Annotated in this window: 61 protein-coding genes and 2 pseudogenes (2 of these 63 only partly in view); 22 read left to right on the forward strand and 41 right to left on the reverse strand. The window is 69.9% G+C overall.

Features of this window, described 5'->3' with window-relative positions; genetic code table 11:
• Both ABGB11_RS21840 and ABGB11_RS21845 read left to right on the forward strand, forming a co-directional pair.
• Positions 1-1275 carry the 3' portion of an AMP-binding protein gene (locus tag ABGB11_RS21840; RefSeq protein ID WP_347635623.1) on the forward strand. 297 nt of this gene lie to the left of the window's left edge, so 1275 of the gene's 1572 nt are visible here — the last part of the coding sequence; its start codon lies off the left edge, out of view; it ends in the stop codon at positions 1273-1275.
• Positions 1276-1364: 89 nt separating this feature from the next.
• Positions 1365-2825 (forward strand): amidase, encoded by a 1461-nt coding sequence (locus ABGB11_RS21845; protein WP_347635625.1) that lies wholly within the window; start codon positions 1365-1367, stop codon positions 2823-2825.
• A gap of 62 nt (positions 2826-2887) precedes the next feature.
• Here the strand turns inward: ABGB11_RS21845 and ABGB11_RS21850 are convergent, their stop codons facing one another.
• The 18 genes from ABGB11_RS21850 to ABGB11_RS21935 all read right to left on the reverse strand — a co-directional run bounded on the left by ABGB11_RS21850 (position 2888) and on the right by ABGB11_RS21935 (position 19961).
• Entirely contained in the window at positions 2888-3346 is a 459-nt protein-coding gene (locus ABGB11_RS21850; protein ID WP_347635627.1) for a nuclear transport factor 2 family protein, read from the reverse strand.
• Between the two features lie 119 nt (positions 3347-3465).
• On the reverse strand, positions 3466-4341 hold the full coding sequence (locus ABGB11_RS21855; RefSeq protein WP_347635629.1) for a fumarylacetoacetate hydrolase family protein: 876 nt from the start codon (positions 4339-4341) through the stop codon (positions 3466-3468).
• Between the two features lie 141 nt (positions 4342-4482).
• Complete coding sequence (locus ABGB11_RS21860) at positions 4483-5205, reverse strand: GntR family transcriptional regulator (protein WP_347635631.1); 723 nt, start codon at positions 5203-5205, stop codon at positions 4483-4485.
• Between the two features lie 83 nt (positions 5206-5288).
• Complete coding sequence (locus ABGB11_RS21865; RefSeq protein ID WP_347635633.1) at positions 5289-6368, reverse strand: cupin domain-containing protein; 1080 nt, start codon at positions 6366-6368, stop codon at positions 5289-5291.
• Positions 6365-7573, reverse strand: coding sequence for an FAD-dependent monooxygenase (locus tag ABGB11_RS21870; RefSeq protein ID WP_347635635.1), 1209 nt, complete (start codon positions 7571-7573; stop codon positions 6365-6367). The genes ABGB11_RS21865 and ABGB11_RS21870 overlap by 4 nt, the downstream gene beginning before the upstream one ends.
• Before the next feature lie 37 nt (positions 7574-7610).
• Positions 7611-8393, reverse strand: coding sequence for a class II aldolase/adducin family protein (locus tag ABGB11_RS21875; protein ID WP_347635637.1), 783 nt, complete (start codon positions 8391-8393; stop codon positions 7611-7613).
• A 68-nt stretch (positions 8394-8461) separates the two neighbouring features.
• Positions 8462-9184 carry a DUF6081 family protein gene (locus ABGB11_RS21880; RefSeq protein WP_347635639.1) on the reverse strand — a complete coding sequence of 241 codons (723 nt, stop codon included), beginning with the start codon at positions 9182-9184 and terminating at the stop codon, positions 8462-8464.
• Positions 9184-10209 (reverse strand): hypothetical protein, encoded by a 1026-nt coding sequence (locus ABGB11_RS21885; RefSeq protein ID WP_347635641.1) that lies wholly within the window; start codon positions 10207-10209, stop codon positions 9184-9186. Before ABGB11_RS21885 ends, ABGB11_RS21880 begins: the two co-directional genes overlap by 1 nt.
• A 23-nt stretch (positions 10210-10232) precedes the next feature.
• Positions 10233-11264: a 3-keto-5-aminohexanoate cleavage protein gene (locus ABGB11_RS21890; RefSeq protein ID WP_347635643.1), complete on the reverse strand. Its 1032-nt coding sequence runs from the start codon at positions 11262-11264 to the stop codon at positions 10233-10235.
• Positions 11265-11463: 199 nt separating this feature from the next.
• Entirely contained in the window at positions 11464-12384 is a 921-nt protein-coding gene (locus tag ABGB11_RS21895) for a hydroxymethylglutaryl-CoA lyase (RefSeq protein ID WP_347635645.1), read from the reverse strand.
• Positions 12385-12386: 2 nt separating this feature from the next.
• Entirely contained in the window at positions 12387-13619 is a 1233-nt protein-coding gene (locus tag ABGB11_RS21900; protein ID WP_347635646.1) for a CaiB/BaiF CoA-transferase family protein, read from the reverse strand.
• Positions 13620-13698: 79 nt separating this feature from the next.
• Entirely contained in the window at positions 13699-14121 is a 423-nt protein-coding gene (locus ABGB11_RS21905) for a PPOX class F420-dependent oxidoreductase (protein ID WP_347635648.1), read from the reverse strand.
• A gap of 768 nt (positions 14122-14889) precedes the next feature.
• Positions 14890-15057: a hypothetical protein gene (locus tag ABGB11_RS21910; RefSeq protein WP_347635763.1), complete on the reverse strand. Its 168-nt coding sequence runs from the start codon at positions 15055-15057 to the stop codon at positions 14890-14892.
• A gap of 15 nt (positions 15058-15072) precedes the next feature.
• Positions 15073-16413 carry a cytochrome b N-terminal domain-containing protein gene (locus ABGB11_RS21915; protein ID WP_347635650.1) on the reverse strand — a complete coding sequence of 447 codons (1341 nt, stop codon included), beginning with the start codon at positions 16411-16413 and terminating at the stop codon, positions 15073-15075.
• Positions 16414-16984: 571 nt separating this feature from the next.
• A complete protein-coding gene (locus ABGB11_RS21920; protein ID WP_347635651.1) occupies positions 16985-17554 on the reverse strand; it encodes a hypothetical protein in 570 nt (189 codons plus the stop codon).
• 268 nt (positions 17555-17822) lie between these two features.
• Positions 17823-18074: a hypothetical protein gene (locus tag ABGB11_RS21925; RefSeq protein WP_347635653.1), complete on the reverse strand. Its 252-nt coding sequence runs from the start codon at positions 18072-18074 to the stop codon at positions 17823-17825.
• 15 nt (positions 18075-18089) lie between these two features.
• Positions 18090-19757 (reverse strand): FAD-dependent oxidoreductase, encoded by a 1668-nt coding sequence (locus ABGB11_RS21930; RefSeq protein WP_347635654.1) that lies wholly within the window; start codon positions 19755-19757, stop codon positions 18090-18092.
• A gap of 51 nt (positions 19758-19808) precedes the next feature.
• Complete coding sequence (locus ABGB11_RS21935; protein ID WP_347635655.1) at positions 19809-19961, reverse strand: hypothetical protein; 153 nt, start codon at positions 19959-19961, stop codon at positions 19809-19811.
• An 89-nt stretch (positions 19962-20050) separates the two neighbouring features.
• Between ABGB11_RS21935 and ABGB11_RS21940 the strand changes: the two genes are divergently transcribed.
• From ABGB11_RS21940 to ABGB11_RS21960, 5 genes are all read left to right on the forward strand, one after another.
• On the forward strand, positions 20051-20407 hold the full coding sequence (locus tag ABGB11_RS21940) for a metalloregulator ArsR/SmtB family transcription factor (protein WP_347635657.1): 357 nt from the start codon (positions 20051-20053) through the stop codon (positions 20405-20407).
• 158 nt (positions 20408-20565) lie between these two features.
• Entirely contained in the window at positions 20566-20862 is a 297-nt protein-coding gene (locus ABGB11_RS21945) for a hypothetical protein (RefSeq protein WP_347635658.1), read from the forward strand.
• A gap of 148 nt (positions 20863-21010) precedes the next feature.
• Positions 21011-21211, forward strand: a complete 201-nt coding sequence (locus ABGB11_RS21950; RefSeq protein ID WP_347635660.1) for a hypothetical protein — start codon at positions 21011-21013, stop codon at positions 21209-21211.
• 152 nt (positions 21212-21363) lie between these two features.
• Positions 21364-21759 (forward strand): STAS domain-containing protein, encoded by a 396-nt coding sequence (locus tag ABGB11_RS21955; RefSeq protein ID WP_347635661.1) that lies wholly within the window; start codon positions 21364-21366, stop codon positions 21757-21759.
• Positions 21760-21858: 99 nt separating this feature from the next.
• On the forward strand, positions 21859-22464 hold the full coding sequence (locus ABGB11_RS21960) for a GAF domain-containing protein (RefSeq protein WP_347635662.1): 606 nt from the start codon (positions 21859-21861) through the stop codon (positions 22462-22464).
• 68 nt (positions 22465-22532) lie between these two features.
• Here the strand turns inward: ABGB11_RS21960 and ABGB11_RS21965 are convergent, their stop codons facing one another.
• The 4 genes from ABGB11_RS21965 to ABGB11_RS21980 all read right to left on the reverse strand — a co-directional run bounded on the left by ABGB11_RS21965 (position 22533) and on the right by ABGB11_RS21980 (position 26410).
• The gene (locus tag ABGB11_RS21965; protein ID WP_347635664.1) at positions 22533-22730 is read right to left on the reverse strand and encodes a hypothetical protein; all 198 of its coding nucleotides are present in this window, start codon (positions 22728-22730) and stop codon (positions 22533-22535) included.
• 340 nt (positions 22731-23070) lie between these two features.
• The gene (locus tag ABGB11_RS21970) at positions 23071-24723 is read right to left on the reverse strand and encodes a hypothetical protein (protein ID WP_347635665.1); all 1653 of its coding nucleotides are present in this window, start codon (positions 24721-24723) and stop codon (positions 23071-23073) included.
• The gene (locus ABGB11_RS21975) at positions 24720-25646 is read right to left on the reverse strand and encodes an ABC transporter ATP-binding protein (RefSeq protein WP_347635667.1); all 927 of its coding nucleotides are present in this window, start codon (positions 25644-25646) and stop codon (positions 24720-24722) included. The genes ABGB11_RS21970 and ABGB11_RS21975 overlap by 4 nt, the downstream gene beginning before the upstream one ends.
• Positions 25647-25732: 86 nt before the next feature.
• Positions 25733-26410 carry a TetR family transcriptional regulator gene (locus ABGB11_RS21980; RefSeq protein ID WP_347635668.1) on the reverse strand — a complete coding sequence of 226 codons (678 nt, stop codon included), beginning with the start codon at positions 26408-26410 and terminating at the stop codon, positions 25733-25735.
• 163 nt (positions 26411-26573) lie between these two features.
• On the opposite strand from ABGB11_RS21980, the gene ABGB11_RS21985 reads away from it, so the two are divergent.
• The 5 genes from ABGB11_RS21985 (at position 26574) to ABGB11_RS22005 (ending at position 31296) form a co-directional block, all read left to right on the forward strand.
• Positions 26574-26897 (forward strand): hypothetical protein, encoded by a 324-nt coding sequence (locus tag ABGB11_RS21985; protein ID WP_347635669.1) that lies wholly within the window; start codon positions 26574-26576, stop codon positions 26895-26897.
• A complete protein-coding gene (locus tag ABGB11_RS21990) occupies positions 26894-27613 on the forward strand; it encodes an ABC transporter ATP-binding protein (protein ID WP_347635671.1) in 720 nt (239 codons plus the stop codon). Before ABGB11_RS21985 ends, ABGB11_RS21990 begins: the two co-directional genes overlap by 4 nt.
• Entirely contained in the window at positions 27610-28344 is a 735-nt protein-coding gene (locus ABGB11_RS21995; RefSeq protein WP_347635672.1) for an ABC transporter permease, read from the forward strand. The genes ABGB11_RS21990 and ABGB11_RS21995 overlap by 4 nt, the downstream gene beginning before the upstream one ends.
• Before the next feature lie 176 nt (positions 28345-28520).
• Positions 28521-29756 carry a Na+/H+ antiporter NhaA gene (nhaA, locus tag ABGB11_RS22000; protein WP_347635674.1) on the forward strand — a complete coding sequence of 412 codons (1236 nt, stop codon included), beginning with the start codon at positions 28521-28523 and terminating at the stop codon, positions 29754-29756.
• Between the two features lie 505 nt (positions 29757-30261).
• Positions 30262-31296 carry a hypothetical protein gene (locus ABGB11_RS22005; RefSeq protein WP_347635675.1) on the forward strand — a complete coding sequence of 345 codons (1035 nt, stop codon included), beginning with the start codon at positions 30262-30264 and terminating at the stop codon, positions 31294-31296.
• A 265-nt stretch (positions 31297-31561) separates the two neighbouring features.
• On the opposite strand, the gene ABGB11_RS22010 is transcribed toward ABGB11_RS22005, so the two are convergent.
• From ABGB11_RS22010 to ABGB11_RS22030, 5 genes are all read right to left on the reverse strand, one after another.
• Positions 31562-31915, reverse strand: a complete 354-nt coding sequence (locus ABGB11_RS22010; protein WP_347635677.1) for a hypothetical protein — start codon at positions 31913-31915, stop codon at positions 31562-31564.
• Between the two features lie 239 nt (positions 31916-32154).
• Positions 32155-32754, reverse strand: coding sequence for a hypothetical protein (locus ABGB11_RS22015; RefSeq protein ID WP_347635678.1), 600 nt, complete (start codon positions 32752-32754; stop codon positions 32155-32157).
• Complete coding sequence (locus tag ABGB11_RS22020; protein WP_347635679.1) at positions 32751-33347, reverse strand: TetR family transcriptional regulator; 597 nt, start codon at positions 33345-33347, stop codon at positions 32751-32753. Before ABGB11_RS22020 ends, ABGB11_RS22015 begins: the two co-directional genes overlap by 4 nt.
• A gap of 156 nt (positions 33348-33503) precedes the next feature.
• Positions 33504-34286 carry a molybdate ABC transporter substrate-binding protein gene (modA, locus tag ABGB11_RS22025; RefSeq protein ID WP_347635681.1) on the reverse strand — a complete coding sequence of 261 codons (783 nt, stop codon included), beginning with the start codon at positions 34284-34286 and terminating at the stop codon, positions 33504-33506.
• A 477-nt stretch (positions 34287-34763) separates the two neighbouring features.
• Positions 34764-36029 carry a LysR substrate-binding domain-containing protein gene (locus ABGB11_RS22030; RefSeq protein ID WP_347635682.1) on the reverse strand — a complete coding sequence of 422 codons (1266 nt, stop codon included), beginning with the start codon at positions 36027-36029 and terminating at the stop codon, positions 34764-34766.
• Between the two features lie 660 nt (positions 36030-36689).
• Here ABGB11_RS22030 and ABGB11_RS22035 point away from each other — a divergent pair.
• A complete protein-coding gene (locus tag ABGB11_RS22035; RefSeq protein WP_347635683.1) occupies positions 36690-37529 on the forward strand; it encodes a PP2C family protein-serine/threonine phosphatase in 840 nt (279 codons plus the stop codon).
• Positions 37526-38557 carry an MASE1 domain-containing protein gene (locus tag ABGB11_RS22040; protein ID WP_347635685.1) on the forward strand — a complete coding sequence of 344 codons (1032 nt, stop codon included), beginning with the start codon at positions 37526-37528 and terminating at the stop codon, positions 38555-38557. The genes ABGB11_RS22035 and ABGB11_RS22040 overlap by 4 nt, the downstream gene beginning before the upstream one ends.
• A gap of 20 nt (positions 38558-38577) precedes the next feature.
• On the opposite strand, the gene ABGB11_RS22045 is transcribed toward ABGB11_RS22040, so the two are convergent.
• Positions 38578-38925, reverse strand: a complete 348-nt coding sequence (locus ABGB11_RS22045) for a barstar family protein (protein ID WP_347635686.1) — start codon at positions 38923-38925, stop codon at positions 38578-38580.
• Positions 38926-38939: 14 nt separating this feature from the next.
• Positions 38940-39350 carry a ribonuclease domain-containing protein gene (locus ABGB11_RS22050; RefSeq protein WP_347635688.1) on the reverse strand — a complete coding sequence of 137 codons (411 nt, stop codon included), beginning with the start codon at positions 39348-39350 and terminating at the stop codon, positions 38940-38942.
• Positions 39351-39726: 376 nt separating this feature from the next.
• Between ABGB11_RS22050 and ABGB11_RS22055 the strand changes: the two genes are divergently transcribed.
• From ABGB11_RS22055 to ABGB11_RS22070, 4 genes and pseudogenes are all read left to right on the forward strand, one after another.
• A complete protein-coding gene (locus tag ABGB11_RS22055; protein WP_347635689.1) occupies positions 39727-39966 on the forward strand; it encodes a hypothetical protein in 240 nt (79 codons plus the stop codon).
• A pseudogene (locus ABGB11_RS22060) lies at positions 39947-40481 on the forward strand (ATP/GTP-binding protein). The gene ABGB11_RS22055 and the pseudogene ABGB11_RS22060 overlap by 20 nt, the downstream one beginning before the upstream one ends.
• Before the next feature lie 99 nt (positions 40482-40580).
• Complete coding sequence (locus tag ABGB11_RS22065; RefSeq protein WP_347635690.1) at positions 40581-41792, forward strand: cytochrome P450; 1212 nt, start codon at positions 40581-40583, stop codon at positions 41790-41792.
• A gap of 81 nt (positions 41793-41873) precedes the next feature.
• Entirely contained in the window at positions 41874-42116 is a 243-nt protein-coding gene (locus ABGB11_RS22070; protein ID WP_347635692.1) for a hypothetical protein, read from the forward strand.
• A 21-nt stretch (positions 42117-42137) separates the two neighbouring features.
• On the opposite strand, the gene ABGB11_RS22075 is transcribed toward ABGB11_RS22070, so the two are convergent.
• The 3 genes from ABGB11_RS22075 to ABGB11_RS22085 all read right to left on the reverse strand — a co-directional run bounded on the left by ABGB11_RS22075 (position 42138) and on the right by ABGB11_RS22085 (position 43701).
• Positions 42138-42413 carry a hypothetical protein gene (locus tag ABGB11_RS22075; RefSeq protein WP_347635693.1) on the reverse strand — a complete coding sequence of 92 codons (276 nt, stop codon included), beginning with the start codon at positions 42411-42413 and terminating at the stop codon, positions 42138-42140.
• A complete protein-coding gene (locus tag ABGB11_RS22080; RefSeq protein WP_347635694.1) occupies positions 42410-42715 on the reverse strand; it encodes a hypothetical protein in 306 nt (101 codons plus the stop codon). The genes ABGB11_RS22075 and ABGB11_RS22080 overlap by 4 nt, the downstream gene beginning before the upstream one ends.
• A gap of 140 nt (positions 42716-42855) precedes the next feature.
• On the reverse strand, positions 42856-43701 hold the full coding sequence (locus ABGB11_RS22085) for a helix-turn-helix transcriptional regulator (RefSeq protein ID WP_347635696.1): 846 nt from the start codon (positions 43699-43701) through the stop codon (positions 42856-42858).
• 400 nt (positions 43702-44101) lie between these two features.
• Between ABGB11_RS22085 and ABGB11_RS22090 the strand changes: the two genes are divergently transcribed.
• Positions 44102-44791, forward strand: coding sequence for a hypothetical protein (locus tag ABGB11_RS22090; RefSeq protein WP_347635698.1), 690 nt, complete (start codon positions 44102-44104; stop codon positions 44789-44791).
• 492 nt (positions 44792-45283) lie between these two features.
• Here ABGB11_RS22090 and ABGB11_RS22095 read toward each other — a convergent pair whose 3' ends face one another.
• The 7 genes and pseudogenes from ABGB11_RS22095 to ABGB11_RS22125 all read right to left on the reverse strand — a co-directional run bounded on the left by ABGB11_RS22095 (position 45284) and on the right by ABGB11_RS22125 (position 50845).
• Positions 45284-46189 (reverse strand): alpha/beta hydrolase, encoded by a 906-nt coding sequence (locus tag ABGB11_RS22095; RefSeq protein ID WP_347635700.1) that lies wholly within the window; start codon positions 46187-46189, stop codon positions 45284-45286.
• Positions 46161-46655 (reverse strand): hypothetical protein, encoded by a 495-nt coding sequence (locus tag ABGB11_RS22100; RefSeq protein WP_347635702.1) that lies wholly within the window; start codon positions 46653-46655, stop codon positions 46161-46163. Before ABGB11_RS22100 ends, ABGB11_RS22095 begins: the two co-directional genes overlap by 29 nt.
• A gap of 48 nt (positions 46656-46703) precedes the next feature.
• Entirely contained in the window at positions 46704-47525 is an 822-nt protein-coding gene (locus tag ABGB11_RS22105; RefSeq protein ID WP_347635704.1) for a carbohydrate ABC transporter permease, read from the reverse strand.
• On the reverse strand, positions 47522-47728 hold the full coding sequence (locus ABGB11_RS22110) for a hypothetical protein (RefSeq protein ID WP_347635705.1): 207 nt from the start codon (positions 47726-47728) through the stop codon (positions 47522-47524). The genes ABGB11_RS22105 and ABGB11_RS22110 overlap by 4 nt, the downstream gene beginning before the upstream one ends.
• Complete coding sequence (locus tag ABGB11_RS22115) at positions 47725-48420, reverse strand: sugar ABC transporter permease (RefSeq protein WP_347635707.1); 696 nt, start codon at positions 48418-48420, stop codon at positions 47725-47727. The genes ABGB11_RS22110 and ABGB11_RS22115 overlap by 4 nt, the downstream gene beginning before the upstream one ends.
• Before the next feature lie 44 nt (positions 48421-48464).
• A complete protein-coding gene (locus ABGB11_RS22120; RefSeq protein WP_347635709.1) occupies positions 48465-49820 on the reverse strand; it encodes an ABC transporter substrate-binding protein in 1356 nt (451 codons plus the stop codon).
• 17 nt (positions 49821-49837) lie between these two features.
• Positions 49838-50845 (reverse strand): annotated as a pseudogene (locus ABGB11_RS22125) (alpha/beta hydrolase).
• A gap of 103 nt (positions 50846-50948) precedes the next feature.
• Here ABGB11_RS22125 and ABGB11_RS22130 point away from each other — a divergent pair.
• Positions 50949-51617: a TetR/AcrR family transcriptional regulator gene (locus tag ABGB11_RS22130; protein ID WP_347635710.1), complete on the forward strand. Its 669-nt coding sequence runs from the start codon at positions 50949-50951 to the stop codon at positions 51615-51617.
• A 6-nt stretch (positions 51618-51623) separates the two neighbouring features.
• On the opposite strand, the gene ABGB11_RS22135 is transcribed toward ABGB11_RS22130, so the two are convergent.
• Complete coding sequence (locus tag ABGB11_RS22135; RefSeq protein WP_347635711.1) at positions 51624-52700, reverse strand: bifunctional NAD(P)H-dependent oxidoreductase/GNAT family N-acetyltransferase; 1077 nt, start codon at positions 52698-52700, stop codon at positions 51624-51626.
• A gap of 30 nt (positions 52701-52730) precedes the next feature.
• On the opposite strand from ABGB11_RS22135, the gene ABGB11_RS22140 reads away from it, so the two are divergent.
• Positions 52731-53210: a MarR family winged helix-turn-helix transcriptional regulator gene (locus ABGB11_RS22140; RefSeq protein WP_347635713.1), complete on the forward strand. Its 480-nt coding sequence runs from the start codon at positions 52731-52733 to the stop codon at positions 53208-53210.
• 58 nt (positions 53211-53268) lie between these two features.
• Here ABGB11_RS22140 and ABGB11_RS22145 read toward each other — a convergent pair whose 3' ends face one another.
• Positions 53269-53877 carry a TetR/AcrR family transcriptional regulator gene (locus ABGB11_RS22145; protein WP_347635714.1) on the reverse strand — a complete coding sequence of 203 codons (609 nt, stop codon included), beginning with the start codon at positions 53875-53877 and terminating at the stop codon, positions 53269-53271.
• 74 nt (positions 53878-53951) lie between these two features.
• Here ABGB11_RS22145 and ABGB11_RS22150 point away from each other — a divergent pair, with 74 nt between their 5' ends.
• Positions 53952-54459 carry the 5' portion of an SDR family oxidoreductase gene (locus ABGB11_RS22150; protein ID WP_347635715.1) on the forward strand. The gene runs 236 nt beyond the window's last position, so the window shows 508 of its 744 coding nt (coding positions 1-508); its start codon is at positions 53952-53954; its stop codon lies off the right edge, out of view.

Consider the following 54459-nt stretch of genomic DNA (forward strand, 5'->3'; position numbering starts at 1 on the left):
CTGACCGGCGAGGAACTCGCCTACATCCTGAGCGACTCCGAGGCCAAGGTCCTGCTGGCCTCGAAGGAGCGTCTGGAGACCGCCGGGGCCCTGCTGGACGGCGTCCGAAGCCTGGAACGCGTGATCACGTTCGATGGTGCGGGCGCGCGGGGCGAGTCGTTCGAGTCGCTCCTCGCCTCCGCCGACGACGCTCCTTTCGAGCCGGTGCCAGTGGATCCGAAGTCGCTGGCCTGCATCGCCTACACATCCGGAACGACCGGCCATCCCAAGGGAGCCATGCAGTCGCACCTGTCGCTGGTGCTGAACTGCGCGTACACGGCCACCATGCACGTGCGGACGATCGACGACGTCGTCGTCACCGCCCTGCCGTCCGCCCACGTGTACGGCAACGTCGTCATCAACGGCACGTGGATGGCCGGTGGTCGCGTGGTGCTCATGACCCGGTTCGACCCGGACGATGCGATCCGCCGCATCGAAGAGCACGGGGCCACGATGTTCGAGGGCGTTCCCGCCATGTACGCCACCATGCTGGCCACACCGACCCTGGCAAGGGCCGACCTCTCCACCCTCACTCGCTGCACCGTCGGCGGCCAGACGATCGCCGGGAGCGTCATCGACGCCTGGGAGGCGCGGACCGGCGCGCCCCTGATCGAGCTGTGGGGGATGACGGAGCTGTCCGGACTGGGCGCCACTCATGCGCTCTATGCCCCCAACGTCCACGGCTCCATCGGAGTGGTGCTCCCGGGGAACGAGCTCCGGGTGATCAGCACCGAGGACGGAGCCACCGAGTGCCGTCCCGGCGAGCCCGGCGAGCTCATGGCCCGCGGCCCGCTGGTCACCATGGGGTACTACCGCAACGATGCGGCGACCGCCGAGGCGATCACACCGGACGGCTGGCTGCACACGGGCGACGTCGCGACCCATGACGGCGCCGGCCGCTTCTTCGTCGTCGACCGCCTCAAAGACATGATCCTGACCGCGGGATACAACGTGTACCCGGCGGAGATCGAGCGAGTGCTCATCGGCCACGCGAGCGTCGCGCTGGTCGCCGTGGGCCGCGAGCCGGACCCGGTCAAGGGCGAGGTGGCGCACGCGTACGTCGTGCCGGCGCCCGGGAGCACCCCGGATGTGGAGGAACTGCTCGGCTACTGCCGGCAGCGCCTCGCGGCGTACAAGGTCCCCCGGGCCGTCCACTTCGTGGACCGGCTGCCGACCACGTCCAGCGGCAAGCTGATGCGTCGCAAGCTGCGCCGGTCGGCGCCCACACCGAGCTGACGGCGCCCACACCGAGCTGACGCGGACAAACCCTGCCACTCCCCCACGTTCGACACCCGAAACAACGCGCGACCAAGGAGCTTCCACCCATGCGAGATGAGATCTACGAAGCCGACGCGACAGAGCTGGCAGGCAAGGTGCGCGACGGCGAGGTCTCGCCCCGCGAGCTCGTCGAAGCGGCCATCGCCCGCATCGAGGAGACCGATCCGACCTTGAACTTCATGGTCCACCGACGTTTCGAGGAGGCGCTCGCCGAAGCCGACGGAGCGCTCCCCGACGGCCCCTTCCGCGGGGTGCCGACCGTGCTCAAGGATCTCGGGCAGGGCCTGATGAAAGGTCAGCCGAACTACGCCGGTTCCGCCGTCATCCGCGACCTGGGAGTGATCGCTGACCACGACAGCAACGCCACGCGCCGGCTGCTCGACGCCGGCCTCATCGTTCTCGGGCGGACGAACGTGCCGGAGTTCGGGCCGACGGTGACGACGGAGCCGGTCGCGTTCGGACCGACCCTGAATCCGTGGGACACATCGCGCTCGCCCGGCGGGTCCAGCGGCGGCTCCGCCGTCGCCGTCGCGTCGGGGAGCGTCCCGCTCGCCCACGGCGGCGATGCCGGCGGATCGATCCGCATCCCCGCGTCGATGACGGGGCTGGTCGGCCTGAAGGCCTCGCGCGGTCGCATGTCGATGGGGCCCGACCTGGGCGAGGAGCCCGCCGGTTTTCCCGTCGAGGGCGCCATCACCCGCACGGTGCGCGACGCGGCGGCGATCGTCGACGTCCTCGCCGGCTGGGAGCCCGGCGACCCGTACACGGCGCCGACGCCGGCGCGTCCGTTCGCGGACGAGCTCGGCGTGCCGCCCGGGCGGCTGCGCATCGGGGTGGCGGCCGAACTCGCCGACTTCGAGACCGATCCCGAATGCTCGCTCGCCGCCACGCGGGCCGGCGCGTTGCTGTCGGAGCTCGGGCATGACGTGGACGCCGCCGCGCCCGCGGCGATGCAGACCCAGCGCTCGGAGTTGATGCCGCACTTCTTCAGGACCCTCTCAGCGCTGTTCGCGGCGAACATCACGGGGCTCGAGGCGGCGATCGGCCGACCGCTGGACTTCGACCGCTTCGAGCCGCTGACGCGCGACCACATCGAGCAGGGGCGTCGCATGACCGCCGCCGAGACCGTCCAGTCGCGCCTCGTGATCAACCGCTTCACCCGCACCATGGCCGAGTGGTGGGCGGCCGACGGCTGGGACCTGCTGGTCACGCCGATGCTGCCGACTCCGCCGTTCCCGCTCGGCTACCTCGACTTCGATCCGGCCGATCGCGAGCGCTCCCACGACCGCATCTACGCGGCGACGCAGTACAGCGTCCCCTTCAACGCCACCGGCCAGCCGGCGATCTCGCTTCCGCTGCACTGGACCGCCGACGGGCTTCCGATCGGAGTGCAACTCGTCGCGGCCTACGGCCGGGAAGACCTCCTCATCCGGGTGGCCTCCCAGCTCGAACAGGCCGCGCCCTGGGCTCATCGGCGCCCCCCGGCCTTCGCCGGTTCGAGCCGCTGACGACGACGCCCTGGCAGTCGAAGATCACCCTCCTCACCCCCGGCGGGCCGCGGGCGCCCTCTTCAGCCCGAAAGCCCCGTCTCATCGTCGCCCGTCGTCCAGGTGACGTCGAGGTCCAGCCTCGAGATACGCCAGCCCTGAGCGCCGCGCTCGAACTCCCAGGTATAGGAACCGCCCTCGTCGAAGTGGCGGGTGAGGTCTGCCCGTGAATTGGTACAGGCGGCCCAGAAGTTCGAGCGCCCGGTGGCATGGTCACCGTTCACCACGATCTGGATGTTGCCGTACAGGTGCTCGGTGACCTCGTAGTGCGAGAGCCCGTTTCGCCCCCACTCCTCAAGGCCTTCCTGGCCTTCGTGGGAAGCGAAGGGCATGGTGATTCTCACGTCTTCGGTGAAGCAGGCCGCCCAGTCCGCGAACTGCTTGCGGTCGACATACTCCGCGTAACGGAACAGCAGCTCGCGAATTTCATCCTTGTCCAGGAGGTTTTGCAGGCGGTGGATATCGATGAAGGTCTGGGGCATGTCCACTCCATCTCTGAAGTCCGGGAGTTGAGGCGTATCTACGCACTCGGCCGTGGTCCTGCGGTCCATAGTGTGAGCAACTCTTACGGCGGATGATCCTCAGAAGCCGGCGCGCCGGATCACCAACCGCGCTCGGTCACGGGGATAGACATCTCGCCAAGTCCGTCGATACCGGCGCGGACGGTGTCGCCCGCCTCCACCGGGCCGACACCGTCGGGTGTTCCGGTCGCGTAGATGTCGCCAGGTTGCAGCGTGACCACCGCACTGGCGCGCTCGATGAGTTCGTCCACGCCCACGATCAGATCGGCGGTATCGGCGTCCTGGCGCAGCTCGTCGTTGACCCACAGTCGCAGGCGCAATGCGGTGGGATCGGCGATCTCATCGGCGGTCACGAGGAACGGGCCGATCGGTGTGAAGGTCTCGAACGATTTACGCATCGTCCGTTCTTCTTGGTGCTCGCCGTCGGTGCGCATGGTCATGTCGAGCAGCACCAGGTAGCCGAAGATGTGCTCCCGCGCCCGTTCTCGCGAGATACCCCGTGCGGGCTTGCCGATGACGACGCCGAGTTCGACCTCGTGGTGGAAGCTGCGCCCCGGAATCGGCGGTAGTTCTATCGCGTCGGACGGCCCGGAGACGGATCCTGGCGACTTGACGAAGAAACCGACCTCGCGCGGTGACAGCAGTGCCTGGGCGTTGGCGGGACGATGCCTGGAGCCGGTCATTTCGGAGACATGGGCGCGGTAGTTGGCGGGCGCGGCGAGAATCTGGCCGGGACGCGGGACGGGCGGCAGCAACCGCACCCCGGCGAGCTCGTGGGTATCCGCCCTGTCCATCGCCGCCGAGATCGATGGGTTGATCTGATCCCAGTGGGCGATGAATTCGTTGATCACGTACGGGGTGCCGTGCCAGCGAGTGTCCACGACCTCGGTGATATCGGCCACCCGCGAGCCGTTGACGCTACCGATTCGGTAATCGTTGAAGAGCGCAATTCGCATGAAGTATCGAGTCCTCCTACCGAGTGGAGCGTGGGCGGCAAACGAACGGCAGCGGAGATCGAGGCGCCCGGGCATGACCCCGGTTGCGCGAGTGTCCGTCCGGTATCGGGTTCGGAGGTCAGCGGATCGTGCGAGCGGCGCTCACTGCCCGCGGCTCGGAACCGCCGTTTCCCCCCACACTTGCTGCAGGTGCTCAGACGTCATCCGGTGGACCGTCCTGACAGAACGTCGGGTCATGGCCTTGTAGATGGCGCGGTGGCTTTCGAGGAGTCCTTCCCAGTCTTCCGTCTGCTCTTCCGGTGCCGTCGGCAGGCGATCCGCTATGCGCACCAGAGCGGTGAGCACGAGTTCCAGGATCGGGTTGTGCGTGGCGGCGGCGAAGATGAGGTGGAAATCGAGCAGGTGCTGCGCGATCGGCCGCCCCTCGGCGAGTGCCTGCTCACAGCTTTCCAGGTTCTCCTTCAGGGCGGCCAGGTCGTCGGCATCGGCATTGGTCGCGGCCGCCGTGCTGATCGCCGGTTCGAGGACGGCCTTGGCCGCGAGGAACTGGTCCACGGTGATGCCCTGCAGCGCGAACAGATTCTCGAAGGCGTGGAGCAGGGGGTCCATCCTCCGGCCGCTGACGAAGGCGCCGCCGCCGTTACCCTGCCGCACCGTGATCAGTCCCTGCTGCTGAAGCAGCAGCAGAGCCTGCCGGACCGCCGACCGGCTCACCTGGAACAGATCGGTGAGCTCACGTTCGCTGGGAAGCCGGTCGCCGGGCTGGTAGGAACCGTCGAGGATGGCGTTTCGCAACTGCTGCGCGACTCGCTCATGCAAGCGATCGGACGGGATGGGAGCAAACTGACCGGTCACGACGCCCATTCTAAAGGACATCCTTGAACCGTACGATCGTCATCCCTCAAACTTTCGAAGGTTGGATGCTTGATGTATGCGTTCTCATCCATCTAGTCGTCCCCGGCTCGGCTGCGATACAGGCCCAGCGTGCGGAACACCGGCTCGTCGCTGTAGGCGAAAAGGACCGCGTCGCTGCGAGACGGGTTCAGATGGCGGTAGGCCGACCAGGCCGGCACCGCGAACACGTCCTTGTCGGCCCAGTCCATGCGGACACCGTCGACTTCGGTCGTCCCTTCGCCTCGCACCACGTGGAAGATGACGTTCGCGGTGTGCTGGTGCGGCCGCCCGGAGAAGCCGGACCGAAGCCGCTGTACCCGACATGAGATCGTGGGCATGACCGGCCCGCCGTTCCAGGGGTTCGTGTACTCCAGCGCTATACCGTCGAAGGCGCTGCCCTCGGCGTCGTCCGCGATCGCGGCCAGGGCGCGCTCGGTCTCGGTCCACGGGTAGTTGCCGACGGGAGAGTGATGTCCGCGGTCGCCCCTCCATACGGGGTTGAGCCGGCCGTGGATGAACTGTTCGGTGGAGCTCCCCGCCGGGCGGGTGTGCCGTTGCAGGCGTTCGCCGTACTGTTCGAAGAACCCGGCTTCGAGAGCGTTCACCAGTGGGTAGTCCAGACCGTCCAGCCAGATCATCGGCCCGTCACCGTTGTGGGTGTGGTCGTGCCATCGCCAGCCGGGGGTGAGGAGCAGGTCGCCGGGGCGCATCGGGACCGGCTCACCGTCGACGGTGGTGGAGGCCCCCGATCCTTCGATGATGAAGCGGAACGCGTTGGCGGTGTGGCGGTGCGCCTGGGCGGACTCGCCCGGCATGATGATCTGCAGCCCGGCGAACAGGCTGTTCAGCGTCGCGGGAGGGTCCTGAAGTCCCGGGTTGACCAGCATCAGCACCCGGCGCTCGGCGTCCTCCAGCGACAGCGACTCACTGAAGTGCACCGCATGCGGCCGAAGCTGGGCGTACCGCCAGAGGTAGGGAACCGCCCGGCTCTTGGGCTCGGGCGAGAAGAGGTTTCCGTAGTGCCGCCACAGCGGTGCGGCGCTCGCCGCCGCCAGCTCGGCGTACCGCCGCTCGGCCGCTGACTCAGGCGGACCCGTATCGTCCAGTGTGCTCGGTCGGTTGGGTGCGGTCATGGCGTTCCTTCGGTCATGAGGGAGGTCACCGAGGAGTGGTGGCCGTAGAGCCAGTCGACGGGGGTGAAGTCCTGGGGATCGAGGCTGGCGAGGTAGGCGTCCCGGACCACCGCTCCCATGCCGTCAAGATGGATGATCTCGCCGAACGCGCGTGCCTCGCGCTGGACGCGGGAGGTGCGCGGCCGGCGTTCCTCCTGGTACGCGGCGAACGCGCGCGGGATGTCGCCATCCGCGTCGACGACCGATCGGGCCAGGCAGGCCGCGTCCTCGATGGCCTGGCAGGCGCCTTGTGCCACGAACTGCAGCATCGGGTGGGCTGCGTCCCCCAGCAGCGTCAGGCGATTCCTCGTCCAGTTCTCCTCCGGATCGCGGTCCACCAGCTCCCAACGGCGGTCGCGCAGCACCCGGCCCACCGCCTTGCGCACATGTGGGAAAGCGTCGACGAAGTGCTCGTCGAGTTCCTCCGGCGTGCCCCAATCCTGGTGGTCCGGCGAGTACCGCGGGCTACGGAATACCGCCACCTGGTTGTACAGCTCAGCGCGTCGCACCGGGTACTGGACGAGGTGCATCTGCGGTCCGGCCCACACCACCACCTGATCGGGATCCGCGCGCGCGGTCACGTGATCGATGGGAACGGCCCCTCGGTAGGCGACATACTGGCTGGAGACCACGTCATTGACCGCGCCGACGGCGCCGCGCACCACGGAGTGCAGCCCGTCCGCGCCTATCACCCCTTCGGCGAAGAGGACGGCGCCGTCCTCGCAGCGGACTCTCGCGGTGTCGTCCAGGTCCTCCACCTCGACGACGGTCCTGCCGCTTTCCAGCGTGATCAGCGGGTCGGCCCGGCACGCGTCCACGAGCGCGGCGAGCAGGTCGGCGCGGTGCATCACGAGGTACTCGTAGCCGTAGGCACGCCGGAACTTCTCGCCGAGATCGAGCGACCCGACCCGCGTTCCGGTCATCGCGTTCATGAAGACCATCTCGCGAGGAAGAACGGCGTCGCGCCTGAGCCGTTCCAGCACACCGAGCCGGTCGAGAACCCGCGAGGCGTTGGGCGCCACCTGCAGCCCGGCGCCGACCTCGGTGAACTCCGGTGCGCGCTCCAGGACGCGGACCCGTACGCCCGCGCCGCCCAGTGCCAGCGCGGCGGTCAGACCGCCGATACCGCCGCCCACCACCAGCAAGGGTGTGCGCTGCTCGGTCATGGTCGCCTCCTTCGGCGGTGGCTGGAGCACGGAGGGGTCATCGCTCGGTTCCCTGCGCCGACGGTGTCTCGTAGCGCCAGCGGTAGTAGTCCCAGGCGCGGTCGAATGGCGAGTGCGGTTGCTTCCAGCCTCCGGTCCGATCGGCGCGCCGGTATGCAGGGTCGTCGCGCTCCTGAACCTGCTCGGGCGTGTAGGCGGTGGGAAGAGCGGCCGCGGCCGCGTCCAGGTAGAAGCGTGCCGCCTCGGCCGCCCAGAAGGAGCGGACAACGGCCTCGGCGAGCGTGGACCCGAGCGTGACCAGGCCATTCCCGCGCAGGATCACTCCGTGCGCGCCGAGATCCGTGACCACCCGCTCCGCCTGCGCGGTGGTCGTGGTGAGCAGGTGGTCGGTATGGAGGGGAAGGTCGCCGACGAAAGCGCCCAGACCGTGCAGGACGGGAAGCGTCCGGCCGAGCGTACTGAAGGCGAGGATGGACGGCGGGTGCGTCCGGGAGATCGCGCGGACCTCGCGCCTGGCGGCGTAGGCGGCCAGGTGCAGGACGGCCTCGGCCGGAGGGTCCCCGGTGCCGTCGAGCTTCGTGCCGTCCAGCCGCAGGACGCAGCACTCGTCCGCGGTGGCCAGGACGGGCGGCTTCTGCGGTGTGATCAGGCAGGTGTCGTCGTCCAGCCGAACGCTGAGGTGGCCGAAGCCCTCGATCAGACCCGCGTGGGTCAGGACCCGGCCGGCGGCCACGAGCTCTGCCGCCGCGGCAGCCGGAGGGACCGGCGCCGGGGGGCTTGTGGGCGGCGCGGCCGGGTCGCCGGTGGTGGGCGGATGCATGCGCGCTGCACCTCCTTGGGAGTGGTGGCGCCCGCCGGAGAGTCGGCGGGCGCGGGCGTGATCCCGGGTCAGGCGGGTACGCGCAGTTCGCGCCAGCACCCGGACATCCCCTGTCCGCGCAGCGACACGCTGCGGCCGTCCCGTAGTTGGTGGAGGGTGAACAGTCCGAAACCGATCCGTACCGACTCCGGTACGTCCACGTCTCGTGCCTCATGGGCGAGACGGCCGTCCACCTGCCAGCGGACCCGGCGGGCACCGGGGTCCAGGACGACCGCGTATTCGTGGAACCGTGAGGTGTCGATCTCCCCGACCGACAGCGGCGCCTCGACGAGCCAGGTGAAGGCGTCTGCGGGGTCGACGACTCCCGGCACCAGCAACCGCTCGTGGACCACGAGTGCCCGCGTGCCGGTCACAAGGTGGTCGAAGATCGTGGCGGTCCGCATGTCGAACACGTTGAACGCGAAGAAGGCGTCGCGGTAGTCGTCCGGGTTACCGCCGATGGCGTGCCCCGCCATCTGCACGGAGAACACCGATTCGCCGGCGCGTGGCACCGGGAATTCGTCGACCGTCGCCACCAGATGCTTGGGGTTGTCGAAGATCTGCACGGTGTCATGGCTGCGCTGGTACCGGTCGACGCGTATCTCCGCGGTCCCGCCGCCGACCGTGATCTTGGCTTCGGGTTCCTCCAGCCGCCAGATGCCACCGTCGTCCAGCGGGAACTGGAGCACCTCCCAGCGGGCCGCGTCCAGGCCGGGGCCGAGAAGTTCGTCGTAGAGCACGCCGTCGTTCATCACGCCCCGCCTTCGCTGTCCGCAGGGTGCACACCCCATTGGCTGGTCTCCATCAGACGGCTGACGCCGAGCCCCTGCGGGGTCGCCCGCAGTGTGGCGCGGGTCTCCAGCAGCCAGGCCACGTACCCCTCGGGCACGTCCTCCTCGGGGCCCTGATGGATCACGCCCTTGGGCGTCCAGGTCACCGTGCCGGGTGTGTCGATGGCGCCGTAGCGCCCCGGCCCGGCGGCGTACACGATGACCTCGTCGTAGTCGGCGTTGTGGTGCACCGGTGCCCGGTCGGCACGGCGGGCGCCGAGGTAGTACAGCAGCGTCCTGGTGGTCTCGTCGTTGATCAGGCGGCTCGGCGGGAGCGACCCGCTGGCCACGCCGACGCCCTGCACGTGTTCCAGGTTGAAGCGGCGCACCACCGGCGGCCCGACCACGGCGGCGACCGGCAGCGGATCGCGGTCGTAGAAGTAGGAGGTCGTCCCCTCGCCGTGCCGGACGAGGATCTCGTACTCGCCGGATCGCGGCTCGAGGTCGGCAGAGGGCACGGGCGCATCCAGGTGCAGGTCCACGTTCAGCACGACCGGCATTGAGTCCGGCTCGACCAGCAGCCGGCTCCCAGTGGCCACGATCAGCTCGCGCAGCCCGTCGACCTGGGCCAGCCGGTAGGTGACCGCGCGCGGGATGAGGACGAAGTCTCCGGGCCGCAGGTCGAGTACACCGAAATCGGTCTCCAGCACGGCGGTGCCGGAGAGCACGAAGTGCAGCTCGTCCTGCTGGACGTTGCGGACGCAGAACGGCGTCGGGTCCTGCCGCCACCATGCGGCCAACTGGACGTCGCCGCCCTCGAGCAACGTGACAGGCAGAGCCCGGGGATCGGTGAAGTACTCCGGGTCGAGGAGGCCGGTCTCAAGCCGCCGCGGTACGTAGTCGCCCTCGACCCTCGTGTAATCGGGCGTGTACTGCCGGCGCACGAGCGTGGTCGCAGGGCCGGCGAAGCCGTTGCGGCTGTACAGGTCGATGTACTGGTCGTTCACATCTGGCTCCTGGTCGCTGGAGTTCACCGGACTGCGCCTTCCGGACGTGACGTGGACGCGCCGTCGAGGGTGGGCTCGGGCTCCATGCCGATCAGATGCCGGAGTTCCGCCGGGGTGGCCAGCCGCCGGCCGAGCGCCTCAGCGGTCACGCGGGCCCGCTCGACCATCTCCACGCTGCCGGCCAGGAGTTCGTCGCGGTGCGGGTAACGGTACGCCGTGTCCTCGGTACCGACCCGCACGTGGAGCCCGAGCAGCATCGCCTGGGTCGCGAGGTAGTGCCCGGCCCGGCCCGCGGCGCACACCTGGATGAACGCGTCCGCGTCGATCTCCCGGATGCGGTCGACGATCTGGATCAGCTCGGTCGCCATCGCCTTGGGGTTCGCCAGGTACGTGCCCAGGCGGTCGGTGGCGTCATCGTAGGGGTAGCCGATCAGGATGATCCAGCAGGTGGGGCTGGGCAGGATCCCCTTGGAGAGGATCAGCCGGCGGGCGAGGTCGACCTCGGCGGTCGAGTGGATGGAGAAGAAGACCCGGCCGCCCTTGTCGGTGACGGCCTGCGCGGCCGCCTCCATCCACGGCACGGGGAAGTTCGGCGCCATCGGCGCGGTCTCGGCCAGGCCCGAGGAGATCGGGAAGAGGTTCTCGGCGAAACTGGCGCCGCGCAGGATGTTGGCATCCCGCACCCAGTCGCGGGTGGTGCCTTGGCTGATCGCGGGGATGATCTTTGAGTAGGCGTCCGGAACGGATAGGCCGGACTCCTCGATGGCGGCGATGCCGCCGAAGTCGACATGGACGCCGCATGCGCCGGCCTCGATCGAGTCGATGGCGGACGCCACGAAGCTGTCGAAGTCGAGCGCGTACTGGCGGGTCGGCAGGTCGTCCACCTCTCGGACGATCCGACCGGACACCGCCGCCGTCACCGCGACCACGTCGGGGATCTCCCACGGCGGCTGCACGTCCGGGGACGGAGGCGCGTCCATTTCGCGGCTGCCGCGCGCATCCTCGAGTTCCTGCCGGCTCGGCAGCGCGTTCCAGTCCTGGTTCAGATCGAGCATGACGCGCCCTTCTCGTATGCGCAGGACCCGCCAGACACTGCCCGGGTGGCCGCCGCCTCCTGCGAGCCCTCTCCTGCGAAAGTATTAACATCCAAACATTGAACATTCGATATTTCAAGGCCCGGTGCGCTCTCTCCACACCGTGATCGCATCCTGCGGCGGCTCGGGGCACCGCCAGGTGACTTGGGGTGTACTGCGCTCAGCGGCCGGCCACCGCCGCGGGCACGGCGGGGATCATCGCCAGGGCCGATGGCAGCGGGTGCCCGACCGCGGCGCCGATCTCGCCACGGACGTCGGCGAGCGCCTCGGCGTCCAGCCCGGTGCGGATCCCCTCCCGGTGCAACAGGTGCACCAGATCGTCCGTGCCGATGTTGCCCGCGGCGCCCGGGGCGAACGGGCAGCCGCCGATGCCGCCGAGGGAGGCGTCGAAGTGGGCGACACCCATCTGCAATGCCGCCCAGACGTTGGCGAGACCCATGCCGTAGGTGTCGTGCAGGTGCAGGCCGAGTTCGAGGTCCGGCCGGCGCTCGCGCACGGCGGCGACGGTGTCCCGCACCTGGGTGGGGTTCGCGTTGCCGATCGTGTCGGCCAGGCCGACCAGGCCCACGCCGGCGTCCTTCAGCCTGCCGGCGACGGATGCGACCCGCCGCGGGTCGGTCGGCCCGTCGAAGGGGCACACGAACGCGGTGGCCAGCGTCGCCTCCATCCGCACCCCCGCCGCGGCGAGCACGTCGGCGGCGGCGTCCAGCCGGTCGAGCGCCTCCTCGACGTCGGCACCCGTGTTGGCCTTGCTGTGCCCTTCAGTGGCGGAGACCACCAGGCGGACGTCACGTGCCCCGGCCGCCACGGCCCGCGCGGCGCCGGTGCGATTGAACACGAGCGTGTGCAGCTTCGCGGCGGTGCCGGGCAGCAGGCCGGCGAGCATCTCCTCGGTGTCGGCCATCTGCGGCACGCGGGCCGGGTTGACGAACGCGCCGACTTCCAGCGAGGTCGATCCGGCGCCGAGCAGCCGGCGTGCCAGGCGGATCTTCTCCGCCGTCGGCACGGTCACCGGCTCGTCCTGCAGGCCGTCCCGGAGGACGACCTCTGTGATGGTCACCCGCTCGGGAACGTCGGTCATCCCTAGATCACTCCCTGCTCGCTCAGTTCGGCCCGGGCGTCCGCACCGATGCCGATGCCCTCGAGGACCTCGTCGGTGTGCGCGCCGAGTTCGGGCCCCAGCCACCGGGTGCGGCCGGGGTCGTCCGCCAGCTTCGGAACGACCCCCGGGAAGATCACTTCTGTCTCCTGCGCACCGTCGATGCGCACCGGGTGGCGTTCATGCATGCCGCGGGCCCAGAAATGGGGGTCCTTGACGATGTCCTCGGCGGTGTAGATCGGGCCGGCGGGCACGTCGGCGGAGCGCAGGCCCGCCAGCGCCCCGTCCAGTCCCAGGGCGCCGGCCCACTGCCCGATGGCCGCGTCGATCTCCTCGGTATGCGCCGACCGTCCGGCGTTGTCCGCCAGCCGCGGGTCGGCGGCGAGGTCCTCGCGGCCCACCAGCCGCATCAGCCGCTGGAATATGGTGTCGGAGTTACCGCTCACCACGACGTACTTGCCGTCGGCGGTGCGGTAGGTGTTGGACGGCACGATGCCCGGCAAGGCGGAACCGGACGGTCCGCGCACGACTCCGAAGGCGTCGAAGTCGGGCACCAAGGACTCGGTGAGCGAGTAGATCGCCTCGTACAGCGCGACATCGACCACCTCGCCCGACCGCGTCCGCTGCCTCCGCACCAGCCCCATCAGTGCCCCGACGACCGCGTACAGGCCGGCGACGGAGTCCGCGAGGCTGACGCCCACCCGGGTCGGGGGCAGATCCGGGTAGCCGGTCAGGTGCCGCAGCCCGCCGATCCCCTCGGCGACACCGCCGAATCCCGGGTGGTCCCTGTAGGGGCCGCTCTGGCCATAGCCGGAGATCCGCACCACGACGACGCCCGGGTTCAGCTCGCGCATCCACTCCGGTCCAAGGCCCCACCTCTCGAGCGTGCCCGGCCGGAAGTTCTCCAGCACGACATCGCTGCGCCGGACCAGTTCCGTCGCGATCCGCCGTCCCTGATCGGCCCGAAGGTCGAGGGTCACCGACTTCTTGTTGCGGCTCATCACCCGCCACAGAAGGGAAGTGTCACCGCCGTGCAGCCGCCAGCGGCGCAGCTCGTCGCCCGTGCGCGGGCGCTCGACCTTGACCACCTCGGCGCCGAACTCGGCCAGTATCCGTCCAGCCATGGGGGCGGCGATGAAGTTGCCGAGCTCGAGCACCCGGACGCCGCGCAGGGGCCCGCCGTCCGGTGCCGGCTGCGGGGACGTTTCCGTGTTCACGATCGAGCCTCCTGGGACGGTCGCGGCACCCTCGCCGCATCCACGCTGTGCTTCGCCATGACGCGAGGAAGCCACCTCGTCAGGCGCTCAGCCGTCTGGTCCGGACGTCGTAGGGCGAGGTCTCGATGCCCCAGGACGCGACGAACGCCGGGATGATCTTGATCCATCGCGGGCCGAACTGGGGGCCCAGTCGCTCGCCGCCCTCGTGGTGGATCTCGGCCCGGCCGCGGATGGTGATGCCCCGGGGGATCCACGGGTCGACCGAGACCATGTCGTCGACGGCGAAGGCGACCCGTTCGTTCGCCTCGATGTCGCGGACGTACAGCCGCTTCTGCCCGTGCTCCTCAAGCGCCAGCGCACCGAGCTCCAGTACGCCCTCTCCGTCGTTCAGGTGGAACGTGGTCGGGATGACGTGCGGCCGCCCCGCCTGGCTCGCGGTGGCGAGCCGGCCGACGGGCTGCCCTTTCAGGTAGGCGATCTCCTCTGCCGTGAACGCTTCCATGATCTTTCTCCTTTCGCTCAGGCCGGGTCACCGGCGCACGGGAAGGAACCCGGGCCGCACCGAGGTTCCGCTCGGCGGCGCGTTCCAGGGCTCATCCAGATCGAGCACGGACTGCCCTTCACGTACGTGCGGTGACCAGCTGCCCGAGGCACGCGGACGGTCGGTGTCGCCTTGGCCGAGCGACGGCTGCGGACCTCGCATGGGCATCAAAACATCGAATGTTCAATCTTTCAATGTCTGAGCTCCATCGTTCCGTCGCAGCGAGGGGCGACGCGAGCCCGGTTCTGCCGGCAGGCACCGCGCCGCGCGGAACTGATCGCCGCGCGGGTGGGGCCGCGGATGCGTCAGGCGACGGGACGGACGGTGAGCCGCGATCGGCCGAGCCGCATGGCGGGTGGCGCGGGGGCCAGAGCCCGGCACCGGTCGTCGCAGAAGCGATCAAGGAGGCACCTCGCACGCATGCGCGGCGCGACTGGGCACAAGACCGGATCCCGCAAATCCGGCCTGCGGATCCGACGGATGCGAATCGTCGGCTGGGCCTCGGCCACCACCAAGCAGACCCGGCTGGTGCTGGACGCCGTCGACATGGCGCTGTGGCGACGCGACCGGACCGGCCACCCGGTCGGCCCGGCCTGGTGCACCGCACTGAGGCTTATCAGGGGTGTCCCAAAATGGTCGGCCGTCGATTCTTTCGCTGGGCGAGCGACGACCCCGGGAAGTGCATGCCTGGGCGTCCCACAGCAAGGCAACTCACTTTGGGACACGCCCTTAGTTCAAGCCGATGGTTCCGTCTTTCAGTAGTTGATCCAGATCAACGGAGGTCAGTTCGACGGTGTTGGGGAACGCGCCCCTGTCGTTGCCGGAGTCGGCGGCCGGACGGTCGGGGGCGCCCCGGAACATCCGCGCGACGTGTTTGCGGAGTCGGTTGCGCTTCATGGCGTCCCTTTCTGATCAGTGCGTCAGTTCGCGGGGCCTGTGCGGGGCTTCGTGAACCTCGCTGAAACCGCCGTCCGGGCTCATCACGATCCGGCCGGTCTCGCGGCCGTACTCGGACTCCTTCTGCTCCCTGTAGGCCAGCCCGGCGCAGATCCACCGGGTGACGACGTAGGTGAGCGGCGGTCCGGCGAAGACGGCCACCCGGAAGAACCAGGTGACGTCGTACAAGGACAGGTGGAAGTTGTGCGCGATCTGGTCGTTTGCGGCCGCGGCCCACAGCAGTCCGTAGAAGGCGATGCCGGCCGCGCCCACTGCCGTACGGGTCGCCGCGTCGCGGGGACGGTCGAGAAGGTGGTGCATGCCGCGATCGCCGGTAAGCCGCCGTTCGATCCACGGATAGGCCGCCAGGACGGTGAAGAAGGCCCCCGGCATGAGAAGCGCGGGCACCAGCACCGCGAGAGTGATCGGGTGGCCGGCCACGCTGAATTCCCAGCCCGGCATGATCCGCACGGCTCCGTCCAGGAAGCCCATGTACCAGCCGGGTACCGCGCCGGCGGTGATGTCCCCCGGCCGGTACGGGCCGTACTGCCAGACCGGGTTGATCTGCGCGAACGTGCCGAGGAGCGCGAGAACCCCGGCGGTGGCCAGCAGAAGCGCCACCGCTGAGCCGCGCGACGCACGTCCCGAAAGGGCGTCGGGAAAACGGGTGTGGCCGTGGTTGCGGACGAGCCTGTGGCGGAGGACGAACAGGGCGGCCAAGGCCGCGGGGAGCACGAGGATGTGCAGCCAGTAGAGCCGGGGAATGATCTTCTCGCCCGGGAACTCATCGCCGAAGATCAAGAACGTCAGGCTGGTACCGACCAGCGGAATCGCCTGGGTCACGCCCTGGAGAAGCCCGAGGCTGCCGCCGGACAGCATGTCGTCCGGCAGGATCGTGCCGGTCCAGGCCGTCACCATGCCCAGCACCAGCACGGTGACCCAGATCAGCCAGTTGAGGCCGCGTGGGCGGCGGAACGCGCCGGTGAAGAACAGCCGCAGCAACTGGAGGGTGATCGCGGCGACGAAGATCAGCGCGGCCCAGTGGTGAATCTGCCGCATGAGCAGTCCGCCGCGCACGTCGAGGCTGATGTCCAGCGTCGACGCGTAGGCCTCGCTGACCGGGACGCCCCGCAGCGGCCCGTACGAGCCGTTATAGGTGACCTGCGTCATGTCGGGGTCGAAGAAGACGGTCAGGAACGCCCCGGTGACGATGAGCACCAGGAACGAGCAAATGGCGAGCTGGGCGAACAAGAACGACCAATGATCGGCTCGCGCCTGCCGCGACCACCGTCCTACCCAGCGGGTTTGTTCCTGCATTGGCTCCACTCCCGATCTGGTTCCGGTACACATGCGACGCTCCGAGCTCGGCAGATGTGACACCCGAAGGGAAGAGAACCGGTAGATGTGACATAGGAGACAGGAAGGCCACCCCTGCTCATTCGCCGTCGGCGACCTCCGGCCGGTAAGGCCAGTTGTGGATCTTGGTGGCGTGGCGGCTCCACCCACTGACTTCCGGGTGACCGGTGAATGCGTGGGAATCCGGACGACGCCGGCCGCCCTCCCGGGCCTCTGGCGGATGGCCGGCGATCGCCGAACCACGAGAGGCTGCCTTGGAGGGACGTTTGCCCGGAGGGCGCCGGCCGGTGACCAGCGCCTGGCGGCGCAACGCCGGACGACAGGCCGATGACGCACTCACGGACGGTTCCGTCGGCAAGAGCCTGATGGAGTCGCTCCGGGGGGAGCGTGTGTCCAGGTAATCGGTCCAGCACAGGGAATGGCTGTCTTGTCTGATCCGGTCGAGCGCCGAGGTGTGGTAAACGGGTTTGCCGCCTACGTTCTCTGGGGCCTTGCCCCTGCGACGGCATGCCTCTGGTACTCCGGCCCCTCCTTAGTGGACTGGAGGTAGGTGGTTCCGCAGCTTGAATCCGCCCGTCTGCGTCAGCATGAAGGGGGCCGGGCTCTGGCGGGGGGCCTTGCCAAAGCACGCGTCAAGGTCGTTCACGGGGCCCGTGAAGCCGAGCTGGTCGGTCCGGCCGGCGTCGACGACGGTGAACCCGACTCGTTTGTTCTTCCAGCCGGAGAAGTGCTGCGAATGGCGGACCACGTCACCGGTCACGACCGCGACCGCGCCGCTGGCCAGAACGCAGTCCACCTTGACCTCCGCCCACCCGCTGACTTCCGGGTGACCGGTGAATGCGTGAGAGATCCGGACGACGCCGCCCGCCTTCCCGGGCTTGGGGTCCTGCCCCCATTCCGGATACGCGGCGTGCGCATTGAACGAGACATGGACCTGGTCTTGCGGGGAGGGGGCGTAGTGCATGCGAGCCGAGCCGGTCAGGCTCACCGACGGCACTTCTGCTTTCTTCGCCGGCTCGGCCGATGCGGTGGAAACGCCCACGGCCAGGAGCCCGACGGAAGCCACCGCCGAAACGACGCATTTCCGAGCATTCTTGATCATTCAAGGCTCCTCAAAGGTAACGTTTGACGCTCCTAAGTTTCCAGACCCTGTGGCTTACACACCTCCCCCGCGAGAGGGAAGGCGCCTGTACCTGGGAGGGACCAAAAGGAAGCCTGTTGTACTGCACGACACCCTCCGCACCGTCAGCGGTGGCGGCTAAATTCAAGCCTGATCGCACGTGGTACGTCGGCCGTGGACGGACGATTAGTGCGGCGCTCGGGCATCGTCACTCCCCGAACTGTGCGGGATGCGGTGTCGACGTAGTCGGCTACCGTCCGGAGGGACGGGGTGGTGTGGTCCCTGTCGCGAGGAGCGCGGCGAGGGCGGCGCCGGTCAGGGCAAGGAACATGTGGGGGTAGCCGCCGAGCCATGCGGCCAGGGCGGGAAAGGCGTAGTACAGCACGCCCCAGCTGGTGATCTCGGTGAGGCAGAGGGCGAGCAGCGGGACACGGGACATCGCGCCGGGGCCGGCGGCTGAGGTGTCCGCCGCCGGCCCCGGCGCGGGAGTGCCACGACTCATCAGGGCGTTGCCGCATCAGGCATCACTGTGTTCGGCCTCTCCGGAGTAGCCGTGGACGCGGCCGGTCGCGAACCCCACTCCGGAGGGCGCGCCGACACCGATGCTGATCGGTTCGGGTGCCGCGGTGCCGCAGCAGGAGGTGCTCGCGGGCTCGGTCCGGGTGGTGGCCGCCGGTTCGACGGAGCACGACGTTCCGCAGCCGCCGTCCTGGCTGACCTCCTGGCCGGTGGCGCCGGGCAGGAGGTCGTCGGTGACCAGGTCGGTGGAGCAGACACCGGTTTCGGGCAGGTCGAGCTGGACGGCGTCGGCGGCTTCGCGGTCGCCGGCGAGCGCGGCGACGATGGAGCGGACCTGCTCGTACCCGGTGGCCATCAGGAACGTGGGGGCGCGCCCGTAGCTCTTCATCCCGGCCAGGTAGAACCCGGGCTCGGGGTGGGCGAGGTCGCGTTCGCCGTGGGGCGGGACCGTCCCGCAGCTGTGGAAGTTGGGGTCGATCATCGGAGCGAGCTTGGCCGGCGCCTCGGTGGCGGGGTCGAGGTCGACACGGACCTCGCGCAGCATGTCCAGGTCGGGACGGAATCCGGTGGCCGCGACGACGTTGTCGGCCGGGAGCGTCCGTGCGCCGTCCGGGGTGTCGCCGATGACCTGGACGGGCCCGGCGGCGGGGCCGCCTTCGGGGACGGTGAACCCGGTGATGGTGAAGCTGCGGACCAGGTCGATCTCGCCATCGTTCACCGCCTGCTTGAGACGGGTCCCCAGGGCTCCGCGCGCGGGGAGGCCGTCGGCGTCTCCGCCACCGTACAGCCGGGCCACCGATGCGCCCCGCACCGCCCAGGTGATGCGGGTTCCAGGCTCGCTCTTGGCGAGTTCGGCCAGCGCGAGCAGCGTGTTGGCCGCCGAGTGGCCCATCCCGGCCACCAGGGTGTGGCGGCCGGCGAAGCGGTCCCGGTCGCGGTCCAGGACGTCCGGGAGCGGCCCGGTCAGGTACGGGGCGGCGTCCCGCTCGCCGGGCGCGGGGAGACCGGAATGCCCCAGCGGGTTGCCGCGGCCCCAGGTGCCGGACGCGTCGATGACGGCGCGGGCGGTGATGTCGTGCACGGCTCCGTCCGGGCCGACCGCGCGGACCAGCAGCGGACGCTCCTGGCGGCCGACCGTCCGGGTGACGTCCATCCGCTGGCGGGCGACGGCCACCACCCGGGTACCGGTGCGGATCCGCCCGGCCAGCGCGGGCACCTTCGCCAGCGGAGCCAGGTAGTCGCGCACCAGCTCGGCACCGGTCGGCAGCGCCCCGGCCTCGGGCAGGCGCCAGCCGGTCGGCTCCAGCAGCCTCCGGGCGGCGGCGTCGGTGTCGTACCGCCACGGCGAGAACAACCGGACGTGCCCCCATTCGGAGATCGCCGCGCCGACCTCTTCGCCCGCCTCCAGGACCAGGAAGTCCTGGTCGCGTTCGGCGAGATGCGCGGCCGCGGCCAACCCGACAGGTCCGGCACCGATCACCACGACCGGCGGACCGTCCTGCCCGCCGTCGACCAGGCAGCCGCAACCGGCCTCGGCCTTGGCCTCCTGGACCGTCTTCTCGGAGGTTACGGCGTGCTCGGCGTCGGTGCAGCAGGCGCTGACACCGCAGCAGCTTGCTTCGCCGGCGGACGCGGCGGAGGCCCGGTGTCCGGTGTTGTCGTTCACGATGGCTCCTCGATGGTGGTTCGGAGATAGATCTTGCCCCAGGTGAGGTGATCAGAGGCGAGCGCGGTAGGTGGCGGTGGTGGTGCGGGCGATGTGCGCGGCCGAGCGGCACGCGGGAGTGCAGACCTCGTCGCGGGTCTCGCGGAAGGTGATGCGGGCGTCGTTGGGGCGGTGGGCGGCGATCCGGGCGAGCAGCGACTTCATCTCGGCTCCTTGTTTAGATGTTTGTCTAAGCAAGCGCCAGTTTGCATCGCTGGATAGATGGATGTCAAATTAGATGTATGCCTAAGTTGATGGAGATCGAGGACGTGTCCGCCACCGACGTCTGCTGCGCACCCCTGAGCGGCCCGATGATGGTCGGGGCAGAGGCTGCCGAGTTGGCGAAGGTGTTCAAGGCGCTGTCGGATCCGGTGCGGCTGCGGCTGCTGAACATGATCGCCTCGGCGGACGGCGGAGAAGCCTGCGTGTGCGACTTGACGGGCGCATTCGATCTGACCGGGCCGACGATCTCCCACCACCTGAAAGTGCTGCGCCAGGCCGGTTTGATCGATGGTGAGCGACGCGGCACGTGGGTGTACTACCGCGTGGTGCCGGAGCGGCTGACCCGCCTGTCAGGCCTGTTCGCCCTGCCCACCCTGACCTCGGCCTGAGCGCACCTCCACCCGCTCCCCCGCTGAGCGCGTGAGGAACGCGGCGGCCATCTGCGAGCAGCCGGCGTTGTGCACCCACACCGCGCCTGTGTCCGACGTGATGCCGAACCCTTTATCTTGAGTGATAAGGGCCGTCGTAAGCCGACGGGTTGGGGGCGGTGAGCAGGACGATGCACCAGGTGTGGATCGAGGCCGGTGGGGGCCAGGACATGGTCCGCGCCGATGCGATCGTGATGCTCCGGCTGGACGGGACCGGACGGCTGACCGCGCAGCTCCGCGGCGACGCCAAGGTCAGCGTGACCCTCATGGAAGGCTCGTCCGGTGCCCACCCGCCCGACGACTTCCACCGCAAGCTGATCCAGACGGTCGCCCAGCTCGCCGACTCCAGCGGCGCGCAGCTCGTCCGCCCACGGCACGAGGGAGGCGTCTGGAGCTGGACCAGCGAACCCCTCTAGGGCCATGCCGCGTGCAGACGGCCCTGACGGCGCCGTCCAAGATGCCGGACAACGCGACGATGGTGTGACCAGAACGCCGGCGGACGCCGAAAGGGAAGTCATGCCGCTCCCTGACCACCCACGTCGCACTGGCATCCAGGCCGCCCGGATGAGCCCGGCCGGGCCCGTGTCGATCATCGCGGTGGCGCTCATCGTGTTCACCGTCTTCTGGGCGACGACCACACCGCTCGTGGCATTGATCAGCGCGATGACGGCCCTCGCCGCCGGTGCCGTCCTGCTCGTCCTGGTCTTCCGAACCGGCGGTCCGCGCGCCGGCACCCGGGCACCGCGGCTGTGGCGGTCCCGCTGACCCGCGCACGTCCACCGGGCGCCTCACGCACAGCGCGATGGCAGGCCAAGCGCGTAGACTCACGGTGACGAGGGTTTTCGATGCAGGCGACCAAGCCCGCATCCCCTGGTTTCTTCATTCTCGGGCCCTCCGGCCCAGACAGGTCCGGCGCCATGACGCCGCAACACCACCTCGTCCAGACGGACGAGTCCATCGGCCTGACCCGCGAACGGCTCAACGACCGCACCGTCATCGCCATCAGCGGCGAGCTCGACTCCACCACCACGCCGTTCCTGCGGGAACGCCTGTACGCCGCACTGCGGGACTCCGGCGCGCATGTGATCATCGACCTGTCGGACGTGACGTCCTGCGACGCGTCCGGACTGGCGGTGCTCGTCGGCGCATACCACCGGGCCGAAGCGGCCGGCACCACCCTGACCCTCGCCCGCGCCCGCCCGCAGCCGGCCGATCTTCTGCGAGTCACCCGCCTGCAGCGCGTGTTCAGGGTCCGTTCCTCCACCGCGGACGTCCGGGACGCGGGCCGGGGCCTCCGATCGGCCGCGGCCTGACCGCGCAAAGGCGCTCGCACACACCGCCGGCGCGGACCAGCGACCCGAGCCATCGAGGTCCGGTCACCGCTCGGCCAGAGAAGAGAGCGTGATGGCGACATGACCGGCGACGACCTACCGGCGACCGTCTGGGGCCAGTCGGACATGTCCCGAGGCGCGCCCGACCGGCGACGGCTGGCCGCCTCGTTCGACCTGATGGCGGCCGTCCTGAACGGGACCACCCTGCCCAGCCTGCTGAAGCTCGTGACCGAGCGGGCCCGCTCCATGGCAGGCGTTCCACTGGCGTTCATCGCCCTGCCCGCCGAAGAGGCCCACACCCTGCGAATCGATGTCGCGGTCGGCGTCGGCAGCGACCGGATCCGCGGGCTGACGGTCCGGCGCGGGCGGTCGATGCTCGGCCGGGCGTTCACCTCCCGCCGGGCGCTCTCCGCGCGCATCGTCAACGATCAGACGCTCAGCACCCTTCCGGCGGGGCCGATCCTGATCCTGCCGCTGGACAACGGCGAGGCCACTCAAGGAGTCCTCGCCCTCCTCGGACGGCCGGACGAAGAGCCGTTCAGCCCCGCCGCCGCGCGCCAGCTACTGCTGTTCGCCGACACCGCCGCCCACCTGGTCCAACTCTCCGAGGACCGGCGCACAACCGCCCCAGAAGACAGCGCGTGCGCACGCATCACCGCCCTCCGCCCCCCACCCACGCGAATCTGACACGACCAGGCGAACCCGAAGCGCGTGAACACCTCGTACGGGATGACGCGGGCGAAGCGCCCGGCCTGTCATGTGCTCGGCTGAGGAATCTTGCAGTTCGCGGTGGGATTGAGGCCGATGTAGTTGAGCGGACCGGAGGCCCAGGTGATTCCGATCGTGGCGATCGTGGTGCAGCTGCCGTCGAATCGGGTGTAGTAGTGGCGCTGCCCTGCGGCGAGCGCTCCGATGATCAGCCAGGCGACGAGCATCCACCGTCCGGACCTCATCGCTACCTCCGGTGACCGCTTCGCCGACCCTGGTGTACGACAATAACGACAAGATCGCCCAGAGTTAAGCAGGTCGGGCCGGGTGTGTCATGCCACCAACGTCTCGGGCGGCCGCCGTGTTCTCGACGATGCTCTGCCCACCACCGGAAACACCCTCGACGACCCGACCGTGCACGACCAGCACGAATCACCCCGATTGGCACCAGCGTGCGGCCGCCGACAGGCCCGGAACCGCGCGCCCGGCCGGCTGCACGTCGGCACCGCCGACGAGATCGACTCGGCAGGCTGCTGGTTGCGTGGCACCGCCTGCCCCGCCGGAGCGGGGTAGGCAGGGGGCGGGTCAGGCCGTGGTCGTGAGGTCTCGGCGGCCGAAGGCCCGCAACGCGACCGCGGTGAACACGGCGACCACGAGCGTCAGGATGCCGACGGCCGCGGCGCTCACGTCCTCGCGCGGGTACTCTCCGGCATGCGCGAACGGCGAGAGGTCGACCGCACTGCCGGAGATGTCGAGGACGGGGGCGAAGAACCCGACCACGACTCCGTAGCCGAGGACGGCCCAGACGATGGGCACGAGCCGTGGCAGTGCTCCGTACAGCAGGCCGGCGGCGGCGAGGAGCAGCCACACGGCCGGTGCGTGGGCGAGGTGCCCGAGCGTGGTCTTCCATAGCAGTGCGGTGTCGCCGGTGCCGATGGCCGCGGCGGCACCGGTGCCCAGGCCCGCGAGGAGCAGCAGCCACGGGACGGCGATCGCGGTGACGGCGAGGTTGCCGCCGAGCCACCCGGTGCGGCTGACGGCGGTCGCCAGGACGGGTTCGGTGCGTCCGGCGGACTCCTCGGCCCGTACCGCCTGCACGGCCAGGATGGCGAACACGGTGACCGTGAACGCCATGGTCAGGCCCATGGTGCCGAGGTAGCCGGCCACGAGGTCCCGGCTCCCGCCCATGACGGCGATCAGGTCGTCCGGGGCGTCGTCCAGGCCGTCGGCCATCGGCTGGGCGAACGCGCCGTAGGCCACGCCCGCGATCAGCAGGGCGACGCTCCAGCCGGCGATTCCGGCGCGCTGGAGGCGGAAGGCCAGCGTGGGCGCGTCGCGCAGCCAGGCGGCGGCGCGGGGCGGACCCGGACGTGGTGGGACGAGTCCCGCGTCCACATCGCGGCCGGCGGACAGGCGGTACCCGGCGGTGGCCGTCACGGCGGCGCAGGCCAGTGAGAGGGCCAGCGGCCACCATCGGTCGAGCACGTACGGTGCGGTCTGCTGCGACCAGCCGAGCGGGGACAGCCATGACAGCCACGAGGGTCCGGTGTTTTGGACGGCGCTCATGTCGCCGATGCCGCGCAGGACGAACGCGGCGCCGAGGACCGTTCCGGTGAGTCCGGAGGCGGCGCGGGGGAAGGCGAAGATCTGCACGGCGATCGCGGCGATGCCGCCGAAGACCAGTCCGGCGGCGCCGACGGACGCGCCGAACAGGACCGTCCCGGCGGCGGCGTACCCCGCGGCGAGCATGACGGCGGTGACCAGGACGGCGACGGTGGCGCTCATCAGCGTGGTGAGGATCAGCGCGGCGGTGAGCTGGGCGGACCGTCCGACGGCGTTCGCGCGGACCAGTTCGGCGCGCCCCGAGCGCTCCTCGGCGCGGGTGTGCCGGGTGACGGTCAGCAGGGCCATCAGCGCCGCGCTGAGCATGATGTACAGGCCGTACTGCCCCGCCAGGAACCGTTCGAGGGTGATGGCGTCGTAGCCGTAGGCGGGTCCGCCGAAGATCGCACCGGCGGGGCTGGTGGAGAATTCGCTGACCGACTCCAGTTGCTCGGTCGTGCTGTAAACGGAGTTCAGCGCGGTGGTGAAGTAGCCCATGAGCAGCGCCACGCCGAGCGTCCAGGCGGGGAACCGGACGCGGTCGCGGCGCAGCATGAACCGCAGCAGGGTGCCCGTGCCCGCGAGCGCTCCCCCGGTGGTGACGCGGGCGGGTGCGGGGAGGGTCGTCGCGGTCATGACGTCCTCCCGGCGACCGCGCCGTTGCCGGTGCGGGCGAGGTCGTCGCCGTAGTGGCGCAGCAGCAGCTGCTCCAGGGTGGGCGGGTGGGCGGTGAGGGTGTGGACGTCCAGCTCGCCGAGGCGACGGACGGCGTCCGCCAGGTGATCGCCGTCGACGTCGAAGCGCAGCCGGCCGTCCTCGGTGCGCAGATCGTGGACGCCGGGCAGGTCGGCGAGCGCGCGGGCGTCCCGGTCGGTGGTCGCGGTGACGGTGGTGCGGGTCAGGTGCCGCAGCTCGGTCAGCGTGCCGGTCTCCACGATCCGGCCGCTCCGGATGATGGAGACACGGTCGGCGAGGGCCTCCACCTGCGCGAGGATGTGGCTGGACAGAAGGATCGTCTTCCCGGCGTCGCGGGCCTCGCGGATGCATTCCTGGAACACGGCCTCCATCAGCGGGTCGAGACCGGCGGTCGGCTCGTCGAGCAGCAGCAGCTCGACGTCGCTCGCCAGCGCGGAGACCAGCGCGACCTTCTGCCGGTTGCCCTTGGAGTAGGTGCGGCCCTTCTTGGTGGGGTCCAGGTCGAACCGCTCGCAGAGTTCGTCCCGGCGGGCCGGGTCGGCGCCGCCGCGCAGGCGGGCGAACAGGTCGATCGCCTCGCCGCCGGTCAGGTTGGGCCACAGCTCCACATCGCCCGGGACGTAGGCCAGGCGGCGGTGCAGTCCGACGGCGTCGGCCCAGGGGTCGCCGCCGAGCAACCGGACCCGCCCGGCGTCGGCGCGCAGGACCCCGAGCAGGATCCGGATCGTGGTGGACTTCCCCGCGCCGTTCGGCCCGAGGAACCCGTGGACGTGGCCCCTCCGCACGGACAGGTCGAGCCCGTCCAGCGCCTTCACCTTCCCGAAGGCCTTGTGCAGGTCGTTGATCTCGATGGCAGGTGTCATTGTTCAGCCCTCGCTGAAAGCACGAAGAAAGGTGAGGCCGATTCTGCTCGGCGAACCGTCCGGGGACGGTGAAATGGCTCGGCGGGTCAGTCCCGGGACCGGTCGCGGGGCGGGTCCGGGACGTACAGGAGGTACTCCTCCAGGAGTGACCGGTCGGTGTAGAGCCCCTCGGTGAACACTTCGAGCATGGGGACCGTCACCTCCTCCATGTAGGCGCGCAGGGCCTTGCCGAAGGACGCCGGGTCGGCGTGCTCCGGGTGCATCGTGAGCCACATCAGAATGGAGCCCGTCGCCTGGTACGCCATCACCCGCGCACGGGCGGCCGGGTCACGGCTCGGCCGGATCACCCCGGCCTCGACGCCCGCCTCCAGGTACCGCGCCGCGTCGTCGACCATGTCCTCGAACAGCTCGGCGGCCAGGTCACCGCCTTCGCGCAACGATCGCACCAGGTACAGGACGACGGGGGCGAACCTCTCGACATCGGCCAGCTGCCCCAGGAGCCCGGCGGCCGTACCGGAGGTCGCGGCCGCGCGCTTCTCGGTGACGATCACCTCGCGCACCCGCTCGTCGCACGCGCGACGCAGGCCCTTCTTCGACCCGAAGTAGTGCACGACCAGTCCCGGCGACACCGCCGCGTCCTCGGCGATGGCCCGCAACCCGACGGAGAACCCGTCGCGGCCGAACCGGTCGATCGCGGCGTCCCGGATACGGATCGCGGTGGCGGCGTCACCGCTGCCCGCCGAAGACGCGCTCCCTGTACCCACGAACACAATATAAACAGGTGTTCAATGATCTTCAATGGGTCGGAGAAAAATACTCTGCGAGAAGCAGCGCGAGGTCACCCGGAAACTCGACCGGAGAAGGAGATCTCCCAACACGAGGTCGCGTCCGGGAGACGACCTCGACTCTTGTGTTAGCGAGTAACACTTGTTCGAACCGCTCCTGCGCCGCATCGCCGCGAGCATCCTGGAAGGCCTGGACGAACTGCCGCCCGACCCGCGCTTCCTGCTCGCCCGAACCCGCCTGATCCTGGACACCCCCGCGCTGCGGGCCCGGGTCTGGGAGAACAACCACACCACCCAGCGGGCCATCGCCGCCGCCCTTCCGGACGAGGACGCCTTCGAGGTCCAGGTCGCCGCGAGCGCCTGCCTGGCCGCCGCCACCACTGCGATGACACGCTGGACCGAGGCCGGCGGCCGTCCCGACCTGCGCACCGTGATGGCCGAGGCCCTGGAGGTGATCCTCCGATGATCGAGACGCATCGCCTCACCAAGCGCTACCGGCACACCACCGCCGTGGACGGGCTCAGCCTGCGCGTCGAGCCCGGACAGATCTACGGCTTCCTCGGCCTCAACGGCGCGGGCAAGTCCACCACGATCCGGATGCTGCTCGGCATGACCCGCCCGACGAGCGGCACGGTACGCCTGTTCGGTAAGGACGAGCAGGACTGGGGCCGGGTCGGCTACCTCGTCGACGGCGCCCACTCGTATCCCGGCCTGACCGTCCGCGAGAACCTGGACCTCACCCGCCGCCTGCGCCGCGTGCCCGACCGCGACGCCGTCGACCGCGCGGTCGATCTGCTCGGCCTTGCCCCCTACCGCGACCGGCGCGCCGGAACCCTGTCCCTGGGCAACGCCCAGCGGCTGGGGCTGGCCAAGGCCGTCCTGCACCGTCCCGACGTCCTGATCCTGGACGAACCGGCCAACGGACTCGACCCGGTCGGCATCGTGGAGCTGCGCGGCATCCTGCGACGCCTCGCCGACCAGGCCGGCACGGCGATCCTGGTCTCCAGCCACATCCTCGCCGAGGTCGCCCGCACGGCCGACCGCATCGGCGTCATCGACCGGGGCCGCATGCTGACCGAGGTCCCCGCCGCCGACCTGCCCCGCTGCACCTGCGGCGCCGAAGACCTGGAGGACGTCTTCCTGCGCCTGCTCACCGACGACCAGAAAGGTAGGGCCGCATGAACGCCGCGCTCCGCACCGAGCTCACCAAGTTCCTGCGGTCCCGGACCCCCTGGGTCACCGCCGCGGCGTTCCTGCTCCCGGTGGCCCTCGCCGCCCTGTTCACCGGCGCCTCCGACACCCCGCCCCTGGGCGAGAAATCCCGAGCGCTGGGCATCACCCCGGACTGGCCCGGATTCCACGTCGCCCTCATGCAGATCGACGCCGCAGGCGGCTTCCTGCTCTTCGGCATCCTGGTCACCTGGATGTTCGGCCGCGAGTTCAGCGACCGCACCGTCCTGGACCTGCTCGCCCTCCCGACCTCCCGCACCGCGATCGTCCTCGCCAAGTTCGCCGTCACCACGGTCTGGCTGATCCTGCTCACCGCTTTCCAGAGCACCGCATGGGTCACGACCGGAACCCTGCTCGGTCTGCCCGGCACCCCGCACCAGGGGCTGTCCGACCTGTTCCTCCTGCTCGCCCTCACCGTGGCCCTCACCCTCCCGGTGGCACTCGCAGCCAGCGCGGGCCGCGGCTACCTCCCGGGCATCGCGGCGACCATCGCGCTCCTCGTCAGCGGCGTCGCCGCCGCCACCCTCGGCGCGGGCAGCTGGTTCCCGTGGGCGCTGCCCGCCACGGTCGGCGGGCTCACCGGCACAGCGTCCTTCCCGCTCACCGGTCCGGCCATCGCCGCCGCAACGGCCGCGGCGGGCATCGCCGCCACGGCCTCCTGGTGGCGGCGAGCCGACCACTAGAACGGCTGCGATCGCAGCGGCGCCGGGGTAATCGCCGCCGCGTCCTATCCACGGGCGCCTCGATTCGCGAGATGCCCGCGGGACGAAAACGGACACCGAGCGGATAGCCTGGCGTATTAGGTGTGCCGGGAAGCCTGGTCGGCGGTCCGTTCGACGACCCCGCAGAGTGGAGAACCGTGCACACACCCTCCTCTGGCCTGTCCCGCCGTGCCGACGACCGAGGAGCGGCCGCCGCCCTCGGCGAATTCCTCCGCCAGGAGACCACCGGAGGACGGCTCCTCCTCCTGGCCACAGCGGTGGCCCTCATCTGGGCGAACGCCGCTCCCGGCGCCTACGAGCAGGTCTGGGGTGCGAAGGTCGGGCTCGGCCCGGACTGGCTGCACCTGCACCTGACGCTGGCGCACTGGGCGTCGGACGGGCTGCTGGCGATCTTCTTCTTCGTCGCCGGAGTCGAGGTCAAGCGCGAGCTGACGGTCGGGGAACTGGCCGGGTGGCGAGCCGCGGCGCTGCCGCTGTCCGCGGCCGGCGGTGGAATGATCGTCCCCGCCGCCGTCGCCCTGGCCGTGTCGCGCGGAGCCGCCACCGACGGCGGCGCCTGGGCCATCCCGGTGGCCACCGACATCGCGTTCGCGCTCGGCGTCCTCGCCCTCGCCGGCGTCGGCCTCCCCACCGGCGTCCGCGTCCTGCTGCTGTCGATGGCCGTCATCGACGACCTGGGCGCCATCGCGCTCATCGCACTGCTGTTCACCTCCGGCATCAACCTGGTCTACCTGCTCCTGGCGGTCCTGCTCTGCGCCCTGTACTGGTGGCTGCACCGCCGCCGGATCACCGCACCGTGGGTCATGGCGCCGCTGGCCGTCGCGGTCTGGATCTGCGTCCACGGCACCGGCGTCCACGCCACCGTCGCGGGCATCGCCCTCGGACTGCTGACCCCGGTCGCCCCGATCGGCGACGAGAAGGAGAGCGCCGGTTCGCGGCTGGAGCACCGGCTGCACCCGATCTCGGCCGGGCTCGTCGTCCCCCTGTTCGCACTCGCGGCGGCGGGCATCTCGGTCGGAGCGTTCGGCGACGCGCTGACCGACCCGCTCGCCCACGGCGTCTTCTTCGGCCTGCTGGCGGGCAAGTTCCTCGGCGTCTTCGGCGGCATCTGGCTGGCCGTGCGCCTGGGCTTCGGCACGTTGCCGAGCGGGGTCGGCTGGGGCGAGGTCGTCCCGGTCGCGGTGCTGGGCGCCATCGGCTACACCGTCAGCCTCCTGGTCTCCCAGCTCGCCACCGCCGACGCGGCCACCGCCGAGATCGCCTCCACGGCCGTCCTGGCCGCCTCCCTGCTGGCCTCGGTGATCGCGATCGTCCTGCTGAGGCGCCGCGCACGCGTCCACCGATCGCTCCGACCCCGCACCGCCGGTGGCTGACGGCCTGATCAGAAGGGGGTTCACGTTCGTCTACACCAACACCAACTACTTCCTTCTCGGGTGAAGGACGCTCGGAACGCCGGCCGCCCCGGGACCCGGACCAGCCACCCGCTCAGCCCACATACGGCCCCGAGAACGGATACGGGCATGTCAAGGGCGGCTCCTTCGGCTTCTCCGCGGGGACCTACCTGTCAAAGGACGGCCGTGTGCAACTGGCCATGTCCGTCACGACGGGCGCCGATCACACCGATCCGGCCCTCGAACCACTTATCAGGAAGGCGGCAGAAGCGATCCTCTGCCCCGAAGACTGACTCTCGGTTCCGAGCATGCTGCGGTCGGATCGACTGATGGGAGGGTTCGGGCCCGCGGGGAAGCGGCGGCGCCGGACCCATACCGGGCAGGGCGATGGCCGGGTCGCTCGTAGTGGGCGGCGGTATTGTGCACTAGCTCGGCACGGTCGTCTCGTTCCTGCCGGCCGGTACTCATCTTTCCCGTGGGCGTGGACATGGACGCTGAGAAACAAGGAACCCCCGCTCAGCCTGGTCGGCTCGCGAACCTCCGGCTCAGGCTCCGCGACGGGCAGGGCCGCCCGCCGACGTCGGTCTTCGTCGTCGGCACGCTGTTCTCGGGCTCGACCCTGCTCGGGCGCGACATGACCACTCGGATCCGGGGCGCCCACTACGTCGGCGAGCTGAACAACTTCACGCAGATGCCCGAGTACAGCCACAAAGACGCCGGACGAGGCTGCGGGCCCTGCTCACTGCTCGGCAAGAAGTGCCGGCACTTCACGGACGCGCTCCGGGAGCGGGTGTCGTACGACGACATCCTCGGCATGCACCGGCAGTTAGCCCGGTCACTGGGCGTTTCCGTGGTCGTCGACGGAAGCAAGTACGTCGCTTGGCTCCGGCAGGCCGTCGAGCAGCAGCTCGCCGACCTCACGAGCCGGGCACCGTTGAACGCGATCGTTACGGCGCGTAACCCGATCGCCTTCGCGCTCAGCTACCAGAACCGCACCGGGGAACCGCTGTGGCAGGGCGCGGGCATCTGGCGGGACACGTACGTGGACGCCCTCCGCACCGTCAACACGTACGGTCTCCCCCACATGGTCGTCCGCTACGAGGACTACATGGCGCGCCCGGAACGGTCCCTGGAACGGCTGGCCGGCTTCTTGCACCTTCCGCTGGACGCAGAACCCGACAACACCAGGATCCACGACACCGGTGGCAACTGGAGCTCCTTCGTCCCGTACGTGGGGAAGGAGCAGTTGGAGGACCACATCCGGCGGCTCGACGGTCCCGGGCGTGCGGAGGCGGAGGACTTCGTGAAGCATGCGCGCGCGTACTGGAACGACGAGAAGCCCCGGGAGGACTCCCGCTGGCGGCGCAGCCTGGAGGCCGGCGAGGCCAACGCGATCCTCAGCACTCCGGGGCTGACCGACGTGGCGAGCGTCCTCGGCTACAACATCGCGCAGGTCGTGCACGCGGCCGTCCAGGGCGCACCGGCGAAGCCCCGCAAACCCATGCCCGCCGCCGACCAGTGACCCTCGCCGTATCGGCGGCGTCGCGCACCTGGTCGCCACAGGCTGCCCATCGCCGTCGCGAGGGCGCCTATGGCCGATAAGGCGAGGGCTAGCAGCATCAGCGGCAGGCTCATGGCCACGCCGCCGACCGGTCTGTGCGTTTCGCGAACCCGGGCGGGTGGCCCAAACGGTCCACACCCATGCCAGGCCGGCCAGCGTCAACCCCAGGGCCGGCCCAGCAGGCCAGCCTTCCGGATCGTCCGGACGCCGCCCGGTGCGCCGCTTGTCAGTACGTCTCGACCTGGCTCAGTGTCCAGATCGCCCAGACGATCGTCGCCAGCGCCAGCGCGATGGCCACCAGACCGAGGATGATCCCGGTCCGCGCCCGGCGACGGTCGGCGCCCTCGTCACCCCGCATGTGCCGGAGAGCGACGCCGCCGGAGATCAGCGCGCTGATCACGGTGGGCACGAACAGGTACACGGGGATGAACCGGCTCCATGGCGCGACGGAGGACGGCAACCAGGGGCTGGCGATCATCAGCACGGCGAGCCCGCCGAGCACCAGCGAGGCCGTCCCCCTCGTCTTCCGCGAGGCCGGCGCCTCGCCGGCCGACCCGACGGTCTGCTGTCCAGAACTCATGGTCATGAGCGTAGGCGGCGACCGGTGCCCGACCCTGAGCACTCCTACTCAACTGCACGTGAGCACCTGATCGGCGGTACCCGGTGATCGGGCTCACCCGAGGCGGAGGCGCCGGAGCGACCACCGGCACGCGTCGCGGTCCACCCGATCTTCTCGCCGAGGCGATGGATTCCGAAGAATCCCGGGAGATGAACCCGCGGCGATGCTGCAGTTCCTTGATATGCACAATCCTGGAGGCGTTATGCACGGCGCGCGGACCGTCCGTACGGTTCCTCCGGAACGGCGTGCGCGACGGCGAGCTTGGCCAGCAGGGCCACGGGCAGCCAGGCGAATCCGGGGGGTGCGGCGACGAGGGGAGCGATCATGATTCCGGCGAGGAGGGCGAACAGTCCGGCGGGACGCGCCAGGTAGAGCGGGACGCGGGCGACGAGGACGACAGCGGCCAGCGCCCACGCGTACCACAGCGGCCCCCACCACCACGGACCGCCGAACACCAGGCCGACGAGGACCGGCTGGACGTGGCACGCCGCGAAACCGATCTCGTGGTGCATCACCCGGTTCAGGCGCGTGGGCGGCAGGGGCAGCGGTCCGTGGTAGAAGCGCTTGACCGCGTTCAGCCCGTTGGCGACGACGCCTCCCGCGATGTCGAACACGACGATCATGCCGAGCAGGTACTTCCACCAGGGCCACGACAGGTCGCGGACGGTCCAGAGCAGTACGGCGACGCCGAACGCGCCCGCAGCGTAGGCGAAGGCCTTCTCGGCGGCCGTGGCGCCGCTCCCGAGGAACCAGCTGGGCTTGGTGGAGGTGGTCTCCCAGTCGACCTGGCGGGCGGTCATGACGCGGGCTCCGAGCGGCGGAGACCGCGGCCGTAGATCGTCGCCACCTCGTCCGTCCAGCGGGTCATGCCTGGGGCGGACAGGGGGTCGGTGCCCAGCACGTCGGTGAGATGCCCCCGCAGCATGAGCACGGCCAGGTCGTTGACCAGCAGGAACGCGGCGCGAACGGCCGGATCGGCACCGGGGTCGGCTATGCCCGTTTCGACCATCCTGTCGAGATGCGCCCGGCTCACCTCGTGCAGGCGGCGGAACAGGCGCCGTCCGGCATCGCCCCCGTCCAGGAGAAGCCGCCGCAGGTACGCCGGCACCGGGGAGTCCGGCGCGAGGTGCTGCAGCACCGCCTTGGTCGGCGACTCGGCGCCGGAGGCGACCTCGCCGAGCACCGCGTCGATCACGTGCAGGACGTACCGGTCGACATCCTCGCGCAGTGCGTCCTTCGAGCCGAAATGGTGCATGACCAGGGCCGGGGAGACGTTGGCGGACTCGGCGACCTGCCGGACCGTCACCGCGTCGGCGCCGCGCGCCGCGAAGAGCCGCAGCGCCTCGTCACGGATGACGGCCCGAGCGGTGCGGTCGTCCATCACTGAACTCATGTTCAGCATACTAAACAAACGTTCAGGCCGTTCGCACGGTGGGGTGGCGTCCAGGATCACGTGCGTCAGCGACCGGTCCCGGGGCCGGGGAGGTCACAGCGGTGATCACGGCTTCTGACGTGGTCGTGGCGGTCGACCGGACATGAACGGGACGGATCAGGGGGCCTCGAAGCCGGCCGCGGTCATGACGCTCTTCCCCTGCGGTGACAGGACGAGCTGGACGAACTCCTTGGCAAGGGCGGGCTGGGGCGCCTTGCTCAGAGTGGCGATCGGGTAGTCGTTGATGGCCTGGGCAGACTCTGGGAAGTCGATGCCGTGCACTTTGGCGCCCGCGTCTTTGACATCGGTGCGGTAGACCAGCGCGGCGTCGGCCTCGCCGAGGGTGACCTTGTTGAGGGCTCCCTTGACGTCCTGCTCCAGGGACACGGGCTTGACGGTCACGCCGGCGGCACCCAGCGCCTTCTTGGCGGCCGCTCCGCACGGGACCTGCTCGGCGCACAGGACCACTTTGAGCTCGGAGTCGGACAGGTCTTTCAGGCCGGTCACTTTGCCGGGGTTGTCGGCGGGAGTGGCGATCTGGAGCCGGTTGCGGACGAAGGTCTGCGGCTGTCCGTCGACCAGGTTCGCGGCGGTGACCGTCTTCATCGTGGCAGGACTGGCGGAGGCGAACACGTCGACCGGCGCGCCCTGGGTGATCTGCTGGGCCAGGGCGGAACTGCCGCCGAAGTTGAAACGGACCTTGACCCCCGGGTGGGAGCTTTCAAAGGTCTTGCCGAGCGCGGTGAACGTCCCGGTCAGGGACGCGGCGGCGAACACCGTCACGGTCTTGGCGCCTCCGCCGGAACCACCGGATCCGTCGCCGATGTCGCCGCAGCCGCCGGCGGCCGTCGCGAGCAGGGCGAGGCCGGCGATGCCGGTGGTCAGACGCTTGAGCAGCACGGCAACTCCTCGGATCCGACACTCCGCCACGCACACAAATCTACTCTCGCAAAAATCAGAGTGACAGCACGACTCAGCCAGCATCTGCCACAAGCGCAAGCCGAATTAGGTCGCGGATGCGCCAGCTCTTCTTACCGCGTCAGGGCGCGGACGGACCAGGCCACCCGGGTACTCGGTGAGGTGTCACGTCCTGGTCAGAGTGGCTGCGGCTCCGGTTCACACCGAGCCGGCGCTACTGGCTCTCTGGGAGGTCGCCGTGGGCCTGCATCTCGCGCAACGCCTCGTCAGCGGTGAGGGGCGGCCCGCTCTGCGATCAGTTCGGCCCGCCGTTCGCGATAGCCCACGGTGCCCCTTCGAAGCGAGTTGTGCCCGTAGCGTAGGGCCGCGCCACCCACGAGAACACCCTTTGTGGTCCCATCGCGACTGAGACGGTGGCGTCGGGTTGATGTCCGCGGGGGCGGGCGGGCCATGAGCGACTCAGACCGGTCGCCGGGTCGGGACGCCGGTGGCTCCGCGCCGGCCCGGCGTCTCCGAACCGGCCGGTCGGGCGACTATTCGGAGGCCTACCGGGGCGAGGGTTCCGTCGGCGACGCGACGTTGCTCGATGTCCCGCAGGACGGCGGACCAGCGCCGGCCGGTGGCGTCGTCGGGCAGCCATCCGCCGAGGTAGCGGTGCAGATAGGGCACGCGTGCGGATTCGATCAGGTCGAACTCGGTGGTGATCGCGTCGGTCATCGCGGCTCCGGTGTGCATCGGGTCGCTGTCGCGGTGGCGGCGGGTCCAGTGCCGGAGCGGCTGGTCGGCCGGCTCGGCGGGCCCGCGCCGGCCGGGCAGGCCGATGGACGAGATCAGGGCGGCGATGTCGTAGAACCAGGTGGCGGTCGCCCGGTCGGCGCGTTCCCAGGCGAACTCGTCGACGATCAGTAGACCGTCCGGTTTCAGAAGGGACCTGGCCCGTGCGACCGCCGAGTGGAGGCGGTCGACGTGATCCAGCGACAAGGAGAACAGCACCGCGTCGAAGGGGTGGTCGCGGTAGCGGGTGATGTCGGCCTCGATGACCGGGGCTGCGTTGCCCTGGGCGACGGCCACCGCCCGCGGGTCGTTGTCGATGCCGGTCACCTCGTAGCCGTGGCCCTGCAGAACGGCCGCGAGTTCACCACGGCCGCATCCGGCGTCCAGGACCCGAGCAGGGGGCGCGGGCAGGTGTTCGGCGAAGAACGCCATTTGGTAGTCCGTGGATGTGGTGGTCATGGGAGTAGCCTCGACCGGCTTCGCCATGAGCACCTGCTTGCCGTTCCAGTCGTCGCAGGTGAACCCGATGCGGGGTGGGTTGCCCAACATGTCGGCGAGGTGCGGGATGGGGCCGAGGCAGTCGGGGTGGGCGCCTTCTATCCACGTCTCGTCCCGCAGATCCCGGAGGTGAACCGAGGTGTGCCGGGCCAGCGGGTGATGTGAGGGCAGGGCGAGGAGCAGTTCCTCGTCGAGCAGCGGGATCAGTTCTACGGCGGCCTGGTCGTTCACCGGTTGCCAGGCGGTGACCAGGGCCAGATCGACGCGGCCGTCCCGGACCGGCACCAGCGGATCACGCTGGTCGGTCTGGTCGAGGCTGAGAGTCACGCCGGGATGGGCGTCACTGAAGCGGCGGATGGCCTCGGGCACGAGGTACGTGTTCGCGCTCGGGAAGCCGGACAGCCTCAGCTGGCCCGCGTCCAGGGTGGCGAAGGCGGCCAGGCGGTCTTCCATCGCCCGCAGGCGTGCGAGGGTGTCGCGGGCGAGTTCGATCGCGACCTGCCCGGCCGCCGGCGGTGTCGGCGATGCTCACCCTGCTCACCGACATCGCCGCACAGCATCGAACCGACCAGGGCGAGAAGGTGCTTTGAGAGATGCGAAGGGCCCGCGTCTTCGACGGCTAAGTCCACCAAGCGACCAGGTCGCTGTGCATGTCCTTGATGTTTGGGGGGCCTTTCGGGGGTCTTGCGTCAGTGGGGTGGATCGGTGGAATCGTGTTCGCCGGGAGGCCGTGCGCCCGCAGCCGAGGCGGAGAAGGAACTCGAACGCTGTGCCCGATTGCGCGGGCTGTACTCCGACAACGAGCTGTTCGCGATGCTCAACCTCCTCCAACCGGACGAGACCCTCGGCATCTTCGCCGCCGACGCCCGTGGTCACGCGGGCCGCTGTGGCCATCCTGGACGAACTCGGACGGCGAGCCGCCCGCCCCGCCGCCCGCCACTGACAGCAGGTGTCGAGCGCCCGCCGGGATTGAAGAGCGCGTCCAGATCGGCCCCGCCCAAAGCAAAGGCATGGTCTGACCAGGGCCTTCGTCAGGTCAGTCTTGGTACGGTGAAGCGGTGGAATTTGGCACATATGACCCAATTCCGAAACAGCCACCCGGGGTGTGATGCCATGCCTCGTCGCCGCACCGGGCCCTCCAGTGACGCCGGAGAGCTGCTGCAGACGCTGGGGGACCTCACCGGCCGGATCCTGGAGGGGATCAAGCTCCAGCAGGCCCGCGTCGAGCTCGCCGCGGCACTGCAGCGCCAGGTCCTCTCTGCCGAACTGCCCGTCCTGGCCGGCCTGCAGGTGGCGGGACGGTACGCGCCCGCACGGGACGGTCTGGACATAGGCGGCGACTGGTACGACGGCTTCCTCATGCCGGACGGCTCCGTGGGGTTCGCGATCGGAGACGTCCAGGGGCACGACGTCGAGGCCGCGGCCCTCATGGGGCAGGTGCGCACCTGCCTGCGCGCCGTCGCGGTCGCCACCACGGACCCGGCGGAGGTCCTCCAGCGCACCAACGACCTGCTCGTCGCCATGGACTCCGGACTGTTCGTGACCTGCTCGTTCCTCCGCTTCGACCCGGCCACGAACGAGCTCGCCGGCGGCCGCGCCGGGCATGTGCCCACCGTCTGGGTCACGGGCGACGGCCACTGCGACATCGTCCTGGACGACGGCGGCCTGCCGCTCGGGATCTACCCCGGCGAGAGCTACCCGTCGACCCGCCGGGTGCTGAGCGACGTAGGGGCGTTCGTGCTGCTCACCGACGGCGTGGTGGAAGGCCCCGGCTACCCCATCGAGGAAGGGCTCGCGCAGGTGGCGAACCTGGCCGTCGGCGCCTGCCGGACCGACCCGGAGGAGCTGGCCGCCCGGGTGATCAAGGTGGCTGATCTCACCGGCCACAGCGACGACGCCGCGGCTCTCGTCATCCGTTACGGGGGGCTCCAGCAGTGGCAGGACGAAGGGTGAGCGGCGGGGGTCGTGCGGCCGGGCGACTTCAGCCGTACGCCGCCGACGCTCTGCGGCTGGCCGCCGTCGTGGTCGCCTACTACGTCGCCGCCAAGATCGGACTCCAGCAGCAACTGGTGCGGGGGCAGGTCACGCCGTTCTGGCCGCCGACGGGGATCGCACTCGTCGCCCTGATGGTCTGGGGCCCGCGTATGTGGCCGGGCATCGCTCTCGGGGCGTTCATCGTGAACGTGTCGCTCGGACCGGGGATCGGTCCCGTGTTCGCGATCACGGCGGGCAACACGCTCGCTCCCGTCTGCGCCTACCTCCTCCTGCGGCGGGCAGGCTTCCGTCTCGCCCTCGACCGGCTGCAGGACGCCCTGGCGCTGGTCTTCCTCGGCGCGCTGGGCGGCATGCTGATCAGCGCGACGATCGGCACCGGTGCCCTGCTGGCCTCGGGTGCGGTGTCGGCGCACGACTTCTGGCCGGCCTGGTCGGTGTGGTGGACGGGCGACGCGATGGGCGTCCTGATCATCGCGCCGTTCCTGCTGACCGCGCGCACCGCCCGATGGCCGCGCGGCGTCTCCGTCCTGCGCTGGGCCGAGGCGGTGGCCCTGCTGGGCGGCACGGCGGTGGCCACCGCGGTGGCCACCGACACCTCGTTCCAGCTTCTCTTCCTCGTCGTCCCGTTCCTGATCTGGGCGGCGTTCCGCTTCCAGTTGGTCGGCGCCGCGCCCTGCGCGCTGATCGCCTCCGTGATCGCCATCTACGCGGTGACCGTCGGGTCGGGCCCGTTCTCGGGACGGGACCTGCTCGCCATGATGATCACCCTGCAGGCCTTCAACGGCACCGTGGCCCTGACGAGCCTGCTGCTCTCGGCGGCCGTCACCGAACGGAACCACACCCTTGAGGAGATCGAGAAGGTCTGCGACCACCTGAAGGAGGCGCTGTCCCGGCTCACACCGGAGGAGAGGCCGGACGAGGCGTTCGGCGCGTGGCCCCCCGCCCGTCCGAAGGAACACGATCAACGGGGGCAGCGCAGCCCTTGATGTCGCGGGCGCCCGGCCCGTCAGGCGAGGGCGGCGGACAGGCGGGACTGGAGAGCGGTCATCCGGTCTGGGGTCGTGGCGAAGGTCGCGGGGACGTTCCGCTCGGAGAGGATCGTGAGGAGGACGGCGAGCTGGCCCGGGTCCTCGTCCGCCAGGAGTTCGTCGGCGAGCGCCACGGTGAGGGTGGGGCGGTCGAGATCGCGCAGGCTGTCCAGGAAGGCATCCCAGTTGTGCCCGAAGTAGGCGGGGAATCCCAGGGCCCGCGCCGCCTCGCGGAAGAAGGCGGCGCGGGTCCGGCAGGCGTGCCCGTCGACGGCGGCCGGCACCGGGTCGCTGGTCACCGTCAACCAGGGCGGCAGCGAGGTCATCGAGCGGGCCTGTTCTAGGAGATCCGGTAGAAGTTCGAGTAGTGGTCCGGCGTGAAGTAGACCGTGCCGGTGCTGCTGTGGACGATCCGGTACGCGTCCCGCGAGGAGCCCTCGGTCCGCGAGTAGACGTCGTACTCGTGGTAGGTGGCGCCGGCGGGGAGCTGGCCGTCGTAGTTGTGGTAGACGCCGCCAGTGTAGTTGGACAGGCCGTCCGGCCAGGAGTACCAGCCCGCGCTGGACGGCCATCCCTTCCCGCCCCACACCGAGGCCGCGTAGCGGCCGTCGGAGCAGCGGGAGATCGTGCAGGAGTCGTAGACCGTCGCGCTTGCCGGGACGTTGACCGCGACGCCCGTCGCGCACGTCGCGGCGACCAGGGTGACGGCGGCCCGTGTGGTCCAGGACGGTCGGGAGCGCTTTCTGAGCACAGGTGCCTCCTACGACGTGGTTCGTTCCGGAGAGATTCCCCCTCCTCGGGTCGGCCACGTCGGGATCGGGAGCGAACAGCCGTCATGATGACCGTGCAGATCGACATGATCTAGCACAAAAGCCCACAAAGATGCATCGCGGAGGCGCGAAAGGTGACGACCCCGGGGACCGGTCGAACTGACATGGATGCCGCGACCATCGCCGCTCAGTTGCATAACCGTCCCGCCAGGCGCAACGGCGACCAGGGCAAAATGGCATGCTGGAATTAGTCAACTTCACGAGCGGTGCTCTGCTCTACACGTCCATCACCGGCGATGCCCTGCCCGACGGATAAAAGAGCAGCTACAGCCGTTTTCCCTGACACACCGCTGTCGGATGAACACGCACTTCACTGAATGCGGTCAGCGCTTTTTCATCGAGATGCTCAACGCGTTCCTGTTCGTCACCGCGGCCGGTGAGGGCGCCTCGCTGACCGTGCTCTCCGACGCCAGCGCCGACCCTGCCACATTCCGCGGCTGGCGGGGTCGGGCGCCAGGTGAGACCGGGGTGACCGCCGGCGACGTCCCGGACGAGCTCGTACCAAGAAAACTGCTGAATGGACTACGCGCACTCTGACACCGCCGTCCGGGCCGGCGGAGGCGGCGGTCAGCTGACCGCCGCGAAGATCCTCATCGCGGGCGGATTCGGGGTCGGCAAGACGACCATGGTGGGCTCGATCAGCGAGATCCGCCCACTGCGCACCGAGGAACTCCTCACCGACCGCAGTGTCGGCGTCGACGACACCACGGGCGTGGACGGCAAGATCAGCACCACCGTGGCCATGGACTTCGGCCGGACCACGTTCCCGGACGACCTGGTGCTGTACCTGTTCGGGACGCCGGGCCAGGAGCGGTTCTAATTCATGTGGGACGAGCTGGCGCTCGGCGCCGTCGGCGCGGTGGTGCTCGCCGACGTGCGCCGCCTCGCCGACGGCGCCGAGCGCAAGGCCCCCCGAGGACGCCCGGATCGCCCTGGACCTGGACGACGACGTCCCGCTGGTGATATGCGACGTGCGGAGCCGGAATTCGGCCAAGCAGGTGCTCATCACGATGGTCGAGCACGTCCTCGCCAAGGCCACGTCCACACGCTGAATTTCTCTGCCTTTTGAAATAACCCGACCCCGAAAGGGTCAACAGGGCCATTACAATAGCTTTCGCATACCCCCTTTCCCCGCACCCAAAAGGGACCACATGTCGAAGACTCTCCCTTCTTTTCCCGCCGCGGACGAAAAGGTGCTCGACACCTGCGTCCGGCTGCGCGAGATCGCTCCCGTGGTCGAGGTGGAGTTCCCCGGAGGCGTCGCCGGCCACCTGGCGCTGACCCACGACGCCGTGAAGGAGATCCTCGCCGGAGACAACAGGACCTTCCTGCGGGAGCCCGCGAACTGGCCCGCCCTCCACGACGGGACGATCCCCGAGGACTGGCCGCTGCGCGCCGTCGTCCAGGGAGGTCACCTGTCCACCAAGGACGGCGACGACCACCGGCGGCTGCGCGGCCTGATCGGGAAGGCGTTCACCCCGGCGCGGATCAGGACGATGGAGCCGCGCGTCCAGCAGATCGTGGACGATCTGGTCGACAACGTGATCGCCGCCGGCGACGGCGTCGACATCGTCCCCGCCTTCACCGAGGCACTGCCGATGTGGGTGATCTGCGAACTGTTCGGCGTGCCCGTCGAGGACCGTCCGCAAATGCGTCAATGGACCGCCGCGCTACTTGCGCACACCACACCGCCGGAGGAGGCTTTCGCGACGCAGAACGCCCTCCAGACGTATCTGCATGAATTGGTTAATCGCAAACGAGAAAGCCCTGGCGACGACCTCACGTCCGGCCTTGTGCAAGCCCACGACGAAGCAGACCGGCTCACCACCGAGGAACTCGTCGGCGTTCTGTGGCTGATGCTCGTCGCCGGTCACGAGACGACCGTCCACCTGCTCGGCCACGCCATTCTGGCGCTGGCCCAGCACCCCGACCAGCTGGCGCTGGCCAAGGCCGAGGACCGGTGGGACGACGTGGTCGAGGAGACCCTGCGCTACCGCCACTCGGTGATGATGACCAGCTGGCGCTTCACCGCCGAGGACGTGACCATCGCCGGAGTCGACATCCCCAAGGGCCAGGCGGTCGGCGTCGTCTACCAGGCGAGCGGCCTCGACCCGGCCGAACACGGCGAGACCGCCGACCAGTTCGACATCACCCGGGAACAGAACACGCGCCTCAGCTTCGGCCACGGCCCCCGCTACTGCATCGGCGCGTCACTGGCCCGCCTGGAGGGGCGTCTGGCGCTCTCCACGCTGTACCGGCGGCTGCCCGACCTCACCCTCGCCATCGACCCGGACGACATCCCCTACTCGCCGTCCTTCTTCACCATCGGCCCGCTCTCCATCCCGGTGACCCTCGGCCTCTGACACCCCGCTCCCGGCCCGGCGGCCCCCGCCGCCGGGCCGGCCCTGTAGACCGCGCCGTTCCGGGGGTGCACACTGCGATGCATGGCGCACGCGCGGTCCCTGGTCGGGCCGGATGGGATACGGGTCGGCGTGATCACGCTCGATGACGGTGACCTGGTTCTCGCCCGAGCCCACCACGAGGACGCGCGAGCCGGGCAAGCCTGGTTCGTGGTGACGAGAAGGGGCCGGCTCGTCGCGTATTGCCGCGACATCGAGGAGGTGGCCGAGCACGTGGATCTCGCCCTCCTGCACGGCCCCGACGAGGCCGCCGAAGACGCCGGATAGGACGATTGACCGGCGCTGTGCTCAGGTGTTCTGCGTCCGACCATGGACGCCGAACGCCTCTCCGCGGCCGATCGCCGCGAGGGCCTGCGCACAGTGCGGGATCACGTCGGCCGGTGGAGCCGCCGGGTCGATCCACAGTGCCTCGGAGGCCTTGTCGGGTTCGGCCGCGTGCGGTTCGCCTGCCCAATGGTGGAAGGTGAACCAGTAGTCGCTGATCGCGTGGCAGGGGCCGGGCAAGAACGGTGCCGTGCGGTGCATGACGTGGGAGAACACGGCTTCGTCGCGGCGGAGCGTCAAGTTGCGTCTGCGTTCGAGGTGTTGGCGATCCTGTCCAGGAGGCGGCGCCAGATGCCGAACGCGATCTCCTCCTTGTCGCGGAGCAGGCCCATCCGGTTGCGGTGAAGGTGAAGCAGGCTCCCGGCGAGGGCCATGCGGTCCGTCCCGAGTTCGGCCGTGCGGTGCATGATGTCGGCCGCGGCGGGCCGCCAGATCTCCACGGCTTCGCCGAGCACGCGGCGCCGGCACCGCCGCCGGTGAGGTCCGCCCAGAGCGCGTCCCGCCGCACGGTATTCCGCGCCGCCGATGTGAGTGCGGCTCAACTCCAAACGCTCTCAATGAGCACGGTGAAGACATCGAGGACTACCCGCGTGGAACCTCGCCCTGTGCCAGGCGGTGGGCCAGTGCCATGGCGGTCATGGTGGAGTTGGTCGAGGTCCTGCACGTAGCGCCGGGGCCCGGGTCAGGTGTGCCAGGTGCGGGTGGCGGTTCGTTCGATCAGGCGGATCGAGTCCGCGGGGGTGAGGCTTCGTTGCGCCAGCCAGTCGAAGACGCGGCGGTGCTCGTGCGTGATCGTCTCGTCTTGGACGAGGCTCAGCGGGTGGCTCTCGCTGTGCACGACGGCGGGGAAGGTGACCTCGAAGGACGGTGCGAACTCCAGGAGCGTGAACGCGTGGAGGGCGGCGCTGTGGTCGGCGTCCAATGGCAGAATCCGCAGTTCGATATTGGCCAGACCGGCAAGTTCCACGAGTAGCTCAAGTTGCCCGCGCATGACTTTCCGGTCGCCGACTCGGTGCAGGAGCACGGCCTCGTCCAAGATCACTGACAACTGCAGCGAGCGCGGTTTCCGCAGGAGTTCCTGCCGCTTCATGCGCACTTCAAGATCGCGTTCGATGACCGACGGCGGCGCGGGGACGATCTCCGCCCAGCCGACGATCAGGCAACGTGCGTAATCCTCTGTTTGCAGCAGGCCCGGCACCACCTGCGCCTCGTAGGCGAGCGCGAGGTCGGCCTCGTCTTCCAGTGCGCAGTAGGCGGCCTGGTCCGTCGGCAACCCCGGGTACCGGGTCCACCAGCCGGGTCTGGCCGCCTCGCGCGCCAGGGCGAGCAGCTCGGTCAGCGCGTGGTCTTCGACCTGGTAGAGCCGCAGCATGCGCTTGATGTCGGACTCCCGCACCCCGATCCGAGCCGTCTCGATGCGGGAGACCTTGCTGGCCGACCAGCGCAGACGCCGTCCGACCATCTCGGTGCTGAGACCGCTCTCCTCGCGCATGCGGCGCAGCGCGACACCCAGGCGCCTGCGGCGCACGGACGGAGCATGAGATGTCGGCACGGCCCACTCTTCCACGGGCGGCCAGGAATGGCCGACGACCACCTGGCGTCACGGATCTTGAATTGGTCGTTAGCGGTCGACTATCCCTCGATGCGAAACAGTCGGTGCATGTTGCACCGAACATATTACCTGAGGATTCGTCCGTAAAGGCGTGAGAATTTCAGAACGCGTGTCACCACAAGGATAGATCTGCATGAACGGCCGGGTGCATCAAGCCGTGCACGATGCACGGGCACTTCGGGTCGGGCATATTGAGGGCAAGGGGAGTGGGTCGCCTCGGGTGCAACCGCCCGGAGCGAAGCATTGTGTCGAGCGCCCGTGATCGCGATGGCGCGGTGGCGGGACATGTCACCCGAGCGGTGGCGACCTCTGCGTCATGGACGATTCGCCCGCCGACTGGGGATGGGAGGACGAAACCTTGCCCCTCTGCGGCCCCCTTCACCGGAGCATCCTGGCACTCGACCTGGAAGGCTCGTCGGCCCGCACCGACCTGATCAAGGTCGGGCTGAGAAATCAGCTCTATCTGCTGCTGCATCGGGCGATGCAGGCGGCGGGCATCGATGAGCGGCTCTGCGAGCCCATCGAAGACCGCGGCGACGGCGTCCTCGTCCTCATCCAGCCGACCGACGAGGTGCCCAGGTCACGATTACTTGACCCGCTCATCCCCGAGCTGGCCCGCCTGCTCGTGGACTACAACGCCGCGTTGGCGCCCGCCGACCGTCCCGCGCACGGGCTGCGCATGCGCGCGGTCGTCCACGCCGGCGATCTGCTCCGGGACGACCACGGCCCCTTCGGCGCCGAGATCGACGCGGCGATCCGGCTCCTCGACGCCGACGCGGTGCGCTCGGCCCTGCGGCAGACGAGCGCCCCTCTCGTCCTGGTCGTGTCCCAGCAGATCTACGAGGCCATCGTCATCCACGGATACTCCGGCCTGGGTCCGCAAACGTACCAGCGGGCGGTCGAGGTCAACGTCTGCGGCCTCACCCGCTACGGCTGGATCCACATACCAGAAATCGCCGCCAACGGCCCGGCTGATCCTCTGCAGATGCTTATGGAATCTACATAATAATTACGGCAGACTAAAGATTTGGTCTCATTTTTGCAGCCCCGAAGCGGCACTCCGACGCCGGGAGAAGACCGCGTCCTGCTTAGATGGCTAACGACTGTCCGCACAGGGCAGTCGTTGTCCTTCAGTCAAGGAAAAGACCAGGTAGGGGATTTGCATGACCATGGCAGCGGACGCCGAATGGCCGGGAGCACGTGTTCGTCCAGCAGGGCCGGACCCGAGGCAGAGCAGGTGGCGCAAGAGCCGCTTCTGCGGGGCGAACACCGGCTGCCTCGAAGTGAGTCCCCTGGGCGCCGGAATGACCGGCGTCCGTGACAGCGTCCTCGACGTTTCGAGCCCCGTCATCGTCCTCGACCGGAATGTCATGGCCGGTTTCCTCAGCCGCATCAAAGCCGGGCAGCTAGACCTAAAATAGAACGAAACACCCCCATTTTGGGGAATTGCAGAGGCCCGGAAGGTCGCGTCGTGCGACTTCCGGGCCTCTGAGTGTCGTCATGGTGAACCACGGTGATCCTTGTGCGCCAGTGCAGCGGCGAGGTCCTGCGCGGTTCGGAAGTGGAACCCCAGGACGGCTTGGGCGATCTGCTCGGGCTGCTCGTCGACCATGGCGTGGCTGGCGGCGAGTTCGAGCACGCGCAGGTGCGGCCGGTCGGCGGTGAGGGCGAGCAGGTCGCGGCGGATGCCGGCCCGCAGTGCCGGCATGAGCTCGCCGACCCGGCCCGGCAGGCCGGGCATGTTGGCGGTGGCCAGGACGAACAGGGCGGGGCAGCGGATGCCGGCCACCGCCGGGACGGCGTCCTGGAAGTGGGGGTCGTACCTGATCTGGCCCGCCAGTGCGGCGTCCGGCCGCATGAAGGCGCCTTCGTCGGTGGTGCGCAGCGCCCGCTGCGGATATATCGCGGCGTGGGCCTCGGGCAGCGGCCGTGCCATCGCCTCGGCCTGGGCATCGAAGACGGCCTTCAACTCCCCCAGCAGCGTGCCGAGCTCGTCCTGGCCGATGCCCGCGTAGTTCTGTGGTGCGGTCTCCGCCGAGCGCAGGCCGTCGAGGTTGACGATGCCGGGGCCGTCCGGGTGGCGCAGCGCCCACCGCACCGCGAGCATGCCGCCGAGGGAGTGGCCGACCACGAGGGGAGCATCCAGGTCGAGGTGGTCGACGACCGCCTGCACGTCGTCCAGGGCCGCGTCCCATTCCCACGGTCCGTCGCCGGACAGCCCGTGGCCGCGCAGGTCCATCGCGACGACCCGGTGCGCGCCGGTCAGCAGCGGCGCGACCGCGTCCCAGCTCAGCAGGGTGCCCCCCAGGCCGTGCAGGAGCAGGACGGGTGTTCCGTCACCGCCGTGGTCGCGGACGGCGAGATGGACGGGACGGTCATCGATGATCGTGTCGTGCGGTGCCACGGGCGCTCTCCAGACGGTTGAGCCGATCTCGGACGGACGAGGTGGTGACGCCACCGTCGGGGTGCCTGTCGAGCTTGCCGCGTTTGATCAGGTCGGCGACGCCCTGCCGGGTGATGCCGAGCATCGCCCCCGCCGTGGAGTAGGACACGGCCGCCACCGCGGGGTGCCCGGCCGCGCGGGCCACGGCGCGTCCCAGCGCGGTACGCCACCACGACGCGGGCGGGTCGAAGGGCGCGTCGCCGGGGAACAGCACCGCGATGAGCCGGACGGCGGTCATCGTGGCCCGCTCCCGGTCGGGACCGAGCAGCTGCGCGGCCCAGACCTCGGCCTCCACGCGCAGCCGCTCCCTGACCGGGCCGAGGAGCTCGTCGGACGCCAGCAGGATCTCCAGCGGGTCGAGAATCCGCGTCTCCAGCAGCCGGACCAGCTCGGCCACCAGCTCGACATGGTCGCTCGTGGTCGTCACTTGACAGACACTAGCAAGTACTTGCCCCTGAGCGTCAAGTATCTTCCGCTACTTGACGGCTCCCTGAAGGAGGGCCTTGACGAAGTTGCGCTGGAACACCAGGAAGATCACCAGCGAGGGAAGGATGATCAGCAGCGATCCGGCGCAGAGCAGGACGGTGTCGGTGCCGTACTGGCCCTGGAAGGCGCCGAGTCCCCCGGCCACCGTGCGTTTCGCCGGGTCGTCGACGAGGACGAGCGGCAGCAGGTACTGGTTCCAGGTGGCGAGGAAGAACAGGACCGAGAGCGCGGACAGGGCCGGAACGGCCAGGGGAAGGTGGATGCTGCGGAACGTCTGCCAGGTGCCGGCGCCGTCGATCTTCGCCGCCTCCGTGAGCGCCGTTTCGGCGCCGAGGAAATGGGCCCGCATCCAGAAGACGCCGAACGGCATCAGCAGCCCGATGAGCGGCAGGACGATCGCCGTTCGCGTCCCCAGCAGGCCCATGCTCTGGATGTCGTGGTAGAGCGGGGTGATGAGCGCCTCGACCGGCAGGGTGAGGCCCACGATCAGGATGGCGTAGATCGCCTTTCCCCCCGGCACTCTCAGCTGGGCGAGCGCGTAGCCGGCGGCGGTGGCCATCGCCACGGTGGCCGGGACGACGCCCAGCACGATCAGCGCGCTGGAACGGAACAGGGCGAGGAAGTTCGCGGCGCTCCACGCGTCGACGAAATTGTGCCAGTGCGGATCCGCCGGCCAGCTGATGCCCTGCGGAGAGCTGCCCGGTGCCGCGAGGGCGGTGGTGACCATGCTGAGCAGCGGCACGACGGCGAACAGCATCAGCGCGAGCAGGATGCCGGTGCGGGTGAGGCGCTGCGCGGCGGACGTCCTCACTTCTCCCTCCCCAGGCGCTGGATCGGCCAGATGACGACGAGGACGAGGACCGCCAGGAACACCGCCAGCGCGGATGCCTGGCCGACGTGCTGCTGGAGGAACGTGAGCCGGTAGATCTCCACGCCGGGGACCATGGTCTGGTAGCCGGGTCCTCCCTGGGTCGAGATCTGGATCACGTCGAAGCTGGCCAGGGCGGCGATCATGGTGAAGGTGGTGCACACGGCTCCCGGCGCAGCCCGGGCAGCGTCACGGCGAGGAACTCGCGGAACCGGCCCGCGCCGTCCAGCCGGGCGGCCTCGTACAGGGACGGGTCGATCTTGCCGATGCCGGCGAGCATCAGCACCGTGCAGAAGCCGAGCATCACCCAGACGCCGATCACGCCGACGGCCGGGAGTGCGAAGGTGAAGTCGCCGAGCCAGGCCCGCGTGTGCGAGCCGAGGCCGACCGCCCGCAGGATCTGGTTGACGAGGCCGTCCGAGGAGTACATCCACGTCCACGCGATGCCGGCCGCGACAAGCGGCAGCACCTGGGGGACGAAGAGGAGCACCCGGGCGACGGTGTTGAACGGGCCCGGCCTGAGCTCCCGGATGAGCGTCGCCGCGACCAGGCCGAGCCCGACTGGCAGCACCGTGTAGAACACGATCAGGACGAAGGCGTGCTCGACGGAGTGCAGGAGCTCCGGCTGGGTGACGAGGGCCTTCCAGTTGTCCAGCCCCGCCGGGGTGGCCTGGCCGACGCCGTCCCAGTGGTAGAAGGAGTACTGCACCGACTGGACCATCGGGAGCAGCACGAAGACCGCGTACATCCCGAACCCCGGCGCCACCCAGAGCAGTGCGCTCCACTGCCGGGTCCGCGAAGCTCCGCCCGTCCCGAGCGGATTGGAGATCGTCGACATGGGGCACCTCCCGAGAGGGACCGAACGGATCATCGGGGACGGCGTCAGCGCCCGAGATCGCGCTCGTAGTCGTCCTGGACCTTGGCGGCGTACGCCTCCGGCGGCGTCTTGCCGCTGAGAAGGAGCTGCGTCTGCGGCACCAGGGTGTTCACGTTGATCGACGCGGTGGCGTCGGCCATGAACCCCACCAGCCCGTCGCTCTTCAGCAGGGTCTGGAACGCCGCGACGGTCGCGGCGACGGCCGACCCCGAGGGCGCGGTGGGCACGGCGGCGTCCGCCGGCCCGGCCGGGACCAGACCGCCCAGTGTCACCGTCTCCTGACGGGCCCGCGGGTCGGTCTGGACGAAGTCCAGGAATGCCGCCGCGACGTCGGCATGGGACGACTTCGCCGGGATCCCCAGAGTACTGGGGGCGGTCATCGCCCAGGAGGAACCGCCGGCGTCACCGGGCGGGAACAGGAAGAAGCCGTACTTGCCAGGACCGGCCTTGTCCAGTCCGGGCGCCTGCCAGTTCCCGCTGGGGAAGAAGACCGTCGTGCCCTTGACGAACTCGGCGGGCGCCTTGGTCTGGTCGATGGCGTTCACATCGGCCGGCAGGTACCCCGCCTGCGCCCACCGGCGCAGCGTGGTGGCGGCCTTCACCGTGGCCGGCGTGTCGATGGTCGCGCCCGGCTTGGCGAAGTTCCAGTCCTGGACGCCTTGCGCGTTGCCCGCGTAGACCATCTGCAGGTTCTGCAGCGGGTACGCGGTGCCCCCGTCCTTGCCGTTGATCATGATCGGTTGGAGCCCGGCGCTCCTGGCCTTGGCGAGGAGCCCCTCGAACTCCGCGACGGTCGCCGGTGGCCGGGACATGCCGATGCGTCGCACGAGCGCCTTGTCGTAGTACACGCCGGTGAGGCCGAACCCCGGCCCGGCTCCGTACAGCGAACCCGTTCCGCGCTGCCTGCCGTCGGCCGCGACACGCGTCGCGGCGAACTGCGATCGGGGCCATCCGTTCCAGCCGTAGGCCTTCGCGTAGGGGTCGAGGTTCGTCAGGAGGCGGTTGTTGATCAGGTTGCCGAACTGGGGGACCCGGACCAGGTCGGGCACGTCGCCGCCGGAGAGGATGTGCGCGATGTTGGTGGTCAGCGCACCGTAGTCCTGGCTGGTCACCTTGACGGTGACGTTGGTGTGCTCGGCGTGGAACAGCCGGCCGAGTGCCGTGAAGAACGGCACGTCGGTCCCGCTGGTGACGAGCAGATTCAGCGTGACGGGTCTGGTGCCTATGTCGGTGCTCACCGGCTTCGACGGCTTGTCCGCCACGGACGTCGCGCCCGGTGCGCACGCGGAGACGAGCAGCGCTCCGGCCGCCATGGCGGCGGCCGTCCGGACGGCCTTGCGGTAGCGGGTCAGTGATCGCACGGGAACTCCCTCGCGCTCTAGGTGGGGTCCAGGTGTTGGAATGCGCGACGCAGGGCATCCCCGGCGACGCCGACGGCGTGGTGTGAGTCGGTCATGACGCTGAACATCTCGACGAAGCCGTGGATCTGCCCGGCGTACTCGCGCAACTCGACGGGTACGCCCTCGTCCCGCAGCCGGTCGGCGTAGTCCTCGGCCTCGCCGCGGAGGAAGTCGTGCTCGGCGGTGATGATCATCGCGGGGGCGACGCCCGCCACCGACAGTGCGTGCAGCGGTGACGCGTACGGGCGGGTCCGGAGCGCCGGGTCGGGAGCGTAGGTCTCCCAGATGTGCTGGAGGCGCCGGTAGGTGTTGGGACCCTAGTCCGGCTGACCGGCGAAGCGGGCGTACCGCCGCTTGAACGCGATCTTGTAGTCGGTGTCCTCCGTGCTGTCGAGCACGGGGTACACGAGCAGCTGAGCCGCCACCTCGACCCCGTCGTCGCGGGCCTTGAGGGCCGCCGCCGCCGCGAGGTTGCCCCCCGAGCTGTCCCCGCCGACGGCGACCCCGCCGAAGGCGCGCCGCGCCCACCCGACGGCGGCCCAGACGTCGTCGAAGCCGGCGGGAAACGGGTGCTCGGGCGCGAGCCGGTAGTCGACGGAGAGCACGGCGCAGCCGCCCCGATTCGCCAGGGCACGGGCGACGCCGTCGGCGGTGTCCAGGTCGCCGTGGATCCAGCCGCCTCCGTGGGCCCAGACGAGCACCGCCCGCTCCGCACCGGTGGGCCGGTAGAGCCGGGCCCCGACACCGTCCGCGTCGATCGCCTCGACGGACGCCACGGGTCGCGGCTCGCCCGTCACCGCCAGGACCCGTTCGCGGGCGTCGGCGCGCAGGGTGGCGATGTCGGCGGTCCAGGGGTCGGGCGACGGTGTGGAGCGTGCCAAGAACTCGCGGACCTGCTCGTCCGCCCGCGGCGCCTCAGCGTCGTGGACGTCCGATCGCCTCTGCCCGAACCGTGCGCTCACTCGATCGACCTCATCCGCTTCCACCCGAAACCGACTGATTGTTCAGTCTGTTCGCGGAAGGTTACTGAGTACTCAGTCGGTTGTCTATACTCGGGACGACCTTCCGTCGGCGCGAGGGAGAGAACGCGTGCCCCCCACTCCAAGGCCCAAGACCTCCTCGGCCAAGGGCATCGAGACCCGGGAGCGCATCATCGACGTCGCGGTGCGGTTCATCGCGCGCAACGGGGCACGGGGCACGAGCCTCAGCGACATCGCGACCGAGGCCGGCGTGTCGCAGACCGGGCTGCTGTATCACTTCGGCAGCAAGGAGGCCCTGCTCAACGCCGTGCTCGATCGCCACGTGGCGTTCACCGAGCAGTGGCTGTGGGGCGACGGCCCCGATCCCGGCATCGGGATCGTGTGGATCATCGCGAGGCACATGGCCGACTGGCCGAGCGACCCGCAGGACGGCAGCGTGTACAACCTGATCGGCCTGAACACGGTGGTGCTCGCGGAGAACGTCGGCAAGGACACCGACCTCCACCCCCGTATGGCCGAGGGCTACCGGACGACGATCGACCGCGTCACGGCCACGCTGCGATCCGCCCAGAAGCGCGGCGAGATGCGCGACGACGTGGACCCGCGGCTCAAGGCCATGGAGATCATCGCGTTCTGCTACGGCCTTGAGGCGGCGTGGCTGGTCAACCCGACGATTCTGGTCGCCGACGCCGCCGCCCAATGGGCGGCGCAACAGACCGCCCTTCTGGCCCCCGAGCCGGCCGCCTCTAGCACAGACGAATCCCGGCCACCGTCCTAGCGGCGCTCAGGCGGTGGTGGGGAGGGGCTCCTTGGTGAGGTGGACGGTGCCGTCCTCGCCGGGGAGCGGGGCCGGGCGGTATCCCTGGCTCTGGTAGAGCGCGATGTTGTTCCGGCTGCCCGCTCCAGTGGACAGCACGATGCGGCGGCAGGCCGGGTCGGCGGCGGCCTCCGCCGTCTGGAGCAGCCAGCGTCCCAGGCCGCGCCCCCGCAGGTCGGGGACGACACCGAGGCGTCCGACGTGCCACTCGGTGCCGACGCGGCGGGTCCGCACCATGCCGAGGAGGCGGCCGTCCCGCCACAGTCCGACCGTGTGCCAGTCGGCGAGCCAGTCGCGCACCTGCTCCACGGACTCGTGCAGCGCCGGTACGGTCTGGGGGTCGTTCACGAGGGCCTCGTCCGCCCAGCAGCACCGCTGCAGGACGGTCACGTCGGGGGCGTCGTCAGGCGTCAATCGCCGCAGGTAGGAACCCGGCTCGGGCCCGGCCTCCGATCCGGGTCGCGCCTGCTCGCGCATCGGCCGCAGCGCGTGCGCGACCCTGACCAGCTCGTCCAGGACGCCGATCGCGGCCTTGCCGGCAGCGGCGGCGGGCCGCACCTCCCCGTCGCGCACGGCGTCGGCGAGGCGGAGCGCGACCGTGGACCCCAGCGGCACCAGCCGCAGCGTGGTCACCACCTGCTTGGCGTGCTGCACGGCCCTCGTGCCCGCCGAGGTGTTGCCGTAGCTGACGAAACCGACCGGCTTCCACGCCCACTCCCGGGACAGGTAGTCCAGCGCGTTCTTCAGGGTCGCCGGCATGCCGTAGTTGTACTCCGGCGTCACGACGATGAAGCCGTCCGCCGCGTCGACGATCGCGCTCCACCGTCGCGTGTGCTCGTTCTGATACACGCCCGACGACGGATGCTCCTCCTCGTCCAGGAACGGGAGTCCGAGGTCGGCGAGGGCCAGCGGAACAAGTTCGGCGCCGAGTTCGGCGGCGCGGGGCGTGATCGTCTCGGTCAGCCATGCCCCCACCGCGGGGCCGAGGGCGCCGGGGCGGGTGCTGCACACCAGCACGAGGACGCGCACCTGTTTCATTGACATGTAAACGAACGTAGCCGATAGGTTGTTTACATGTCAAAGAAACCGTCGGGCGACCCCATCCGATGGCTGACCCCGGACGAGGAACGGGCGTGGCGGGCCTTCCGCCGCATGATGATCGCCGTCCAGACCGGGACGGCCCGCGACCTCGCCCGCGTCGGCCTCTCCGAGCCCGACTACGAGGTGCTCAGCACACTGTCGGAACGGCCGGACCACGCAGGCACCCTGCACGAGCAGGCGGCGAAGATGGGCTGGTCGCGCAGCCGGCTCTCCCGGCACGCCACCCGCATGGAGGCGCGCGGCCTCATCCGGCGCGCACCCGACCCGGCCGACGGACGGGGCTGCCTGCTCATCCTCACCGACCACGGCCTGGACACCCTGATCGACGCCGCCCCCGCGCACCTGGAGTCGGTGCGCCACCACTTCATCGACCGCCTCGCACCCGAAGACCTCACCGCCCTGGAACACATCGCCAGGAAGGTGGAATCCCCGGACGAGACGCACCAGCCCTAAGGAAGCCGCTCCACAGCGGCGCTACCTGGGCGTCGTCCTTGCCGTCTAGCGTGCGGTGTCACCGCTGAGGCGCTGCCCGTCGCGACGGCGGGGGCCAGGCGGCCAGGGTGAGGTCGGCGACGCGTTCGAGGTCCTCGCGGGAGGTGCCGCCGGCGGCCTGGACCGACAGCCCGTAGGAGACCGACCAGACGTAGTGGGCCAGAGCGGCGCAGTCCGCGTCCGGGGGGAGGTCGCCTTCGGCGCGGGCGCGCTCGAAGCGTTCGGCCAGGGCGGCTTCGGACGCGCGGCGCCGGGCCGCGATCTCGGCGCGGACGGGCTCGTTCTGGTCACCGGTGACGAGCGCGCCCTGGACGAAGAGGCAGCCGCCGGGCCCTTCCGTCGCGACCCTGATCGCGCCCCGAAGAAGGGCTTCGACGACCGCGCGCGCCGTCGGTTCGGTCTGCGCTGTCAGGACGTGGGAGGCCGGGCCGTGCACGTATCTGTCCAGCGCCTTTCGGAAGAGGGCCTCCTTGTTGCCGTAGGCGGCGTAGAGGCTGGGACGGCCGATGCCCATCGCGCCGGTGAGGTCGGACAGGGCGGTTCCCTCGTAGCCCTGCCGCCAGAAGACGTCCATGGCGCGGTCGAGCCGTTCGTCCACATCGAACTCGCGGGGACGTCCCGTGGCCATGCGCGCTCCCTTCTGTACCAATCGATATAGTACAGCCTCCACTTCTATACCGATCGATACACATTGGAGGTCGCATGCTGCTCAAGGGGAAGGTCGCGCTGGTCACGGGGGGTTCGAGGGGAATCGGCGCGGCGACGGCCTGCGCGCTCGCGGAGCAGGGAGCGGACGTCGCGCTCACCTACGCCGCGTCCGCGGACAGGGCGAAGGAGGTCGTCCGCGACGTCGAGCGGGCCGGGCGCAAGGGCGCCGCCTACCGGGCCGACCAGGCCGATCCGGCACGGGTCGCCGATCTGGTCGCCGCGGTCGTGGCGGACTTCGGACGCCTGGACGTCCTGGTCAACAACGCCGGCGTGAGCAGCCGGCACGTCCTGGCGGAGGAGAGCAGTGATCCGGCGGCGCGGGACCGGCTGTACGCGGTCAACCTGGACGGCGTGGTGGCCGCGATCCGCGCCGCCGCCCCGGTCCTCGGAGAGGGCGGGCGGATCATCACGATCGGCTCCACCCTGTCGGCGCTCGCAGGCTGGCCGGGCATGGCCGACTACGCCGCGACCAAGGCCGCGATCATCGGATACAGCAAGGGCG

Origin of the sequence: Actinomadura sp. B10D3 (assembly GCF_039871695.1) — a bacterium.
GTDB lineage: Bacteria > Actinomycetota > Actinomycetes > Streptosporangiales > Streptosporangiaceae > Spirillospora > Spirillospora madurae.

Bases quoted from the DNA above. Each gene is read 5' to 3' on its own strand.
- ABGB11_RS21845 (WP_347635625.1), top strand. From the start codon at position 1,365: ATGCGAGATGAGATCTACGAAGCCGACGCGACAGAGCTGGCAGGCAAG.
- ABGB11_RS21850 (WP_347635627.1), bottom strand. From the start codon at position 3,346: ATGCCCCAGACCTTCATCGATATCCACCGCCTGCAAAACCTCCTGGAC.
- ABGB11_RS21855 (WP_347635629.1), bottom strand. From the start codon at position 4,341: ATGCGAATTGCGCTCTTCAACGATTACCGAATCGGTAGCGTCAACGGC.
- ABGB11_RS21860 (WP_347635631.1), bottom strand. From the start codon at position 5,205: ATGGGCGTCGTGACCGGTCAGTTTGCTCCCATCCCGTCCGATCGCTTG.
- ABGB11_RS21865 (WP_347635633.1), bottom strand. From the start codon at position 6,368: ATGACCGCACCCAACCGACCGAGCACACTGGACGATACGGGTCCGCCT.
- ABGB11_RS21870 (WP_347635635.1), bottom strand. From the start codon at position 7,573: ATGACCGAGCAGCGCACACCCTTGCTGGTGGTGGGCGGCGGTATCGGC.
- ABGB11_RS21875 (WP_347635637.1), bottom strand. From the start codon at position 8,393: ATGCATCCGCCCACCACCGGCGACCCGGCCGCGCCGCCCACAAGCCCC.
- ABGB11_RS21880 (WP_347635639.1), bottom strand. From the start codon at position 9,184: ATGAACGACGGCGTGCTCTACGACGAACTTCTCGGCCCCGGCCTGGAC.
- ABGB11_RS21890 (WP_347635643.1), bottom strand. From the start codon at position 11,264: ATGCTCGATCTGAACCAGGACTGGAACGCGCTGCCGAGCCGGCAGGAA.
- ABGB11_RS21895 (WP_347635645.1), bottom strand. From the start codon at position 12,384: ATGACCGACGTTCCCGAGCGGGTGACCATCACAGAGGTCGTCCTCCGG.
- ABGB11_RS21905 (WP_347635648.1), bottom strand. From the start codon at position 14,121: ATGGAAGCGTTCACGGCAGAGGAGATCGCCTACCTGAAAGGGCAGCCC.
- ABGB11_RS21910 (WP_347635763.1), bottom strand. From the start codon at position 15,057: ATGAAGCGCAACCGACTCCGCAAACACGTCGCGCGGATGTTCCGGGGC.
- ABGB11_RS21915 (WP_347635650.1), bottom strand. From the start codon at position 16,413: ATGCAGGAACAAACCCGCTGGGTAGGACGGTGGTCGCGGCAGGCGCGA.
- ABGB11_RS21920 (WP_347635651.1), bottom strand. From the start codon at position 17,554: ATGATCAAGAATGCTCGGAAATGCGTCGTTTCGGCGGTGGCTTCCGTC.
- ABGB11_RS21925 (WP_347635653.1), bottom strand. From the start codon at position 18,074: ATGAGTCGTGGCACTCCCGCGCCGGGGCCGGCGGCGGACACCTCAGCC.
- ABGB11_RS21935 (WP_347635655.1), bottom strand. From the start codon at position 19,961: ATGAAGTCGCTGCTCGCCCGGATCGCCGCCCACCGCCCCAACGACGCC.
- ABGB11_RS21940 (WP_347635657.1), top strand. From the start codon at position 20,051: ATGGAGATCGAGGACGTGTCCGCCACCGACGTCTGCTGCGCACCCCTG.
- ABGB11_RS21950 (WP_347635660.1), top strand. From the start codon at position 21,011: ATGAGCCCGGCCGGGCCCGTGTCGATCATCGCGGTGGCGCTCATCGTG.
- ABGB11_RS21955 (WP_347635661.1), top strand. From the start codon at position 21,364: ATGACGCCGCAACACCACCTCGTCCAGACGGACGAGTCCATCGGCCTG.
- ABGB11_RS21960 (WP_347635662.1), top strand. From the start codon at position 21,859: ATGACCGGCGACGACCTACCGGCGACCGTCTGGGGCCAGTCGGACATG.
- ABGB11_RS21965 (WP_347635664.1), bottom strand. From the start codon at position 22,730: ATGAGGTCCGGACGGTGGATGCTCGTCGCCTGGCTGATCATCGGAGCG.
- ABGB11_RS21970 (WP_347635665.1), bottom strand. From the start codon at position 24,723: ATGACCGCGACGACCCTCCCCGCACCCGCCCGCGTCACCACCGGGGGA.
- ABGB11_RS21975 (WP_347635667.1), bottom strand. From the start codon at position 25,646: ATGACACCTGCCATCGAGATCAACGACCTGCACAAGGCCTTCGGGAAG.
- ABGB11_RS21990 (WP_347635671.1), top strand. From the start codon at position 26,894: ATGATCGAGACGCATCGCCTCACCAAGCGCTACCGGCACACCACCGCC.
- ABGB11_RS21995 (WP_347635672.1), top strand. From the start codon at position 27,610: ATGAACGCCGCGCTCCGCACCGAGCTCACCAAGTTCCTGCGGTCCCGG.
- ABGB11_RS22005 (WP_347635675.1), top strand. From the start codon at position 30,262: ATGGACGCTGAGAAACAAGGAACCCCCGCTCAGCCTGGTCGGCTCGCG.
- ABGB11_RS22010 (WP_347635677.1), bottom strand. From the start codon at position 31,915: ATGAGTTCTGGACAGCAGACCGTCGGGTCGGCCGGCGAGGCGCCGGCC.
- ABGB11_RS22015 (WP_347635678.1), bottom strand. From the start codon at position 32,754: ATGACCGCCCGCCAGGTCGACTGGGAGACCACCTCCACCAAGCCCAGC.
- ABGB11_RS22020 (WP_347635679.1), bottom strand. From the start codon at position 33,347: ATGAGTTCAGTGATGGACGACCGCACCGCTCGGGCCGTCATCCGTGAC.
- ABGB11_RS22030 (WP_347635682.1), bottom strand. From the start codon at position 36,029: ATGGAAGACCGCCTGGCCGCCTTCGCCACCCTGGACGCGGGCCAGCTG.
- ABGB11_RS22035 (WP_347635683.1), top strand. From the start codon at position 36,690: ATGCCTCGTCGCCGCACCGGGCCCTCCAGTGACGCCGGAGAGCTGCTG.
- ABGB11_RS22045 (WP_347635686.1), bottom strand. From the start codon at position 38,925: ATGACCTCGCTGCCGCCCTGGTTGACGGTGACCAGCGACCCGGTGCCG.
- ABGB11_RS22055 (WP_347635689.1), top strand. From the start codon at position 39,727: ATGAACACGCACTTCACTGAATGCGGTCAGCGCTTTTTCATCGAGATG.
- ABGB11_RS22065 (WP_347635690.1), top strand. From the start codon at position 40,581: ATGTCGAAGACTCTCCCTTCTTTTCCCGCCGCGGACGAAAAGGTGCTC.
- ABGB11_RS22070 (WP_347635692.1), top strand. From the start codon at position 41,874: ATGGCGCACGCGCGGTCCCTGGTCGGGCCGGATGGGATACGGGTCGGC.
- ABGB11_RS22090 (WP_347635698.1), top strand. From the start codon at position 44,102: ATGGACGATTCGCCCGCCGACTGGGGATGGGAGGACGAAACCTTGCCC.
- ABGB11_RS22110 (WP_347635705.1), bottom strand. From the start codon at position 47,728: ATGATCGCCGCCCTGGCCAGCTTCGACGTGATCCAGATCTCGACCCAG.
- ABGB11_RS22115 (WP_347635707.1), bottom strand. From the start codon at position 48,420: ATGTCGACGATCTCCAATCCGCTCGGGACGGGCGGAGCTTCGCGGACC.
- ABGB11_RS22135 (WP_347635711.1), bottom strand. From the start codon at position 52,700: ATGTCAATGAAACAGGTGCGCGTCCTCGTGCTGGTGTGCAGCACCCGC.
- ABGB11_RS22140 (WP_347635713.1), top strand. From the start codon at position 52,731: ATGTCAAAGAAACCGTCGGGCGACCCCATCCGATGGCTGACCCCGGAC.
- ABGB11_RS22145 (WP_347635714.1), bottom strand. From the start codon at position 53,877: ATGGCCACGGGACGTCCCCGCGAGTTCGATGTGGACGAACGGCTCGAC.